55 protein-coding genes (1 of these 55 only partly in view) are annotated in these 52,484 nt (G+C 38.2%); 36 read left to right on the plus strand and 19 right to left on the minus strand.

All coding sequences use genetic code 11. The annotated features are described in order from the left end of the window. The 9 genes from QSE00_RS15675 to QSE00_RS15715 all read left to right on the plus strand — a co-directional run. On the plus strand, positions 1-674 hold the 3' portion of the coding sequence (locus QSE00_RS15675; protein ID WP_286106657.1) for an aldose epimerase family protein. The gene continues 508 nt to the left of window position 1, outside the view; only the last 674 of its 1,182 coding nucleotides appear in the window; the start codon falls outside the window, past its left edge; the stop codon is at positions 672-674. 72 nt (positions 675-746) lie between these two features. After that, complete coding sequence (locus QSE00_RS15680) at positions 747-1,658, plus strand: glycoside hydrolase family 43 protein (protein WP_353477479.1); 912 nt, start codon at positions 747-749, stop codon at positions 1,656-1,658. Positions 1,659-1,722: 64 nt separating this feature from the next. After that, positions 1,723-2,862 carry a glycerate kinase gene (locus QSE00_RS15685; RefSeq protein ID WP_286106659.1) on the plus strand — a complete coding sequence of 380 codons (1,140 nt, stop codon included), beginning with the start codon at positions 1,723-1,725 and terminating at the stop codon, positions 2,860-2,862. A gap of 27 nt (positions 2,863-2,889) precedes the next feature. Further along, positions 2,890-4,125 carry a Tm-1-like ATP-binding domain-containing protein gene (locus QSE00_RS15690; RefSeq protein ID WP_286106660.1) on the plus strand — a complete coding sequence of 412 codons (1,236 nt, stop codon included), beginning with the start codon at positions 2,890-2,892 and terminating at the stop codon, positions 4,123-4,125. A 55-nt stretch (positions 4,126-4,180) separates the two neighbouring features. Then, the gene (locus tag QSE00_RS15695; protein ID WP_286106661.1) at positions 4,181-5,698 is read left to right on the plus strand and encodes an MFS transporter; all 1,518 of its coding nucleotides are present in this window, start codon (positions 4,181-4,183) and stop codon (positions 5,696-5,698) included. Between the two features lie 67 nt (positions 5,699-5,765). Next, positions 5,766-6,626, plus strand: coding sequence for a phosphoenolpyruvate hydrolase family protein (locus QSE00_RS15700; protein WP_286106662.1), 861 nt, complete (start codon positions 5,766-5,768; stop codon positions 6,624-6,626). Positions 6,627-6,633: 7 nt separating this feature from the next. Then, a complete protein-coding gene (locus QSE00_RS15705; RefSeq protein WP_286106663.1) occupies positions 6,634-7,044 on the plus strand; it encodes a cupin domain-containing protein in 411 nt (136 codons plus the stop codon). Between the two features lie 73 nt (positions 7,045-7,117). Continuing rightward, positions 7,118-10,453: a PVC-type heme-binding CxxCH protein gene (locus QSE00_RS15710; protein ID WP_286106664.1), complete on the plus strand. Its 3,336-nt coding sequence runs from the start codon at positions 7,118-7,120 to the stop codon at positions 10,451-10,453. A 189-nt stretch (positions 10,454-10,642) separates the two neighbouring features. Then, positions 10,643-12,718, plus strand: a complete 2,076-nt coding sequence (locus QSE00_RS15715; RefSeq protein WP_286106665.1) for a CehA/McbA family metallohydrolase domain-containing protein — start codon at positions 10,643-10,645, stop codon at positions 12,716-12,718. A gap of 77 nt (positions 12,719-12,795) precedes the next feature. On the opposite strand, the gene QSE00_RS15720 is transcribed toward QSE00_RS15715, so the two are convergent. Together QSE00_RS15720 and QSE00_RS15725 are read right to left on the minus strand one after the other, a co-directional pair. Beyond that, positions 12,796-14,124: a vanadium-dependent haloperoxidase gene (locus QSE00_RS15720; protein ID WP_286106666.1), complete on the minus strand. Its 1,329-nt coding sequence runs from the start codon at positions 14,122-14,124 to the stop codon at positions 12,796-12,798. Then, positions 14,121-17,666, minus strand: coding sequence for a VCBS repeat-containing protein (locus tag QSE00_RS15725; RefSeq protein ID WP_286106667.1), 3,546 nt, complete (start codon positions 17,664-17,666; stop codon positions 14,121-14,123). Before QSE00_RS15725 ends, QSE00_RS15720 begins: the two co-directional genes overlap by 4 nt. Before the next feature lie 419 nt (positions 17,667-18,085). Here QSE00_RS15725 and QSE00_RS15730 point away from each other — a divergent pair, with 419 nt between their 5' ends. Then, positions 18,086-18,571, plus strand: a complete 486-nt coding sequence (locus QSE00_RS15730; RefSeq protein ID WP_286106668.1) for a GrpB family protein — start codon at positions 18,086-18,088, stop codon at positions 18,569-18,571. A 120-nt stretch (positions 18,572-18,691) separates the two neighbouring features. Here QSE00_RS15730 and QSE00_RS15735 read toward each other — a convergent pair whose 3' ends face one another. The 13 genes from QSE00_RS15735 to QSE00_RS15795 form a co-directional block, all read right to left on the minus strand. Continuing rightward, complete coding sequence (locus QSE00_RS15735) at positions 18,692-20,140, minus strand: type IV secretory system conjugative DNA transfer family protein (RefSeq protein ID WP_286106669.1); 1,449 nt, start codon at positions 20,138-20,140, stop codon at positions 18,692-18,694. Further along, positions 20,137-21,171, minus strand: a complete 1,035-nt coding sequence (gene mobB, locus QSE00_RS15740) for a MobB family relaxase (RefSeq protein ID WP_286106670.1) — start codon at positions 21,169-21,171, stop codon at positions 20,137-20,139. The genes QSE00_RS15735 and mobB overlap by 4 nt, the downstream gene beginning before the upstream one ends. Beyond that, positions 21,134-21,721, minus strand: a complete 588-nt coding sequence (locus tag QSE00_RS15745; protein WP_286106671.1) for a BfmA/BtgA family mobilization protein — start codon at positions 21,719-21,721, stop codon at positions 21,134-21,136. The genes mobB and QSE00_RS15745 overlap by 38 nt, the downstream gene beginning before the upstream one ends. 458 nt (positions 21,722-22,179) lie before the next feature. Further along, positions 22,180-22,629 (minus strand): JAB domain-containing protein, encoded by a 450-nt coding sequence (locus tag QSE00_RS15750; protein ID WP_286106672.1) that lies wholly within the window; start codon positions 22,627-22,629, stop codon positions 22,180-22,182. A 67-nt stretch (positions 22,630-22,696) separates the two neighbouring features. After that, positions 22,697-23,032, minus strand: coding sequence for a single-stranded DNA-binding protein (locus QSE00_RS15755; RefSeq protein WP_286106710.1), 336 nt, complete (start codon positions 23,030-23,032; stop codon positions 22,697-22,699). Between the two features lie 550 nt (positions 23,033-23,582). Next, positions 23,583-24,386, minus strand: a complete 804-nt coding sequence (locus QSE00_RS15760) for a DUF4138 domain-containing protein (RefSeq protein WP_286106673.1) — start codon at positions 24,384-24,386, stop codon at positions 23,583-23,585. Next, positions 24,383-25,345, minus strand: coding sequence for a conjugative transposon protein TraM (traM, locus tag QSE00_RS15765; RefSeq protein ID WP_286106674.1), 963 nt, complete (start codon positions 25,343-25,345; stop codon positions 24,383-24,385). The genes QSE00_RS15760 and traM overlap by 4 nt, the downstream gene beginning before the upstream one ends. Continuing rightward, entirely contained in the window at positions 25,335-25,952 is a 618-nt protein-coding gene (locus QSE00_RS15770) for a conjugal transfer protein TraK (protein WP_286106675.1), read from the minus strand. Before QSE00_RS15770 ends, traM begins: the two co-directional genes overlap by 11 nt. 21 nt (positions 25,953-25,973) lie before the next feature. Beyond that, entirely contained in the window at positions 25,974-26,816 is an 843-nt protein-coding gene (locus tag QSE00_RS15775) for a hypothetical protein (protein ID WP_286106676.1), read from the minus strand. Next, positions 26,816-27,331, minus strand: coding sequence for a conjugal transfer protein (locus tag QSE00_RS15780; protein WP_459076846.1), 516 nt, complete (start codon positions 27,329-27,331; stop codon positions 26,816-26,818). The genes QSE00_RS15775 and QSE00_RS15780 overlap by 1 nt, the downstream gene beginning before the upstream one ends. 77 nt (positions 27,332-27,408) lie before the next feature. After that, on the minus strand, positions 27,409-29,838 hold the full coding sequence (locus QSE00_RS15785) for a TraG family conjugative transposon ATPase (RefSeq protein WP_286106678.1): 2,430 nt from the start codon (positions 29,836-29,838) through the stop codon (positions 27,409-27,411). Further along, on the minus strand, positions 29,825-30,109 hold the full coding sequence (locus QSE00_RS15790) for a hypothetical protein (RefSeq protein ID WP_286106679.1): 285 nt from the start codon (positions 30,107-30,109) through the stop codon (positions 29,825-29,827). Before QSE00_RS15790 ends, QSE00_RS15785 begins: the two co-directional genes overlap by 14 nt. After that, a complete protein-coding gene (locus QSE00_RS15795; RefSeq protein WP_286106680.1) occupies positions 30,109-30,396 on the minus strand; it encodes a hypothetical protein in 288 nt (95 codons plus the stop codon). The genes QSE00_RS15790 and QSE00_RS15795 overlap by 1 nt, the downstream gene beginning before the upstream one ends. A 227-nt stretch (positions 30,397-30,623) precedes the next feature. Here QSE00_RS15795 and QSE00_RS15800 point away from each other — a divergent pair, with 227 nt between their 5' ends. Then, positions 30,624-30,956: an N-acetylmuramoyl-L-alanine amidase family protein gene (locus QSE00_RS15800; protein WP_286106681.1), complete on the plus strand. Its 333-nt coding sequence runs from the start codon at positions 30,624-30,626 to the stop codon at positions 30,954-30,956. Next, entirely contained in the window at positions 30,934-31,227 is a 294-nt protein-coding gene (locus QSE00_RS15805) for an N-acetylmuramoyl-L-alanine amidase family protein (protein ID WP_286106682.1), read from the plus strand. The genes QSE00_RS15800 and QSE00_RS15805 overlap by 23 nt, the downstream gene beginning before the upstream one ends. Before the next feature lie 59 nt (positions 31,228-31,286). Here the strand turns inward: QSE00_RS15805 and QSE00_RS15810 are convergent, their stop codons facing one another. From QSE00_RS15810 to QSE00_RS15825, 4 genes are all read right to left on the minus strand, one after another. After that, a complete protein-coding gene (locus QSE00_RS15810) occupies positions 31,287-31,940 on the minus strand; it encodes a P-loop NTPase family protein (RefSeq protein WP_286106683.1) in 654 nt (217 codons plus the stop codon). After that, on the minus strand, positions 31,937-32,614 hold the full coding sequence (locus QSE00_RS15815; RefSeq protein ID WP_286106684.1) for a hypothetical protein: 678 nt from the start codon (positions 32,612-32,614) through the stop codon (positions 31,937-31,939). Before QSE00_RS15815 ends, QSE00_RS15810 begins: the two co-directional genes overlap by 4 nt. 10 nt (positions 32,615-32,624) lie before the next feature. Beyond that, the gene (locus tag QSE00_RS15820; RefSeq protein WP_286106685.1) at positions 32,625-32,903 is read right to left on the minus strand and encodes a helix-turn-helix domain-containing protein; all 279 of its coding nucleotides are present in this window, start codon (positions 32,901-32,903) and stop codon (positions 32,625-32,627) included. Positions 32,904-33,550: 647 nt separating this feature from the next. Continuing rightward, positions 33,551-34,987, minus strand: a complete 1,437-nt coding sequence (locus QSE00_RS15825; RefSeq protein ID WP_286106686.1) for an aminotransferase-like domain-containing protein — start codon at positions 34,985-34,987, stop codon at positions 33,551-33,553. A gap of 177 nt (positions 34,988-35,164) precedes the next feature. On the opposite strand from QSE00_RS15825, the gene QSE00_RS15830 reads away from it, so the two are divergent. From QSE00_RS15830 to QSE00_RS15950, 24 genes are all read left to right on the plus strand, one after another. Beyond that, on the plus strand, positions 35,165-36,121 hold the full coding sequence (locus tag QSE00_RS15830) for a ketopantoate reductase family protein (RefSeq protein WP_286106687.1): 957 nt from the start codon (positions 35,165-35,167) through the stop codon (positions 36,119-36,121). A 2-nt stretch (positions 36,122-36,123) separates the two neighbouring features. Continuing rightward, positions 36,124-36,867 carry an SDR family oxidoreductase gene (locus tag QSE00_RS15835; protein WP_286106688.1) on the plus strand — a complete coding sequence of 248 codons (744 nt, stop codon included), beginning with the start codon at positions 36,124-36,126 and terminating at the stop codon, positions 36,865-36,867. Between the two features lie 57 nt (positions 36,868-36,924). Then, positions 36,925-37,479: a DUF1572 family protein gene (locus QSE00_RS15840; protein WP_286106689.1), complete on the plus strand. Its 555-nt coding sequence runs from the start codon at positions 36,925-36,927 to the stop codon at positions 37,477-37,479. A gap of 17 nt (positions 37,480-37,496) precedes the next feature. Then, positions 37,497-37,826 (plus strand): cupin domain-containing protein, encoded by a 330-nt coding sequence (locus QSE00_RS15845; RefSeq protein WP_286106690.1) that lies wholly within the window; start codon positions 37,497-37,499, stop codon positions 37,824-37,826. A gap of 307 nt (positions 37,827-38,133) precedes the next feature. Continuing rightward, positions 38,134-38,949 carry an alpha/beta hydrolase gene (locus tag QSE00_RS15850; protein ID WP_286106691.1) on the plus strand — a complete coding sequence of 272 codons (816 nt, stop codon included), beginning with the start codon at positions 38,134-38,136 and terminating at the stop codon, positions 38,947-38,949. A 389-nt stretch (positions 38,950-39,338) separates the two neighbouring features. After that, entirely contained in the window at positions 39,339-39,911 is a 573-nt protein-coding gene (locus QSE00_RS15855) for a Crp/Fnr family transcriptional regulator (RefSeq protein WP_286106692.1), read from the plus strand. Positions 39,912-39,991: 80 nt separating this feature from the next. After that, positions 39,992-40,687 carry a DUF4386 domain-containing protein gene (locus tag QSE00_RS15860; protein WP_286106693.1) on the plus strand — a complete coding sequence of 232 codons (696 nt, stop codon included), beginning with the start codon at positions 39,992-39,994 and terminating at the stop codon, positions 40,685-40,687. Next, complete coding sequence (locus QSE00_RS15865) at positions 40,684-42,150, plus strand: S41 family peptidase (RefSeq protein ID WP_286106694.1); 1,467 nt, start codon at positions 40,684-40,686, stop codon at positions 42,148-42,150. Before QSE00_RS15860 ends, QSE00_RS15865 begins: the two co-directional genes overlap by 4 nt. 207 nt (positions 42,151-42,357) lie before the next feature. Then, positions 42,358-44,622 (plus strand): amidohydrolase family protein, encoded by a 2,265-nt coding sequence (locus QSE00_RS15870; RefSeq protein WP_286106695.1) that lies wholly within the window; start codon positions 42,358-42,360, stop codon positions 44,620-44,622. Between the two features lie 300 nt (positions 44,623-44,922). Continuing rightward, complete coding sequence (locus QSE00_RS15875) at positions 44,923-45,258, plus strand: cyclic nucleotide-binding domain-containing protein (protein WP_286106696.1); 336 nt, start codon at positions 44,923-44,925, stop codon at positions 45,256-45,258. A gap of 427 nt (positions 45,259-45,685) precedes the next feature. Then, the gene (locus QSE00_RS15880; RefSeq protein ID WP_286106697.1) at positions 45,686-46,102 is read left to right on the plus strand and encodes a VOC family protein; all 417 of its coding nucleotides are present in this window, start codon (positions 45,686-45,688) and stop codon (positions 46,100-46,102) included. 17 nt (positions 46,103-46,119) lie between these two features. Next, positions 46,120-46,497 carry a nuclear transport factor 2 family protein gene (locus QSE00_RS15885; RefSeq protein WP_286106698.1) on the plus strand — a complete coding sequence of 126 codons (378 nt, stop codon included), beginning with the start codon at positions 46,120-46,122 and terminating at the stop codon, positions 46,495-46,497. A 2-nt stretch (positions 46,498-46,499) separates the two neighbouring features. Further along, positions 46,500-46,952: a DUF1569 domain-containing protein gene (locus tag QSE00_RS15890; protein WP_286106699.1), complete on the plus strand. Its 453-nt coding sequence runs from the start codon at positions 46,500-46,502 to the stop codon at positions 46,950-46,952. A 128-nt stretch (positions 46,953-47,080) separates the two neighbouring features. Further along, on the plus strand, positions 47,081-47,404 hold the full coding sequence (locus QSE00_RS15895) for a metalloregulator ArsR/SmtB family transcription factor (RefSeq protein WP_286106700.1): 324 nt from the start codon (positions 47,081-47,083) through the stop codon (positions 47,402-47,404). Then, entirely contained in the window at positions 47,404-48,369 is a 966-nt protein-coding gene (locus QSE00_RS25240) for an SRPBCC domain-containing protein (RefSeq protein WP_353477480.1), read from the plus strand. Before QSE00_RS15895 ends, QSE00_RS25240 begins: the two co-directional genes overlap by 1 nt. Before the next feature lie 56 nt (positions 48,370-48,425). Then, on the plus strand, positions 48,426-48,758 hold the full coding sequence (locus tag QSE00_RS15910; protein ID WP_286106701.1) for a DoxX family protein: 333 nt from the start codon (positions 48,426-48,428) through the stop codon (positions 48,756-48,758). Positions 48,759-48,760: 2 nt separating this feature from the next. Further along, positions 48,761-48,973, plus strand: a complete 213-nt coding sequence (locus QSE00_RS15915) for a DUF4287 domain-containing protein (protein WP_286106702.1) — start codon at positions 48,761-48,763, stop codon at positions 48,971-48,973. A 25-nt stretch (positions 48,974-48,998) separates the two neighbouring features. After that, positions 48,999-49,628: a DUF998 domain-containing protein gene (locus QSE00_RS15920; RefSeq protein ID WP_286106703.1), complete on the plus strand. Its 630-nt coding sequence runs from the start codon at positions 48,999-49,001 to the stop codon at positions 49,626-49,628. A 13-nt stretch (positions 49,629-49,641) separates the two neighbouring features. Beyond that, the gene (locus QSE00_RS15925) at positions 49,642-49,833 is read left to right on the plus strand and encodes a hypothetical protein (RefSeq protein ID WP_286106704.1); all 192 of its coding nucleotides are present in this window, start codon (positions 49,642-49,644) and stop codon (positions 49,831-49,833) included. 180 nt (positions 49,834-50,013) lie between these two features. Further along, complete coding sequence (locus tag QSE00_RS15930) at positions 50,014-50,382, plus strand: VOC family protein (RefSeq protein ID WP_286106705.1); 369 nt, start codon at positions 50,014-50,016, stop codon at positions 50,380-50,382. Between the two features lie 282 nt (positions 50,383-50,664). Continuing rightward, a complete protein-coding gene (locus QSE00_RS15935; protein ID WP_286106706.1) occupies positions 50,665-51,093 on the plus strand; it encodes an SRPBCC family protein in 429 nt (142 codons plus the stop codon). 1 nt (position 51,094) lies between these two features. After that, complete coding sequence (locus QSE00_RS15940; RefSeq protein WP_286106707.1) at positions 51,095-51,415, plus strand: ArsR/SmtB family transcription factor; 321 nt, start codon at positions 51,095-51,097, stop codon at positions 51,413-51,415. Between the two features lie 12 nt (positions 51,416-51,427). Continuing rightward, complete coding sequence (locus QSE00_RS15945; RefSeq protein ID WP_286106708.1) at positions 51,428-51,874, plus strand: DinB family protein; 447 nt, start codon at positions 51,428-51,430, stop codon at positions 51,872-51,874. Positions 51,875-51,929: 55 nt separating this feature from the next. After that, entirely contained in the window at positions 51,930-52,367 is a 438-nt protein-coding gene (locus QSE00_RS15950) for a VOC family protein (RefSeq protein WP_286106709.1), read from the plus strand. Positions 52,368-52,484: the final 117 nt, after the last annotated feature.

Below are 52,484 nucleotides of genomic sequence, written 5' to 3' on the forward strand. Positions count from 1 at the left end.
TGATCCTGAGATATACTTCCCCTGATATGGAGGAGGGGTTTCCTGGGAATTTAATAGTAAAGGTAACTTACTCGCTAACGGATACCAAGGCTGTTAGAATGGAATATGAAGCCACTACAGATAAAGCCACAGTGGTAAATTTGACCAATCATACCTATTTCAACCTCAATGGAGAAGGAAGTGGAAGTATCCTTAACCATTCCTTACAACTTAATGCAGATCAATTTACACCTGTGGATCATGGGCTGATTCCTACAGGGGAATTGAAAGACGTCCAGGGAACACCATTTGATTTTAACGAAGCGCATGCTATTGGTGAATATATTGAGCAGGAGGATCAACAATTGGCATACGGTGGGGGTTATGACCATAATTTTGTATTAAATGGAACCAAATCATATGGCATGAACCATGCCGCTACCGTTATAGGGGATAAATCTGGCATTGTGATGGATGTATTTACCCAGGAGCCTGGAGTACAATTTTACTGCGGCAATTTTATGGCTTCGGCAAATACGCTAAAATCTGGCGCCAAAGACGATTATAGGACGGCCTTTTGTCTGGAAACACAGCATTACCCAGATTCTCCCAACCAACCTGATTTTCCTTCGATTACTCTTCGTCCAGGGGAAGTTTACCATACTGTTTCAGTTTATCAATTTAGCGTTAAATAGGTTTTGAGAGCATTCTGTATAATTTTAGTTTCAATTGTTTTTTGGGGAGCTAATGCCCAAAAGTATATGGATATGGATTCCAGTCAAATCTATTTGGCAGATCCTACTATCTTTTATTATGACGGTACTTATTATTTGTATGGCACTACTGGCGATCCCAAAATGGGTAAGGATAAAGGTTTTTTGGTTTACACTTCCAAGGATTTATCAGAGTGGTCGGGACCAAATGGAGCCAAGAACGGCCTGGCCTTGCAAAAAGGTGATGCTTTTGGGGAAATAGGATTCTGGGCGCCCCAGGTTTTTGAGTATAACGATAAATTTTATATGGCCTATACTGCAAATGAGCGTATTGCAATGGCTACCAGTAATAATCCTTTGGGTCCTTTTATAAACGCTACAAAGGAGGATCTTAAGGCTCCTGTGAAACAAATCGACCCATTTGTATTTTTTGATGATAACGGTAAAAAATACTTATACCATGTCCGGCTTACAAAAGGTAATAGAATATACGTAGCTGAATTGCAGGATGATCTTATGGCAATTAAACCAGAAACCCTGAGGGAATGTATTGTTGGGGAACGCGAATGGGAAAATACACAAAAGACGGATTGGCCGGTAACTGAAGGCCCTACAGTATTAAAATACAAAGGACTATACTACCTGATCTATTCTGCAAATGATTTCAGAAACCCTGACTATTCCGTTGGTTATGCGATTAGCGATAGCCCACTGGGGCCTTGGAAGAAGTCTGATAAAGGTCCCATTATATATAAGGAGCTCGTAGGCGAAAATGGCCCTGGTCATGGGGATTTAATTCTTGATCACCAAGGAGATATGCAATATGTTTTACATACCCATTTCAATGACACTCTAACCCAACCACGAAGAACTGCAATTGTAAAAATAAAATTTGTAGAAGAAAAAGTCAGGCCGGATTATTTGATAACGGAAAAAGACGGGCTCAGATTTCTTAAAACCGAATAGGAAGGGTATACAATGATAATTTATGCCAAATGAAAATGATTAATAAGAATCAAACCCAAAGAAAATGAATATCGTTGTTGCCCCTGATTCATTCAAAGAGTGTTTATCGGCCAAGGAAGTTGCCTCAAATATTGCCTTAGGAATTAAGAAGGTACTGCCGGGTTCGCTAATCCATGAAATCCCTATTTCGGATGGCGGGGAAGGTGTACTTGAAACACTATTAAATGGAGTTGGTGGGCGTAGACTTTCAGTTGCCGTATTCGATCCCCTTATGCGACAAATAATAGCTGAATATGGGATTTTAAACGATAATAAAACTGCAGTAATTGAGATGGCTATGGCCTCAGGTCTGGAATTGTTAAAGGAAGAAGAAAAGAATCCTTTAAGGACAACAACCTTTGGTATGGGGCAACTTATCAAGGATGCCCTGGATCAGGGGTGTAAGAAGATTATTATAGGTATTGGAGGGAGTGCTACCAATGACGGTGGAGCAGGTATGGGCAGGGCATTGGGCGCAAAATTTGTAAATGACAAAGGGGAAGAGATTAAAGAAGGTGGAGGTAATTTAAATGAACTACATACAATAGATCTATCCGAATTTGATAAAAGAATTGAAAATTGTGAAGTAATTGTTGCATGTGATGTCTCCAATCCGCTTACAGGGGTAAACGGTGCTTCTTTTGTTTATGGATCTCAAAAAGGTGGAAGTCAACAGGGGTTGGAATTCTTGGATAGAAATCTGTCCCATTATGCAAATGTACTTAAGTCTGCCGTGGGTATAGACGTCTCGAACATTCCAGGAGCAGGAGCTGCCGGTGGTACAGGTGCCGGACTAATGGCTTTTTTAAATGGAGAACTGGTAAATGGAATAGAATTAATACTACAAACCATAAAAATAGAGGAAATTATTAAACAAGCCGACCTAGTCTTTACCGGTGAAGGTAAAATAGATGAGCAAACGCTTCATGGCAAAACCATATCTGGGGTTGCTTCAATGGCAAAAAAGCACGGAGTTCCCGTAATTGTTCTTACCGGAAAAATAGGCGAAGGAATTGAAGGTATATATAGTGTAGGAGTTAGCGCGGTATATTCTATTGTTAATAAACCTATGGAGTTAAAGGAGGCCATAGACCATGCCCCTTTGCTAATTCAGGACTGTGCCAAAAATATAATGTTAACTATAAAATGTTTTAATAAAGCTTAAGGGCCATAGATTTAGAACGGAATTGCAATGGGTATTGAACTAAATAAAAAATCTTCAAAAGGAAGTATAGTAATGGTGGGGTGCTTTGATACCAAAAGTGAGGATTTTGGATATCTGTATTCCTGTTTAGTGCAGCAAGGGGCTAGCGTAATTACCATAAATACGGGTGTAATGGGCTCCACCGATTTATTTCCTATAGATTTTGAGGCCGAACAGGTAGCCATAAAAGGTAGAGCTACTATACCTGGGTTACGTCAACAAAAAGATCGGGGGGTTGCTATTGAAGTTATGGGAAATGGTGCAGCGGTTATAATTAAGGAGCTTTTATCCCAGAATAAAGTAAATGCTGCTATTGGCATGGGAGGTGGTGGTGGCACTTTTATTGCTCTCAAAGCCCTGCAAACTTTACCTTTCGGAATTCCCAAATTATGTATCAGCACTTTGGCAACGAAAGACTTATCCTCACATATTGGGAGTAAGGATATTACCTTAATGCCTTCCATTGTGGATGTGGCAGGACTAAATAGTATTAGTAAAGTGGTTATACGTCAAGGGGCTGCCGCCATTGTTGGTATGATGCAAGCTTCCATATCGGACAACCAAAGCCAGGACCAATCTATAGCCATAAGCGTATTTGGCAATACTTCCTTATGTGTGGACAAATGTTCGGAATTTTTGAAGGACAGAGGTTATGAGGTTATGGCATTCCATTCTGTTGGAGTGGGAGGTAATACTATGGAAGGTTTAACCTTGGACGGGTGCTTTGACGCTATTCTGGATATAACCACTACCGAATTGGCTGATGAACTTTGTGGAGGGATTTGCAGTGCTGGACCAGATCGTTTAACAGCCGGGTCTAAAATGGGAATCCCCCAAGTTATCGTTCCTGGATGTTTGGATATGGTAAATTTTGGTCCGTTGGATACCGTTCCCGAAAAATATAGAGACCGACAACTGTTTAGCTGGGCCCCAGACGTAACCCTTATGAGGACAAATGCGGAGGAGAACAGAATACTGGGAAAGACCATAGCAGATAAAATTAATAATTCCGAGGCTCCTGTTACTGTATTGCTTCCATTGGGAGGACTATCCCAAATTGGTGGGCCAGGACAAATATTTCACAATCCGGCGATAGACCAGGAATTGTTCGGTTCCCTAAAAAGTCATGCAAATAAAAATATCAAGATAGTAGAAGTCCAATCAAATATAAACACTGAAGAATTTGCCATACACGCAGTTAAATCACTGTTGGAAATAATTTAAGATTCACTGGAATTGATGTGGTTATAAACAGTTAAACAATATTAAAGTCAAAAAAATGATGGAAATAAGAAAAGTCAATAGAAATCGACTATTATGGGCAAGTTTTTTCACTATCGTAACAGGTGGAGTCGGTTTTGCCGTGCGTGGGGCCATACTAGTAGATTGGGGAAATCAATTCGGATTTACCATGACCGAATTGGGATCCATTACCGGAGGTGGTTTTGTAGGCTTTGGTGTTATCATTATACTTTTCAGTCTAGTGGTCGATAGGGTTGGTTACAAACCATTACTTGTTTTAGCTTTTGTAATGCACTTTCTGTCCTTGGTCGTCACGGTGGCAACTGTATATGTCTTTGAAACCATGGGACGGGAGGCTGCCTACTGGTGTTTGTATTGGGGCACCTTTCTTTTTGCCGTAGGGAATGGTATATGCGAGTCAGTTGTAAATCCTCTTGTAGCAACATTATACCCAAAAAACAAAACGCACTATTTGAATATTTTGCACGCTGGTTGGCCAGGAGGAATGATTGTAGGAGGTTTATTGTCTATTGCTTTTCATAGCTTAGTCTCTTGGGAGATTTTAATGAGCTTCTTTCTGATTCCCGTGCTTATTTATGGTTTTATAATACTTAAGGAAAAATTTCCAATTTCGGAGGCAAGGGCAGCAGGAGTTGGCTTTAGCGAGATGTTTCGTCAACTGGCTTCCCCATTATTAATTTCTTTGTTGATCTTGATGATGCTGGTAGGTTATGTAGAATTGGGCACTGATAGTTGGATACAGAATATAACAGGTAATATTCTGGAAAATCCAACCAAAGGGGTCTTGTTGTTCATTTACACATCGGCCCTCATGTTCGTACTTAGATTTTTTGCGGGACCTATAGTCCATAGAATATCACCTTTAGGATTGCTCTTTGTCTGTTCTATATTCGGAGGAATAGGACTGTATATCCTAGGAAACTCCACTTCTGGACTTGTGATGGTATTTGCCGTAACCATTTACGGAATAGCGAAAACTTTCTTTTGGCCCACCATGCTCGGTGTTGTCGGGGAACGATTTCCAAGAGGAGGTGCTGTAACCATGGGTATTGTCGGTGGAGTTGGAATGTTGTCTGCAGGTCTCTTGGGCGGACCTGGTATTGGATATAAGCAAGATTACTTTGCTTCCAACAAAATTAAGGTGGAGTCTACTGAATCATATGAACGTTATAAGGCGGAACAGGAAAATGGATTCTTGTTCTTTAGGCCAATAAAAGGATTGGACGGTAGTAAAGTCGCAATCTTAAGGGATAATGGAGAGCAGTTGAAGGCAGATATTAAACGTTGGGAAAGCACTGGAAAAAGATTAAGTGACAACGCCAATCTGAGTAATTTGAAAAACTGGTGGGACAATGCCCAGACCAAGGTTAATATTGACAAGGTGCCTGTGGAACAGGCTGGTTTTTATGGTGCTGGAAGAGCATTGGTGATAACGGCATTGATACCCTTAACGATGGCCCTGGGCTATCTAATCCTTATACTATATTTTAAAAAGCGTGGCGGATATAAACAAGTCGAAATTGAGGAATCCTAAACAATAGATTTAAAATTTTAGAAATTGAAACCTAAATTAAAATAATTTAATCATAAAATAGAATATTATGCCGAATCCATGGACAGGGAAAGGAAACCCCTACACAAAACAAGAAGTTAGAGATAGATTACAAGCAGTAGTAAATCAAAAAAAAGCCATTATTGCGGCCGGTGCCGGAACCGGGATCAGTGCCAAATTCATTGAGAAAGGTGGCGCGGATTTAATAATAATTTACAACTCGGGCAGGTTTAGAATGTCCGGTCACGGTTCCACTGCCGGTATGATGGCCTATGGGGATGCCAACGCCGTGGCCATGGAGATCGGCGAGTTCGAAGTCTTGCCCGTAGTGGAGGAAATCCCTGTTATCTGCGGTGTGCACGGAAGCGACCCACGAAGAAGGATGTGGCATTTTCTGGGAAAAGTAAAGGATATGGGATTCTCAGGGGTAAATAACTTCCCGACACATTCCATTATCGATGGTCATTTTAGAAATGTCCTTGAAGAAACGGGAATGAGTTTTCAAAAAGAAGTGGATATGGTGGATCTGGCCACCAAAATGGACCTGTTTTCCATTGTATATGTGGGCAAACCGGAAGAGGCCGTACAAATGGCCGATGTGGGTGCCGATGCCATAATTGCCCATGTAGGGACAACCGTCGGGGGATCCATTGGGGTTACCAGTGCAACCGCATCCATGGACGATGCATTGGAGCGTACCCAAAAAATTGTGGATGCCGTTAAAAAAGCAAATCCAGACACCTTTTTATTGGCCCACGGCGGACCTATAAATACCCCGTCCGACGTAAAATACGTACTGGAACATTGTAAGGGTCTGCACGGCTTTGTAGGGGCATCCTCCTTGGAAAGAATGGGCATAGAACAATCCTTGACCAACCTGACCAAGGAATTCAAAAAATTGACACTCTAGTTCGCTTATGGAAAAGAATTGGAAATTTGTCAAGGAAAAAGATCAAATGTTCGAAAGAGCTTTCGGGCGGGACCATCATTGGCACTATCATCCCGAGATCATAAAATATGCCGACTCCTATATGGTAAAGGTGGTGATGCCGGAAGGCGGCGGACACAACTTTCACGTTCATCCCGAAATGCATGAAATCCTATATGTACTCAAAGGCACGGCCGAACAATGGATAGAGGATGAGATGCAGCTATTGGAGGCGGGCGACTCGGTCTATATCGGTGCCAATGTTGCCCATGGTACTTTTAATGCCGGAAAAGGCGAATTGGAATTTTTAGCCATCCTGTCACCTCCAGAGGGCTGGGAAGCCGGCACCGTGGATGTAAGCGAAAATACACCATATTCGGACTATCGACCACGGATTTGATAAATGATTTTATTCCTAGGAATATATAGCCATTATAGTGGTAAGAGTAATTTATAATTTTAAAATCAAAAGAATGAAAAATTTAACCGTTTACATTTCATTATTGTTTTGTGGAATGGCACTTTTGTCCGGCTGTACAGGAGAAAAAGAACCGCCCCCTCCGCTGACCTATACGGGAGAGAACCCAAGGGTTCAGGATCCTTTAAATCCAGAGGACTCCCAAAAGCATATCCAGCTCCCGGAAGGATTCAAGGCGGAGCTATATGCCGCCGAGCCTAATATTATTAACCCAATAGCCTTTACCTGGGACGAAAGGGGCAGACTTTGGGTGGTACAGTCCAAGGACTATCCTCACGGACTGGCCAATGATGTTGGAGGTGATAGGATTACTATTTGCGAGGATACTAATGGGGATGGCAGGGCCGATAAATTTACGGATTATGCCACCGAGCAAAATCTAACAACGGGAATAACCTTGGTAAAAGGCGGGGCCATTGTGTCCCAAGCTCCCAATATGGTTTTTTTGGAAGACACCGATGAGGATGACAAGATGGACAAAAGCACTGTGCTGTTCAATGGTTTTGGAACTTGGGACACCCATGCAGGGCCATCCAATCTGCGCTATGGGCTCGATAACATGATCTGGGGTTCCGTTGGGTATTCAGGGTTTGAAAATCAGTTTCAGGGCAAGCCTGTAGAATTTAAAATGGGCGTTTACAAATTTGCCAAGGATGGTTCCTATTTTGAACCGGTGGGCCAATTCAACAACAACACCTGGGGACTTGGTTTTAACGAGAATTTTGAAATATTTGGATCTACCGCCAATAACAACCACTGTTGTTATGTAGGGATACCTTTAAAACATTATGATTATTTGAACAAAATGCCTTCCTGGGCGGTCAATGCCGACTTTATCCAGGGGCACTATGAAATTAGTCCTGTAGATACCATTCCCCTACAGCAGGTAGATGTACGAGGAGGCTATACGGCCGCCTCGGGTGCCAATTTTTATACCGCGCGAAACTATCCGGAAGAATATAGAAATCAAATGTATGTCAGTGAACCTACCGGACATTTGGTGCATATTGCCAAAATAGTCAAGGATGGGGCAGGGTACAAGGAGGTCGATGGCGGCAATATTTTTGCAAGTACCGATGCCTGGACGGCGCCGGTCTTTGCCGAAACCGGACCCGATGGTAATTTATGGGTGGCGGATTGGTACAATCCCGTAATCCAGCACAACCCTGACAAACGGGGAATGGACAACCAGATCTGGAACGCGGACAAGGGAGAGGGCAATGCCCATAATAATCCTTTGCGCGATTATGGGCACGGTAGGATCTACGTTATTACCCATGAAGATGCCGATGATTCGGATATCACTTCCTTAAATCCGGAGGATGACAAAGAACTACTAAAGGCCCTAATAAGCGATAATATGTTCTGGAGAACTATGGCCCAACGTTTGATTGTGGAGAATAAGAAAGTATCGCTTATCCCGGATTTGATCAAATTGGCCAGCAACAATAATGTTGACAAAAGCGGTCTAACTGCAGGCGCATTGCACGCCCTATGGACTTTAAAAGGCCTGGGCGCTCTCAATGGTTCCAATGCAGAAGCCAACGAGGTGGTCCAAAAAGCATTGACCAGTAGTTCCTATGGCGTAAAACGGGCCGCACTGGCCTTATTGCCCCAGAGCAAGGAAAGTAGTGTAATCTTGGCGCAATCAGGCCTGTTAAGTAGTCCGGACCCGCAGATCAAACTTGCCGCGGTATTGCGTGCAGGGGAGCTTCCAGAATCCAACGCACTGTACACCGAAATAGAAAAATTATCAAAAGACGATGGCATCACCTCGGACAAATGGCTCAATGCCGCCTTAAAAATCTATTTCAGGGAATTGAACTTCCAAGAGGTAGACCCATCTACAGTAGTCATGATAGTACCCTCGGCCGAAGAAAAAAAATCTACATGGAAATATACCACCGACAAGCCTTCCGATAACTGGACGAAAACCGAATTCAATGATTCCGATTGGAAAAAAGGAGCAGCCAAGTTTGGAGGGGAGGATGTTAATGAGGTGAATACCAAATGGAGCAGCTCCGATATTTGGATGCGACAAGAAGTGATCATTACTGATGAAATATCGGAACCTGTAATCAAAATAGCCCATGACGACGATTATGAGGTTTTTGTAAATGGTCAGCTTTTGATATCGGAAGCGGGTGCCAGCGAATCCTACAAGTACATAAAGCTCGATAGCGACAAAGGTGATCTGTTTAAACAAGGAAAGAACCTAATTGCGGTCCACTGTGTAAATACCGGTGGAAATCAACACATTGACATGGGCATAGGCAAGGTAGGCAAGATAAAGGCCGATGTAACCTTTGTTCTCAATACCGTAAATCAGGAAATGGCCTTTGATAAAAAGACACTTCATGCCACAGCAGGTCAGACCGTAGAGATAGTCTTGAACAATAAAGATCAGATGTCCCACAATTTGGTGGTCATCCAACCTGGCAGTTTGGATACTTTTGGGGCCATGGTAGATGGGTTCCTGAAGAATCCTGAAGCGGAAAAAATGGGCTATGTGCCCAAATCGAGATATGTACTTGGAGCAACGGATATGTTGACCCCGGGCGTAACAGGGTCCGTAACCTTCAAACTTCCGGATACTCCCGGCATATATCCCTATGTCTGTACTTTTCCCGGGCATTGGCGAATGATGCAGGGGGTGATCATAGTAACGGCACCTGGATCCTATATTTCCGAGAATAAGGAAGCTCTAAAAATAGCTGCAATGGGCGGGGGCGGTTCCCATGATTTTCTAAAGTTTTTTGGCATCGCGGATGGAAAGATCCTTAGTGAAGAGGGCAAGAACACGTTTATGTACACGGAAAATTCGATGGAATTGGGAACCTTGCTCCCAACAACGGATGTACTGGTATTGAGCAACAACAAACCTTTGGACAAAAACACCAGAAATACCATTATGTCCCGTGTAAACGAGGGGAAAATGAATATGCTTATTTTCCACCCCAGTACCTGGTACAATTGGGAGGACTGGCCAGAATACAATAAGACCTTGGTTGGCGGGGGCTCCCGGTCCCATGAAGACCTTCAGGAATTTGAAGTAAGGGTGATTAAACCAGATCACCCCTTAATGAAAGGCGTTCCCTCCAAATTCAGGATCGTGGACGAATTGTACCGATGGGAAAAGGACCCTGAAGCGGAGATAGAAGTTCTAGCGGTAAGTAGGGGCTTAAAATCTGGGGAAGAATACCCGACGGTCTGGGTCGTAAAACATCCCAAGTCGAAAATTGTAGGGAATACTTTAGGGCACGATGAAAGGGCACATGACCACGAAGCATACAAAACCATATTAAGGAATAGTTTGGAGTGGGTAGATTAAAAAATAAAATGCAGTGGTCCCGACGATGAATCGGGACCTTTTTTTTGAATAGATTAAATCATCACAAAATTCAGGGAGTCAATTGTAAATGGCATAGCCTGGGTTAATACTTTTTAACATAGGATTTAAGGTGTATTTAGGCTACCCCATTTGAACGGACTTAATAATTAAACAAAAACATCGCTACAAATGAAATCTTACCTTATTATTGGGTTATTATTTTTTGGTCCTGTTATAAATGCCCAAGTACCTGTAGTATTGCCAAACAATCCCAAGGAAAACAGTACCAATATTACTTTGAATAAAAGTGATATAATAGTCACTTGGCCATTGGACAATGGCAATAATTGTCAATTGGCTATCAACCTAGAACAAGAAGAGCCCTTATTTCGCTCAATTGCCATGGGCAGGAACAATCATTTCAAGGCCATATCTTCAAATGTAGATCCAGTTTTCCTTTTAAATATCGGAAGTCGTACTTTGAAACCTGAGAATGGTTGGACTATCTTTTTTGATAAGGTACCTACCCGCCCTTATACTTCCCATGTTTTAAATATCAACAAAAGGGAAGCAATCATTACTAAAAATGGAAATAGAACTATTATAAGCATTGGGGATATAAGCGCTCCAAATTTTGATGGCCTCTTAGAAATAACGGTCTATAATGGAATTCCACTTCTTAATATTGCCGCCGTTATTACAACTCAAAAAGATTCGACAGCCATTCTTTTTGATGCAGGTCTTGTATCGGATAAACCTTGGAACAATATTTCCTTTGCCAATATAAAGGACGAATTTGTTCAAGCTGAAAATATTATTAATGCCAGTACAAACTTAGCCGTAAAATACCGTACTATTATTGGCAATGGAAATGAGGGTTCTATTGCTGTCTTTCCACCTCCACATCAATATTTTTATCCTCTTGATGAAGCATTTAATTTAAAATCCGTTTGGCATGGTCCAAATTACAGGGGTATGGTTTCCAGATACGGTTTGGGTATTAGACATGAGCCTGAAGGCGATCACCGATATGTACCTTGGTTCAATGCTCCACCTGGAAGTAAACAACGCCTAAATTTCTTTTGTCTCATTGGAGGTGGGCAGGCCGATAGTTTGTTGGAAGATGTGAAAAAGTATACCCACTTGGACCAATATGTTCCTTTAAAAGGACATAGGACGATGGCAAGCCATTTTCATAATGAATATGTTATGAACGTTGTAATGAAGAATGAGGTCATACCAACAGCCCCGGAGTTTGTAGAAGTATTTAAAAAAATGGGAGTCGATATCGTTCATTTGGGAGAGTTCCACTACACCGCCCATCCAAAAGGACCTGACGAAATACGTTTAAAGGAATTGAGTGCCCTTTTTGAACAATGCGAGAGATTGTCCGATGAGGATTTCCTCTTATTGCCAGGTGAAGAGCCCAACGAGTTTCTCGGTGGACATTGGATGGCCATATTTCCAAAACCTGTCAACTGGATAATGTCCAACAAAAACAATAAACCTTTTGTTTCCAACGACAAGGTATACGGAAAAGTTTATAGAATTAAAGACAAAGTGGAGATGCAGCAATTATTGGAATCGGAGAATGGATTGGTATGGACTGCCCATCCTCGAATTAAAGGATCTACAGGATATCCTGATGCTTACAAAAATGAAGATTTCTTTAAATCCCAACATTTTTTAGGAGGTGCCTGGAAACCCATGCCGGCTGATTTATCCTCTCCCAAATTAGGAACAAGGGTACTGGACCTATTGGACGACATGAACAATTGGGGAGACAAAAAGAAAATTATTGCCGAGGCCGATCTTTTTACGGTGACTATGGAAAATGAGATGTATGCCCATATGAATATCAATTATTTACAATTGGATACCCTACCCAAATTTAAGGATGGTTGGGCCCCAGTTCTTAAGGCAATGACCACCGGGAAGTATTTTTCAACCACAGGCGAAGTTTTAATTCCTAATTTTAGTATTAACGGCAAAGGGTCAGGAGAAACTATAAAATTGAATTACGGTGGTGAGGCAAAAATTCACCTGAATATAGATTGGACGTTCCCGTTAAATTTTCTGGAAGTAGTATCTGGTGATGGCCAAACGGTATTTCGGGAAAGAGTGGATTTAAGCAAAACAGGAGCCTTTGGTTCAGAGCAATTTCAACTTTCCCTAAACCTCGTAAATAGAACATGGGCTAGGGTAGAGGTCTGGGACATAGCCGCTAATGGAGCATTTACACAGACTATATATTTTTCCAAATAAGATCCCCCATTAGTTCTAATTTTGGATTTTGATTCAGTGTTCAATCCAAAAGGTGCACTATTTTAAACCTTGGAAAACTACCCTTTGTTTTTTCTTGTCTTAAGATTGTTGACAAAGAATTTTCCAATCGCATACCCTTCATCCTGTCCATTGGCTATGGCGGGCATATAATGAATCCCTCCATAAAACCTACTGATCGCCGCTTCTTCTGCAGCTTTTTTAAACGAACTAAAATTACGTGTAGGCAATCCAAATTCTTCTTCAGTAGAATCTGCAAAAGCAAAATTATCCCCGAACAACTTTGTCAGCATAATTGCCGCACTGGAGGATACAACACTGTGTCCGCTAGTATATTCGGGAAATGGCGGGGTTTGCAGTACAGGTAACCAATTTGGATCAATGTAAATATTGATATAGGTTTCTGGTCGTATTACCGCGCTCCTGTATTTTTCATCCCAACAGCTAATAAAGGCATCGGCCAAACTTACTGACAGACAAGCATAGGCCTCGGCCGATCTTACAGCTGAGGCATTGACTTTTTTGCATACCAATGAAGTGATGTTCATCCAATGTCCGTTGGGGGAAATTTTCTTTGTAGCGTACATTACATGTCCCCTTACATTCATTTTAAACGGATTACAATCCCAAAATTTTGCTATCTCAATCTCCTCTTCCGTGTTTTTGCGAACTTGATTATACACTGCAATAACATCCTTATAAAAAACACTACTGCTATCTACGGAAAATGGTGGTGGTGCTATCGGCTTAAACTGGGCTGCGGAATCGATCAAGAAAGTTCGGAGTTTGTTCCAGTTAGGTTCAATGGCTTTAATATATGCCGGTGGGGTCGGTTTCCAAGAAGCAGAATCATTTTTAACGCTGTATTGCGGCAAGGATCTTGTCTCTTTATATTTGTCCTCGGAAGCCCACTTGAGAATATGTTCAGCTACCTGTTGTCCGTAGGCTAAGGAGTTATTGTATACATCATCAGGTATCCCAATGTCCTTAAATTCCTGGAGAATAACATCTTCAAAATCATCTATCCTTTCCTCTGATATTACAAAGGATTTTCCCGAAGTGAGTATGGCATGTACTGCTGCCAAGGTGAAGCTATATTCCTTTTTCTTGTCAGGAGTCGGAACAGTTCCGAGCCCATTCAACTGCCCAGCCAAACTGACATAATCTTTCTGGTCTTGAATTAATGTTTCATATGCCGCTACGGAAACATAGGCATAGGTGCGACTGGTTACAGGAGGTGAATAAATATCGTAGACCATAACATCTGTAACCTGTTTGATGGCTCTATGTACAAAATCGGCGTGCTCCGTTTTTGATTTCCAGTTTTGTGCCCAAATTGAATTTAGGGTACTTATAATTAATATTCCAAACCAAAATAGCCTCTTCATAAAACGTTTCTTTTATTTCCTTTATAATTAATAATTGTGATCTTGGCCATATCTTTTTCAATTGGTAGTTTACGTGTGGATTGTGACATATAAGTAGAACCGTAGTAAAATTCCAATCTTTTTTTACGTCCATCCTTATATATGATTTCAGCAGAAAAATCATCCACATTAAGATCCACCCAACGATCGATGTTTTTTTGGGTTGGATTATTGCTGCTAAACACCAAAAGATCATCTTGGTTTTGGGTAGCAATTAGTACCTGTTCATTTTTTGCAGTATATAATTGTGCCAGCCCTTTTGCGTCTCCAGGGACATGAAAACCTGTATTGGCGGATGGCATAGCGTTAAAATTACCTTCACCGTCTCCTCTTAGGCAAAGGCCATTAAAGGCATCGTGCCTTCCGCTATAAGGATCCATCCCATAATCGTTGCCTACCAATAGAAGATCCAAATTTCCATCTCCATCAAGGTCATTGGCCAACATGCCATATACAGGAGCTTCCTGTGCCTGAAGTGGCAGTGGGTGCAATTCAAACTTTCCGTTACCCTTGTTTTCAATATAGGAAGTGCGCATTTCGGTGCTCTCCAGGATTATGGCACTCTCTTTGTCAGTTTCATTCCATATATCGGCCATACTGGCCAAGCCATAAGATTGATAGGTAGGGAACTTCTTTCGCATTGTAATTACCTGGCCAACCAGATCGTCCCTTGAAGCAATGGGAAATGATTGACGGTTGCCATCATCGCCGGTCATATAACAGAATACCATGGCATCTAGGGAACCATTATTGTCGATGTCTTTGGCGATTATGGTCATCGGTTCTGTTGGGGTAGCCGTATAATTGGTATTAAGGCCCAAATTACCAGCAACATAATCCATGTCACCATCATTATCAAAATCGCCTGCCACTAAACTATTCCACCAGCCGGACTGTTTTTCTATGCCTACATCCATTTTTACCAAAGATGATCCAGTGTTTTTCAAAAATGTTATGGGCATCCATTCTCCTGCCAAAACTAGATCGGTTTTTCCATCATTGTCAAAATCGGTCCACAAGGCATCTGTTACCATACCTATATTTTTTAATCCTGGAGAATAGTCATTGGTCACATCAATAAATTTTCCGTTCTCATTTCTCAATAAATAACTTTTAGGTGCCGCAGGATATGCTGCAGATACGACCCGACCTCCCACGAAAAGGTCTAAATCCCCATCACCATCGAAATCTGCGGCCTTTACACAGGAACCGTTTGTGAAATCTGGGGGGAGGCTATTAATATCTCTTTCAAACATTCCTTCGCCATTGTTTATAAAAAGACGGTCATTACTAATGGCATGATTGGCAGGAATTTCGTAACTCCCACTTACCATATATAGATCAAGATCATTATCATTGTCAACATCTAAAAACAGTACCCCCATATCTTCGTACAAAATATCCTCTTCCTGCAAAAACCTTGAAGAATCCATTGTGAACTTGGCATTGGCATCCTGCATAAAGAACACACCGGGATTGTCCGAGGAGCCTCCGATATAAAAATCTTCGTATCCGTTATTATCGATGTCACCTACGGCTATTCCAGGGCCAAATTGACTTAATTTATGGGGTAGTGTACTTTGTATGTTATAATCTACAAAATCTGTTTCCTTAGGTTTATAGTTAATATTATAAATACTGTTTGTTTTCTTAAAAAGGGAAGTAACTACCTTCTTATTCGGAAGTGAATTTACCTTATGGGAATTTTTATAATTAAGAGTAACGGGTTCTCCCAGTGGAATTTCTGTTTTTAATTGCTGTTTGCCATCAGGCCAATACACTCTCAGTGAATCAATTTTTTTAGTTTCTCCCAAACCAAGGTGTGCCCTTTGGTCATGTGTGGATAAATAACCCCGAATGGGGTAATGATCATAATGCAGTTGGAGATTCCCGGAATAGAATATTTTTATCGACGCACCTATGCCATTGGTATTAAATTTAGGCCCTTCCAAGTTAATAGTGAGATGACTGCCTGTTTTATTGGTAGTGTTTTCATAAACAAATGCCGGTCCGTTAATGTTATTTATCACAACGTCCAAATCTCCATCATTATCAAGGTCGGCATATGCTGCACCGTTGGAAAAGGACAAATGGTCTATTCCCCATGCCTTGGAAACGTTTTCGAAGATTATTCCATTGGTATTTTTGAATGCATAGTTGGCTAGTTTTACAACTGGCAGGGAATCTGTCATGGCCAAAGTAGCGCTTTGTGAACTACCACTTTGTCCATTGTCATAGGCTATATAGTCTAAATCCGTAACATCCCTAGGTAGTCCATTAGTAATAATGATATCACGGAGCCCGTCATTGTCGAAATCGGCAACCAAAGGACACCAACTCCAATCCGTTTGATATATTCCGGCCATAAACCCCATATCCTTAAAATTAGATTTACCATTCTGGTCATGGCCGCTATTTATTTGCAAAACGTTTCTAACATATTGGTGGTTGTAATTGTATTGGCTATTGTTGATATAGTTGTAATATTCATTGCCACTAAGCATTCGTTTTTTACGAAGATTGTTTTCCGGAAGCATTTCCAAAGAAATCAGGTCTACATGTCCGTCGTTATTGACATCGACGATATCGGTGCCCATGGCGTTCCAAGCTGTGTGTTTAAAATAGTCGTCCAGGCGATTTGTGAAAGTGCCATTTTTATTGTTAATGTAGCACAGGTCGTTGGAAATAAAGTCATTAGCCACATATATATCGGGCCAACCATCGCCATTGATATCCGTAATAGCCGCTGCATGTCCCCAACCTTCCAATCCTATTCCCGCTTCTTTGGAAACATCGGAGAAGGTTTGGTTACCATTATTTCGATATAACCTATCCGTGTTCTTAGCACTGCCGTCCGTCAATTTGGCCCGATAATAAATGGGTGTTCTAGGGTCATATATTTCATTGGTCACTTGGTACATATCAAGGTCACCGTCCCTGTCATAATCAAAAAAATAGGCTTGTGTACTATAACCATTGTCGGCAAGTCCGTAGGCCACCGCGGATTCTTTAAATATGGGAACACCTTGTTTATTAACCCCTTGATTAATATACAGTAAATTGGTTCTACGAATAGGATCCGACCTAAAGGATGCGGACAAATAAATATCTGGCAATCCGTCCGTATTTATGTCCACCACTGATACTCCTGTAATCCATCTGTCGTGCCCATTAACATTGGCGATTTGTGTGATATCCTGAAATTGCAAATTGCCTTTATTCATGTACAATTTACTCGATACCATGTTTCCTGCAAAGTAAATATCCATAAGGCCGTCTTGGTTAAAATCACCAACTCCTACGCCTCCGCCATTGTATATATTAGCCTGATTGAGAATATTAAGTGTATCATTTTCGAACAGTTGATTGTTAAACGCTATTCCCGTTTTTGATGCTGGCAACAATTCAAAAAGTGTAGGGTTGTGTTGTGCCGAAGTTCCGGAAAAGGAAAGAACAAAAAGGATCAATACATTAGAATGCAATATCTTTTTAGATATTTTCATACTCCAAATTCTTTAAAATTAGCTATAAGGGTTAATTTATTACCCAACAAATAATTTTGGTAACGAGTGCTCCTATTAATAAAATGTTGGGAGGTAAAATTATGGATGTTTATAAAACAGAAGAAGTTCATATTGTTCTATTATTCAACAATACGTGTCAAATACTATGACCCACCAACTCCTTAGCCACATCTTAAACTAGGTTGACAAAGGACTTGTGGTAAAATAGTGCATGGATCAAAAGTTACCCGATCAACCTAACACTGATTACCTCGTTAAATATCTTCAATTACCGAACTAGGGGAAACTTGGAAAGACGAACGATGACCAGTAAATTATACCTCGAATTCAGGAACCTTGAAAATAGTCTTAAGACATAGGGTCATCCCTAATACCACCTTTATAATCCGTACCGTTAAATGGGTCAAAGCAAGGTATTAGAGGATGTCTTTGGGAAAGAAATTAAAGCGATTGAACACATTGGTAGTACATCTGTTCCCAAATTAAGTGCAAAACCTATCCTAGATATTTTTCTTGCTGTTTCCTCATTACATAATGTGTCTTATTACAATGACAAACTACAGGGCTTAAATTACAGATATTCTATTACAGATATGTCAAACAGGCATCTATTCTCCAAATATACTGCGGCAGAAGTCTGGACGCATAATTTACACATACTCCCATATAATAAAAATTTTTATTTAAGAAACGAATTATTATTTCGGGATTATTTAAGAAAAAACCCAGAATTTGTTAGTAAGTACACCTCATTAAAGGAGCAATTGGTTTTAAAAAATTATAAAACCATAGAAGAATACACTAAGTCAAAATCAGAGTTCATTCGGTTTGTTATGGAGCTTGCACGAACAGGGAAAGGTCTGGTAAAAAAAATGATCAATTAAGTACAAAAATGGATCCACAATGTATTCACCACATAAACTTAAATGAAATACCAATTATGACGGAATACCAAATAGACCTTTATATTAAATACTTGAATATCCTTAAGGTACCTTTAACAACTATATGCTAATGCCAGTTATAGTTTTAACCTCTCTATAAATCCTTTCAAAATTCATTCTCAAATCTTCCTTGGAAAAGAAATTAGGTTTGGGCGGAACTTCTTTTTTAATGTTCTGTAGTTTGAACTGCAGTTTTTTGTCCCTTCCATCGGCAAAGGCAATAAATTCTCCTTGATCCAACCTAAAGAAGATATCTGCACGTCTTTTAGAAACTTCCTTTTCCCCAGTGGTAATGCGGGTATCAAAGTTAAGGTTATGTCCACGGTTTATACTGGTGGTCTCCTTACGTACAATTTCAAAAAATCGCTCGTAGTATTTTGCGGTATCCGGGTCATTGACCTTCCCAAAGAACTGATAGGAAAGGTTGCTTAAAATTGCCCTACTGACCTTGTCCCCATAAAGGATTTCGTTTTGGACCTTATCCTGCATAACGTAAACAGTTGCTATATCATAACTGCGTAGGGTAGCTGGGATACGGTGCATATTGGGCAGTCTTATTGTAGGTGCTTCCTCCATTAGGAGAAAGGAGGTATTTTGCTGCCTAACACTCATTTCCTTAATTACGGTGTGCAATACCGCAGCAATAATGGGGGAGAAGGACGAATCATATTTTGGATGGTTCACTACGGAAATCACAGCCGGGTTTTTATTGTTGTTGATATTGAGCGGTACTTCATCTTTGGATAGTACCATGAACAATTGCCGTGAACTGATTTTCTTAAGCGCATTGGCCAAGGTACTTCTTACCCCAGCGGTTTGCCTCTCCGAATTCAACCCGTTTATAAAGGCACTAGCCATACCTTTTGAGGTTAGGTCAGATGCGAGAAAAGCTGCTAAAATCTTGGTATTCATAGTTTGAAAAATGGCTATCAAATGAGGGAGGGTACAGAACTGCGGATAGGTCGTTTTTAGCTTCCAGATCAAACCGGCCATAAGACCTTCCACGGCATCGTTGAAAAATTTTGTGGTGCTGTTGGTATTGGATTCGTTCATTTCCAACAAGTTTTCCATAAGTACTTTTGAAATTTCGTTGACACTTTCCTCATTGTGGAGATATCTGGGTGCGATGGGATTCACCCTATAATGAATCTGATCGAAGGCTATGGCATAGAATTTTACTTTGTCGTTATACTTAAATAGGGGATAGGCCATTTCTGTAAGTTCAAAATTCTTATAGTCGTGAAGGATACCACAAAAGTTATGTGAGCTAAAATGTTGTAAAAAATTGTAAATGACACTTTCGGTCTTACCGCTTCCTGCCGCACCGATCACGGATGCCCCACGTTTGATATTGTCGATAATAAACTTACCGTGCCGTAGCCTAAAATGGACCTGATATTTTTCATCCTTAGGTCCCGTCCTTTTGTCCAAATAGACATAGAGGAAGGTGGAAATAAAAAGTATGGGTATGACAATTCCAAGTACAATATGTGCCCATTCCGTGGTCATATGCCAATGGTGCCCGACTGAATGGCCTTGTCAAGTCCACGCTTCAACCTTTGTATGGTCTTAAGGGCCAGTTGAACTTTATTGGTAGGTATGTGCAACATGGAATAATCCACACCAGCCTTCCGTAGGATATTAAAGGCGATGCTTTTTTCATTGGTAGGAAGTCCCGATAAGATGGAGAAATAGAGTTTGGGGTTATTGATAAAGGTTTTTCTGGCCTGATAGGTTTCTGCATAGTTGCGGTGGTAACCAAAAAGTTTATCGAAAGTCTTTTCGGAAACGGTATAGAATCTATCCCTATCAAAGCCGCGTTTTACGGATTTACCATTAAAGACGGTTTCGGAATTTTTGTATTTACTTCCTGGGGAAAGGCTATATTTATTGGACATATCCTTACGGCTCACAATAATATGTACATGGGTTTGGGGACCTTCTTTGGACATGCCCTGTACGATTCGTTTCCCGTTCTGTTGGTGAGGTGCCTCATTTTCCAATCGGGATATTTGTTTATTCAGTTTGTGGATATTGCCCTGGGCCTTGCCCTGTTCAATTCTTCCAATTTGGTTTTTAAGCTCCAATATTTTTGTGGCGTAGGGTTGATTTTCCCTTACCTGCCGGTCCATACCTTTGAAAGTGCGTTGATGTTCTATTTTGGCAAAGAATTTAATATCGTCCAGGGATACTGATCTTCCGTCTATTTCCCGGTTAAAGCAGGCGGCATACTCTTTCATAAGTTCAATGGTGTAACGTTTAAGATCTTCGGAGCTGTTTTGCAAACGTTTCAATTCATAGGCACTCGGATTCACGGTAATGGAATAGAACTTGGGTTCATTCTTTTTGAGTTTTGCCGTATTCCCGTCAATTTCCCGGATAACATCATCGGTAGGCACCTCTGAATAGAACTGGTTAAAGAAGTGTTCCTGATCGTCCACTGACCTATGTTCATTTTCCTTTTCCAGATATGCTACGAAATCCGCCACGCTCTGGCCAAAATTACCGTCCATTTTTTGTTTTGTTATGGTGATGTACATATGGTGAAGTATTGATGAAATTCTTGAATTCCTCTTGGGTCATCTGCAGCTTCAGATATCCGCTTCCAAAACTGCCCTTGACAAAAACGGTAGCGTCGCACAAACTTTGCAGATCTGTTTTGACCAGCTGGAATTGCTCCCGCATTTGGTCATATTGTTTCCGGTAATAGTCAAGTTCCTCATTTTCTGTGATTAGGGGGGGAGCTTCAAAAATGATTTCTTTTTGATTTGCCCCTGATCGTCCCAGATCTTCCTGAAAGAGCAGTTCCAGCATGGCATTGGTCGGTTTGGTCTGGTTCTTTTCGATATTCTTAATGATGGCCACCAGGGCGTTTAAACGTTTTTTGAGCCTGGTCTCCATACTCGTCATATTGGGACCTAGGGAAGCATTGGGGGATATGTCGTTCCATTCAAAAAAGTTCATCATGGATTCCAGGGCTTCGGAATGGGAACGACCTACCTTTTTGGAAAACTTCCTAAATCGGGTAGCAATACCTGTTTTGATACTGATTGCTGAAAAGTGGTATGTTTTATTATGAAGAGGTTCCATTTACTGTAAAAATCTGTCCATTAATGGGGGCTCCCAAAGGATTTACATTAATTATTAAGGCTTTGATTTAATTTAAAATATATATTTAATTGATTATCAGAACATTAACTATAATAACACCGCCTTGGCGTGTTATCCTCTTGCTTCTCCTTTTTGTACGCCAAGGGAACAAAATTTCCGAACCACTGGTAAACAGTTGCTTCAAAAAAAAGAACACTTTCAGTGGTAATATCAGGACAACGAATACCGATTATCGGTGTATAAAAGTTAAGCCTTTTACTTATAAAATTGAAACGTAGTTTAGATACAAATCACTGGTTCTGATATCAAAAAAAATGAAACAAAAAAACGGTCGATAATAAGTGGCGGTCATAAAAAGGACCCTATACAAAAATGTACGGGTCCTTCTGTTTTTGTTGGCGGTAAATTGGAACGTTTCAATCCCTTATCAAATACATTTAGATTAGGCCGTTATCCGAAAAGCTATAGTACTCCCCATTTGGAGCGATTATCAAATGGTCCAAAACTTTTATATCCAAAAGTTCTGCGGCCCTTTTGATTTTATTGGTCAATTGAATATCCGCTTCACTAGCCTTCAATTTTCCACTTGGGTGGTTATGGCAAAGAATGATGGCCACTGAAAGTGATTTCAGTACAACGGCGAAAAGAATCCTCACATCTACCAAAGTTCCCGTAATTCCACCTTGGGAAAGTTTATAGATTCCTTTTACCTTGTTACTGTTGTTCAACAAAACCACTTTAAAGCATTCTTGGAGTGCTATTGTATTTTTGTTCCAATGGTTGTATAATATGCTTGCAGCATCTTTGGAACATCCGATATTTTGCCAAAAAGGCGCTCGCACTTGACCTTTGTAAATAAGTTGTATTTCATTAACTTTGTATCTCATAATAAAGTGATTAGAATTAATACGGAAAAGAGGGATCGATAATTCGGGCGATACCCTCTTTTTTTTGTTATTTGCTTCCCATAAGAAGTATTTCCCTCGCTTCCACTTCGGTAACAAAGCGTTGAATGCCATCATCGGTGGAAAAGGAACGGGTTTTCAATTTGCCCAATACTGCTATTTCCTTTCCTTTGGTTGTGTACTTTTCTACGATTTCGGCGGTCTTGCCCCAGGCTACTATATTGTGCCAATTGGTTTCCTTTTGTTTTTCGCCTTTCGAGTTTTTAAAGAACACATTGGTCGCCAAGGAAAACCTAGCCACTTTTTTACCGTTTTCAAGATTGGTAACTGTTGGTTCCTGTCCCACATTACCGATTAACTGAACATTGTTTCTAATAATTCCCATGATTAAAAAATTAAGGTTAAACATTTGATTTACATTATTTTGATTAAATGATTTACTTATTATATCCGGAGTGTTTTCCTTTTTTGCGGCAAGCCGGCTTATTCTTATTGGGTATTGACCATTTCCTTTTGGGGTTATTTGGTATGATTCCATAATTCTAAATTTTGATTTACTTTCCATAGAGCCGTCGTCGTTACCTTTTTTTGTTGCTTGATGGTATACAATATTTTTGGAGGGTAACACTTATAAACAGCAGGGAAAGGTGCGCTGGCTTTATGCAGTTTTACCCTCCAAAAATGTTGTTGTTTTGCCTTCAAAAAAAGAAGCGGCGACAACTGTGGGAGTGCAAAAGGAGGTCTTGGAAAATACCTATATCCGGAAGTGGTCGATACGCCCTCCTTAACGAGAAGTCTTCAGAAGAATAGTATAAAGGAGCCTATCCCAATTTCATAAGTTAAAATCCCCAACCAAATATGGACATCATCTTGGTGTTCGATCGGTCCAGCGCTTTAATGAGAAACAGGATGACAGCACTAAAATGAAACTGATACTATAAATTGGACTGCAGTACCAAGGTTCTACCTCCGTTTAGTTCCTTTAACTCAAGGACCAATTTTTCGGATGCTGCCAAAACAAACTTTGGCAGTACATATACAAACTGCCTGCTCTGCCCATTTTTGATAAGCTTTGGAAGATCATGTGCATAAATGGTGGTTAGCGGCAAACTTTGAAAGGAAGATTGACGTCGATCGGTGCCATTTAAGGTGTACACATTAAGATAATCGATTTCAAAATCGATTCCCGATGCATTATTTACCTCCAACTTCAGAAACACCTCCGAGCCATAATAGACTGGTTGAAATAATTTTAAATACATGTCCTTTTCTCGGATCAATGCCCTCTTTTCAGATGCCGACTTCAGAACGAATTCTGAGGCCCTTTTCAGATAATCCATTGTTCTTCCCAGGGAATCCACTTTTTGATTCTTTTGATCACTGACATCCTTCCTTTTTGGTATTTCATTTCCAATACTAGATTCCTCGGTAAAAAAGTAGTTGTACTGGCTCAGATCGGGTTTGTATTTTAAAATATAGGAATACACTTGTCCGTTGGAAGTAACCACCAATAGATTACTATTAGGACCGGGTTGTGCCTGCAAGAGACCGAAATGCTGTTGTGTTTCGCGGTTATAAGTAAATACAAAATGAGCCGCACCGGTGATGCCTTGGCGAACCGGTGCGGGGAAAAACAGGGCTACATTCTTCAGTTCATTGGCATAAAGGGTATCCAAGGGTTGCTGCGCGGACAATCCAAGACTGATAATGCATATTGCTAAGACTATTTTGGTTTTCATTGCAGATTTATTTTAAAATTGTTCTTGTCATATTTTAAGATGAGCTTATAATTGTCTGATATGTTCGCCCGAAAGCTCCTTCGGTTGCGTTGGAACACCTTTCGAACTCCCTTAATTTGCGGCATTCCGGTAATATTTATACCGTCGACGATATCGTTCACCACTTCATTGGTTGCTTCGGCCCTAAAATTGTTCCTCAAATAAATTCCTTCAGATCCATCCTCAAGGTCGTAGGCTTTGAACTTGACCGGTAGGTGATCAATATTTTCAATTCGAATCAAGGTCCTGTTCGGCTTAAAACTTACAAATCCGTAGATACGTGTATTTTTGGGTATCAATACATTGTTGATCTTGGCATCCTTTAGTAGGCGCATTCTTAAACGTTGATCCGCCTTTACAGTTTGGTCGCCGTCCACACGGACCATGATAATTGGATCCGAATTCCTGGAGCGGACCGTCTCAATAGGGTGGGAAGCAAAAAAAAGCTGGTGCTCCAGGGCAAGAGTTTGGGAGGCCACCTCGGTTTCCTTCTCCCCAATATATTCCAATGTCTTCACGGCTTTTGTATGGCTGGACTGGGATCGGGAAAGCGTATCACCATTCAGGGTGTTACCGGTCCTTTTTGAATATTGCATCTGCCCCTGTTTATAAATACTGTCCACCAATTGCATTTTTTTCTTGTCCAGCAATTCAGGGTCGTATAAACCAGTAGAATCCAATAGGTCTTCATCGTAGACACTGGGTGCGAGGGTAGGTCTCACCGTCTTCATATCGTTTATGGCATCCAACTTGGAATCATATATCTTCTGTTCATTCTTTATTTTGGGAACAGGTATTTGATCGGCCTCCAGTTCCTGTCCTTGTTTGTCGTCCAAAACGAGTACTGCATATGCCGTAATAAAAAGTAGTATACAGAGGAGAATGGAGGTAAACACAATTTTGTTCTTTTCAATTTTCATATTTATCCAATTTTCGTAGTGTATTTTCAAAGAAATCGGTAATCATGAACCCATGGGTGTTTTTGGGAAAGTTCCTGTCCACCCTAAGGAGTTTACCGGTAGTGGTCAATTCATAGATGTCGGTGGATAAGCCCCTATTGATCTCAAATATTGTTTTAGTTTCAAAAAGATATGGCTCCTTGTCCAGGACAATTTTGGATTTTATGGCAAGCACCTTTTGTACCAGGGAATATTGCAGCAATCGGTTATATACCCCGTCTACTTTTTTCTGACGGTACAAATCAGCCACACTGCTATTGCCCAACCAAAGGGCTTTTTCCAAATTGCTCTCATAGTTACTCGGATCGATGCCGTAGAAATAGTCATGGAACAGTTCCAAATGGGCTAGGGCCTCGACCTCTAGATTCTCCTTTTGATCGACCAACTTTAGAGGGATCACATGGCCTTCAGTATTAACGACAAAAGCTTTGTTCAAGGCATCTTTATGAAGTTTCAGTACCAAAAGAAGAGCAATGGCACTTATGGTAGTTGCCGCAATAACAATGGACAGGACTATAAATCGATTCTGTCCTAGTACCTTGTAGATGTTGTTATAAGGTGTTTTCATATTGTTCTAGGGATTAAAGGGTTAAGAGACACTAAAGAGCTTAAGGGTAAAGGTTATTGCCCTACGGTACAAAGTGAATTTTAGCAGGACAATGAACCCAATGGAACCAAGTTGTATAACGGGTGCGAAAGTTTGACTGCCCCAATCGGTACCAAAAAGGTTGGACCAAAATTTAAGGTTCACCTCGGTATAGAAATTATTGATAAATACATTGACCAGAAAAAATGCCGGGACCAGCATATAGACCCCTGCATACAATCTAAAAAAATTATAGGCCATGGAGCGAAACTTTTCAAACACGGCCAAGCTAATGACCAATGGAAAAAAGGTCTGCATGATTCCCAGCAAAAAGAATCGTTGGGCCAAAAAAAGAGGATAGATAAAGAGGTCCAATAGCCAAAGGATCAAGCCTATGATAAACGACAATATTTTCAGTCCGAACAGTGGAGTTACCAAGGCCTCGTAGAGTAGGGCCAACGCTTTTTTGGCAGCGTCGATGGCGCCCACATCCTGTTCAATATCCAAATCCTGTAGCTGTAAGGGTAGGAGTGCCGGAGCTGTATCCCTAAACTGGGTTTCTATAGCTACTAGAATGGTATCGAATGCGGATAGCACCTCAGTAGAAAAAATGGCCAGCACGACTACCGCAAAGTTCTTGGCCAATTCACCAGGGGTCAATCCCCAAGAATAACCTTCATTGTTGGCCACGCCCTCATTGTATTTCTTAATGATATTGATCAGAAATAGGACGACGGCCAGGGCCTTCATCCCGGTAATGGCCGTCTGTGAAAAGCTACTGTTTTTAATGGTCTGAAAGACCGTATCCACATATTCAAGCCCTATTCCCAAAAATATCCCCAACATTAGTAGTTGATTTCCCTGTTATTGATTTTATCCTGCATTTGCCTAAAGGCGATTATCTCTCTATAGCGCCTGGTCTTGGCCTCGATCTCGGCCACCATTTCTATGGATTGCAGTTCCTTTTCTTTGAGAATGGCCGTGCGTTCGGCATCGGTCATTTTCAAATTATCACTGGACAGTACTTGATCGATATAGTCCATGGACATCATGGAATTTTCAATTATTCCCTGAAAGGAATCTGAGATTCGGCCAACTTCTTCGGGCCGTATATAGGGGGAATTTAGGATCTGCCTTAGATCCTCCTGCACCATATCATAAAGACGCTGATGGTTCTTGGCCAATTCCTTTACCGCATTCAATTGTTTGATTACGCTATTGACCTTATCGATATTCTCCTTCTGTTCTTTTAAGAATTTTACAGTCTTCAACAGTTCTGCGGTCTGTTTCCCAGATTCCAACAGCGATTTCATAAAGGAGATGAAATTGGTATTGTCATATACTGGCATGCCCTGGGCCATCGCATTGCTTTCAACAACCAAGGATAGGGTCAGGGCCAACAATAATTTATAATTAAAAAGTTTCATAGTATATAGGTTTAAATGTTGCGTTTATTGGAAGGATTTGTTTGTTGCGCTACAAACTGCGTAATGGCGGTCTCCATATCCCCGTATTTTCTATAAAGGGCCATAATGGTTTCATTCTCTTCACCATCGGTTAAGTAAGCGGCATGGACTTCTGGCGGAACTTCCAATCGAAATATGTTGCTATCCTTCCCGATTTTGATAAACATTTCCGTGTATTTACGTTCCCCTTTCAGCTGGTTCCTTATGGATTTTAATTGGTTAAGATCATGTGAGGAAAGATGGAGCCTGTTGACCAGTTCATCATATCCCTTTTCATTCCTCAGACTATAGATGACCTGAGTGTTTTCAAGGATACTTGCGGATGTAGCATTATTGGGCAGTTGGTTGATGGATTGAAGGATGATACCAATAGCCCCGTTTTGTTTACGTATGGCCTGGTAATAGAATTCCACGCTTTCCAGAACGTTCTTAAATTTTAACTGTTTGGCAAACTCATCAAATAGGATGATGCCCTTTTCCGCCTTGTTCCTCCAAATCGTTCTTTGAATGGCCGATTTGATCAATTTCAACATAACGGAGAGAATTTCCTTATTATCCTTTACCTCGTCAAGTTCAAAAACGATCAGTCGTTTGTCCTCCAATTTATAGGTTTGGTCGGTGTTTGTATTGAACAGAAAACTATATATACCATTTTCCACATATTCCGAAAGAATGTGAAGGAAGTCATAGACGCTAAAATGCATTTCACGGATCTGGAGGACTGTGACCAATGAATCTTTATGGTCATCTACATACTTGTACAGTGAAGCCAGTGAATGCCCAGTTGTGCACTTGGAATAATAAGACAACAGGACCTTTTTAACGGCTACCTCCTGTGCCTTGGACGTTTCATTACCTGCGGCCAAAAGCTCCAAAATAAAAATGGTAAGATCTTCCAGCCGTTCTGGAGTAAGGTCGGCTTTATCACTAACGTAGAAGGGGTTTATGCCAAGGTTTTTCCCTTGTACATACCTAAGTACAATATGGTCATTGGGGTAGAGCTTGGCAAATTTGTCATAGGAACCTCCCAGGTCGATGACCACTAGGCGTACCCCACTTTCAAAATATTGGCGCAGAATGTTATTGGCCAAAAAGGATTTACCTTCCCCGGTAGGTGCAAAAATAGCAAAGTTGCGTGCCTTTATGCGTTTTCTGCCTTCATCCCAAACATCCTTTAAAATTGGGATGTTGTATTGCCTATCGTTAAAGACAACACCCTTACTATCGGAAATATATACACTATTGTTAATGTACAGGCAAAGGGCATGCTTTAGATCGGCTACGTACAGATCCCCGTTGGAGAAGTTAGAGGTAAAGCAACAATAGCTGTTAAGAAAATAATGCTTCCTTTCTTCACCTTTAGGATAATAGGGAACGATGTCCAATTCTTTGAACTCTGTTTTGATCTTGGTGGCAATCCTGCCCAATTCTTGTGTCCCCTCTCCCCAAAAAGCTATATTGAGATGTCCCCGGACTATTCTAGAACTTTCATCATCATTGATCTTTGCAAGAATATCCTCTATTTTTTTTAGAACGACCTTATTTTGTGTTCCAAAATTGGAACTCTTATTAAGTTCCTCAATACTTTTTTCTAGATATTTCCGCCATTTATATTTATCGTCCAGATAAATGATCTGATTGACGATATGGTTTTCATGTAAGTTGAGTCCCAAACCATCTATAAATCCTTGATGAAATTCAAAATCATCCGAGGTGAACCTATCATTGAGCCTACTGCTTTGAAGCATCTCGCCAAAGCAGAGTTCGCTATTTATGGCCATGACGTCAAAATAATGGTCACCGACCTCCAAACACCTTTTATTCATTTGGATATCTGTGTCAAAACCATGGTTATAACCATTGAAGTAATTATTGGTCAATTCCAGGATACTATCCTCGCACATAGGTGCAAGGGTTATTTTTCTACTATTATTGATAAAGGAAACGGCATCATTGACCGCATTGACAAATTCGCGGGCACAATGGTCCATTTGCCTATGAATACCCTTTTCCACCTTACGAAAGGGGTTGATATATTTTGTAGTATTGAACGATTTCTTTAGAGGAAGAACAAAATAGAGAAAGGAGGAGTGGTCCAAATATTCCCGTCCCTTAAAGTAGTTGTAGGTTGCTTTTTGTAGAAAACTCTCATTAGGCAAGTTTTCCGCTGAATAGCCGGCCTTTCTATAAACATCCTGTTTATGTACGATGGTACCCACGGGTAGGGCCTTAAAGGCTTGGAACCAAGATCCATGCATTTCCTCAAAATCCTTTTCCGACAAGGAATAGATCTCCGGATACCCCACTGAATAGCACTGGACCAAGTTGCCATTATTAGCAAAAATGACATTTCCTTGAATATCCATTATGGGATAAAATTCGGATAAGTTAATTGTCTTCATAGTTCAGGTGGCTTGCTCTTTTATTGTTAATAGTGTGTGGAAACACTTTTTTCAAATGGAATACGGTCGGGTTATTGTGGCAAAAGGAGAAACTGACAAAAAGCAGAATGTTGAAAATGATAGCCGAAATAATGGCTCCTAAACTGAAAGAAAAGATGATAATCAACAAGGAACCTATAATGGAAGTCATCTGAAGTGCGAACATCATAAGGGGGAGTCCCATTATCATAGCCTTTTTACGAATGTTCCTATATACCACGTACTTTTTCATTAGACAACAATTCCGATGAGATAGGTGAAGATTCCAACAACTGCACCGGCAATAAGTACAAATACTAGGACACGTGTAATACCTTTTTTAAGATCGGCGTTTTCCCCAAAAAAATGTCCCGCGTTAAAAAGAAAACCAATAAGAAATATCACTCCCAGAATAATGGGGAAAATGGTACGGATGGTATCGGATACCTCATTGACCGATTCTTCGATTCCACCAATTTGAGCAAAAGATGGATTGTAAATCAGTAAGATAAGACCAACCAGATAATAGAATTTTTTCATGTCGTTCAGATTTAGTTTTTAGATACATGAAAAATAGTTTATATTTATATATAAAATACTGATAATCAATAATTTGTGAATAAAATATTAAATGATTGATTTTAATGTGTTTTGATATTATTTAACATGAAATTGAATTGAAATTTGAAATTGACATGTTGATAACCTTACAAATTGGGAGTAGGGCAGGTTGCAAAAATGTCATAATATGGCTTTTGATTTTAAAAATGTGCTCAAGTTTTGGTCAAGCAGAGCGGCCAAAAAAGATTGTGGTCATCGATCCGGGACATGGAGGTAAGGATACCGGTGCCATAGGTGTCCATGGGGTCCTTGAAAAGGAGGTAGTTTTAAAAATTGCCAAGGAAATCCTAAACCACAACCACCTAATATTGGATGACACGATAGAGGTTTATCTGACAAGATACAAGGACACGTTGATATCATTATCAGATAGGGCCATGTTGGCCAGGGCCTTAAGGAGTAATTTATTTATTTATTTCTTTGCATTGCAATGCGGCAACAACAGGAGTCAAAGGAATGGAAATATTTATAGCAGATAAGGACAATCAGCACATCGTAGCTTCAAAGCAACTGGCTAGGTACATTTTGCGTGAAAGCGGAATCAAACTGGGCATTAGGGAAAGAGGGGTAAAGCTGGGCAATTTTCAAGTACAAAGGGAAACGATGGATTATTGTCCGACAATTTTAATAGAAACAGGATTTGTTACGCATGTAGATGAAGGGGATTATTACAAAGAACCTAGAAATATCAAGGCAATGACATTGGCCATATTGCTGGGAATTTATAATTATTTAAAAAGTGGGGAATGAATTTTACCGAAGGTAAATGACATCCTGGAAAACCATATATATTTTCGATAAAGACGTACCTAAATTCTCTTATCCATACTATCTTCCTTAAAGGCGATCAAATTAAACAATTGCCTCATTCTAGATCGAACACGGCCACCATAGCGTTCCTCGAGTTCCTGAGCATTGAGATTGGTCGTAGCGTGGGTATGGATATTATGGTTCAACAATAGTTCGTATCTGGAAAGAAGTATTTCCCCCATTACATTGCAATCTTTGCCAAAATATCGACCCGTAGGCTCCACTCCCAGATCATCAAAACAATAGGATTTCCCTTCACCGTAGTCTTCTACAATTTCAAATCCGATATTATTAAATGCAAAGGTGATATTTCGTGCCGGTATCACTTCATAAGTTCGGCCGTAAGGTATCAGATAGCGCAGCAACTTCATAAGACTGCTCTTACCGCAACCTACGGGCCCTGAAAGTAAAATACCCTTGTTAAGGTCAATATTCAGTTTCTTGCAATTCAAAGGATCCTTGATATAATAGTTACAAAGTTTGTAAATGACGTCGCGGTCCTGTTCCAATATTCTAAAATTCTTGCCGAACATTGTTTGTCCTTTGGCATTGAGATATAACAATATTTTATTGAAATCATAGCAGATCTGATTATCCTTAAGACTACCTAGGACGTATTGTTTATGACCTACAAAGCGTATATGTGGATTCATAGGGGCTGATTAAAATTTTTCATGGAACTGGACTTCAGGTTGTCCGTATTCTGGCTGACCGGGACCACTGTTTTATCCTCCTTTATCTCCATGGACTTAAAAATCCATTTTTGCGCCAGAGCATGCCAATCCACAATTTCGGCCGTACCTCCAACTTTCCATCCAATGCTTTTGTAATGACAGTAAAACTTCTTCGCTTCCGCTATGGGCCAGTTTTTTTCATTAAAAAAAGCAATAACTTCTTTTTCATTTTGGGGTCGGTCCCGTTTGCCCCCATTTGATTTGTTTTTTATAGTTTCTATATGTTTATTTATAGGTACCACTACTTGTCCATTGCTTGTCCCTGATTTGGTTTGGTGTGGGTACACTACTTGTCCATCAGTTGTCCCAAAATTGAACATCTTGATCGTACTCCCCTGGAAGGGGTTATGGGAGGGACGGTAATATAAATAATTCCAATGGTGCAATTCCTTCAAACAGCGATGATAAGTTGATTTAGAGCCTATTTTTGCATAGGCCATTACTTCTTCCCGGTTAATATGGAAGCTATCACGAAAATGGTAACTGTTCCATAATTGAAAAAGTCCCACATAAAGGCTTATGTGGGTAGGGTTAAGTCTGTTGTCTCTTGAAAATTGAAGGAAGACCCCGTTCAAATGTTTGATATAGTTCATAGTAAAGGTGTTAAAAGTCGTAATCCACCCTGTTCTTCTTCATAATAGCTTGGATATCCTCGGTATCATAGAATAGGATTCCGCCCATTTTTGTGTAAGGCAAAGTACCATTGATCCTTAGGTTCTGTAGTGTACCAGAACTAATATTGAGTAACTCCATCACTTCGGAAGAGCGAAGGTACCTTTTAAGGGTACCATTGGCCTGTTTGGAAAGCAATTGCTTAAAGCCCTCCATCAATTCGATCTTAAAATCCCTGAGATCATCTGTAGTAATCACATGTGTTGGCATAATTTGAATGTTTGGGGAAAGGGACCATACGAGTATAGAAAAGAAGACCTTTGGTTCCGATCCTGATTTGACAATGAGCCACAAATTTCAAATCTTTTGATAGGAAATATTCACCACATGTTACGTAGTACGGTAAAATTTTAACATCCATCCAATTAGCTGTATTTAAGGGCAAATCAACCTAATTAAAATCCAAAAAATAACCAAAACTCTCTTAAATAGAAGAATATTCCCATTATTGGAGACACACTGGATATGATACGTAACTACGATACTACAACCTAGTTTTTGGAAAAATGGAAGGGAGATCTTTTCAAGACCGATATTTACAAAAGCTTATTACTGAGTTCCACATATTTGTTCCGGAATTCGTCATAAAGTAGTCCTATTCTTTAGTGAAGTTCCTTGGTCAATTTGCAACAGTAGAATTACAGGTAAACTATCTTTCACCTTCTTCTGGGGAGTGGTAAAAAGTAAAAGCAAGGGTTATTAAAAGCGGTAAAAAAATATCAGTTGTTAGTTCTGGCTTATTACGTATCAAGAAAAATCGGGAAAAACTTTTCGCCACGGCACTGGTAGCCATAATTCAGTTAAAGAATTTAGACAAAAAATGAACAGGTGGATTGATCTTAGCCTACTGTACTACGTTAGCTATTTTTTAGCAAATGGCCCAACCGTTTTAGTCTTTGTTCCAATTCTATATTCCATAATAAACCATAATTCAACCGAAGACAATTGTTATACTGATTTTGTAAGGAAAATATTCTACCAGGTGCATAACTAATCTGCTCTTGAATGGCTTTTTCATATATGCTCAGGGTGTTTATTCCTTTAGGTAGTTCAACCCATAGCACAAAACCGCCTTGAGGTCGGCTAGCCATTGTATCTTCGGGAAAATGGTCCGAAATAGTCCTTGAAAATTGAAGCATATTACCATGAAGGGTATGCCTTAATTTTCGTAGATGATTTTCATATCGTCCAGTTTCCAAAAAGTTCGCTATGACTTCCTGGGTTATAGAAGTTGTTGCAATCGTTAAAAACAACTTCATCCTTAGTACCGTTTCCTTAAATCTTCCTGGAACAACCCAACCTACCCTGTAACCGGGAGCCAGGGTCTTGGATACAGAACCGCACCATAAAACGATACCACTTCGATCATATGTTTTACATGATTTGGGGCGTCGTTGTCCGAAATAAACGTCACCGTTCAGATCGTTCTCTATAAGTGGTATATTGAATTTTTCAGAAAGTTCTACAGCTGCTTTTTTATTCTCATCGGGCATGCAGCATCCGAGTGGGTTACTAAAATTGCTAATCAACAAACTAGCTTTAACTTCACCGCTCTTTAAAGCATCTTCAAAAGCATTCAGATCTACTCCGGTTTCAGGATGTGTCGGTAGTTCAAGTACTTTTACGCCTAATGCCTGTGCAAGTTGAAGCATCCCAAATGAAACGGGACTTTCCATAGCCACTGTATCGCCTTTTTCTGTAACTGCCATCATACAATAAGAAAGAGCATTTAAACAGCCGCTGGTAGTAATTATGTCTTTATAACTAAAGTTACATTCCATAGCAAATGACCACCTAGCTATTTGCCGGCGTAACCTTTCATTCCCCTCTACTTTATCAGAATTCACGCCACTACCGTCAAGATCACGCGTTGCCCGCACCAAACTTTTGTTCAGTTTTGCTATTGGTAATAATTCATTTGCCGGTGTACCCAAGGAAAGCGCCATATGGCCATCTTGACCAAGATTGCTATAGACCTCACGAACAAGAAGTTCACTATCGGGATAATTCGAAGCGTTGGAAGGACTGGTCTTCATGGGCATTGATGGTAAGCGTGTTCTGGAATATATTACATAGTATCCAGATTGAGGTCTAGCTTCGATAAGCATTTTACTTTCCAAATGATAATAAGCACTCAATGCCGTATTTTGACTAACACCATACTCCCTACAAATGGTACGCAGTGAGGGTAATTTATCTCCTGTTCTCAATGCATTATCCAAGATCTGTTGTTCAATAGTTCTGGATATTCTCAGGTAAATGAATTCTTTATTCGTTGTAATGTCCTTTGTCATTTCATAACTGCTATATACAAAATTAATAAAACTGCATCTGCTATCATATTATTTTTTTATTCAGATTTGTACTAGAATAAAACATTCGTATTACGCTTTTATAAATATCATTCTATCCGAAGAAAACATTGAATTGAGAAAAGAAATCAAAATCATAAAAACATTAATATAAACAAAATGTTATCCACTGAAAATAATATATATATTATTGGTTCAGGGGCCATAGGTCAAGCACTGGCAGTGTTTCTTAAACTCGCTGGAAAAAGTGTTTCGCTTATCCGGGGAAGTGTGAATGATGGTTCTATGAATACCGAACGCCTTCATGTAGAGATGGAGGATGGAACCATCCATAAGGCCCAACTGGAAATAGGAACATTAGTTAATTTCCCTTCCTTAAATGGAGTAATTGTTCTAACCAATAAATCCTATGGAAATGAGCAGTTAGCGATTGCTCTTAAACACAAAACAAGTTGCTCGCCAATTGTACTTTTGCAAAACGGTATAGGGGTTGAGAAGTCTTTTATAAATCATCAATTTCCAGAAATTTACCGTTGCGTTCTCTTTGTGACAAGCCAGAGGATGAATTCCCATTCAGTTAGGTTTAAACCAATTTCAACAAGCCCAATCGGTATTGAACAAGGAAACATTGATAGGCTTGATTACATAGTTTCCTTGCTAAGTACTCAGGATTTCCATTTCAAAAGTGAAATCAATATTCAAAAGATCATTTGGAAAAAAGCAATACTGAACAGCGTATTTAACTCGGTTTGCCCTTTGCTTGAAGTAGATAACGGCATATTTCACAGAAATAAGGAGGCATTTGAAATTGCCCAAAGCGTAATCTACGAATGTAGCACTATAGCAGGGGCCATTGGGGTACCCCTAGATGTCGAAGAACTAGAATCAAGTCTATTACAGATCAGCCGATTATCCGATGGACAGGAGATATCCACCTTACAAGATATCAAGAACTGCAGAAAAACTGAAATAGAAACATTAAACCCGCAAATAGTGAAAGTTGCAGAGAGTATTAACAAAAGAGATCTCATAAGGGTGACTAGGCTCCTTGGTGATCTAGTAAAACTAAAGGCACATTATAGGATGCTAAACACTAAAACAAATAAAAACATTTAATAATGAAAACAATGATCATTACCGGCGCGAGCAGGGGAATAGGTGCTGCAACAGCACTCCTCGCCGCTAAGAACGATTTTTCCGTGGTAGTCAATTATCTCAAACATAAAATAGAAGCAGATAAAGTGGTTAGGGACATTGTTGATGCTGGTGGTAAAGCTGTGGCGATTCAGGCTGATATTTCCAAGGAGGGAGACGTTCTTAGGCTCTTCTCCGAAACTGATCGACTCTTTGGAAATCTGCATTCGCTAATAAACAATGCAGGAATATTGGAAAGGCAAATGAGACTAGAAGACATAGGGATTTCCAGGTTAAACAGGATATTTTCAGCCAATATTACCGGTCAGTTCCTGTGTGCAAGAGAGGCTGTCAAGAGAATGTCCACAAGACATGGTGGCAAAGGAGGAACGATAGTCAATGTATCATCCCTTGCTGCAAAAACTGGAGCCCCCAGTGAATATGTAGATTATGCGGTATCCAAAGGTGCTTTGGATACATTAACCATAGGCTTATCAAAGGAAGTCGCGCATGAGGGGATTAGGGTCAATGCCGTTCGTCCTGCATTTATTTACACAGATATTCATGCTGACGGTGGTGAATATGATCGTGTGAACAGAATAAAAGAAAGTATTCCAATGAAGAGAGGAGGAACGGCTCATGAGGTTGCTGAGGCAATAATCTGGCTAGCCTCGGAAAAATCATCTTTCTCAACTGGAACTTTTATAGATATCACTGGAGGAAGTTAAATCCCTAATGGTAATACTAAATCTAAAATCGAGTATTAATAGTTAAATGGAATAATTATGAAAATAAGTTATTTACCTAGTGTAATCAAGCAGTTTGAATATTACAAAATGCTTGGGGAAAAGGCTATGGCACAATTGCCTGAAAATGGATTATTTTGGCAATTTAATCAGGAAAGCAATAGTGTTGCGATTATTGTTAAACATATAGCCGGCAATATGCTATCCCGTTTTACAGACTTTTTGACCGAGGATGGTGAGAAATTCTGGAGAAACAGAGATGCTGAATTTGAAAATACTTTTTCAGATAGAAGTGAGCTTATGACCTATTGGAATAAGGGGTGGTATTGCATATTTAATACTCTTGGTCAACTAAAGGAAGAACAACTGGAGTACATTGTATATATCCGGAACGATGGACATACTGTGACAGAAGCTATCAATCGCCAATTGGCACACTATTCTTATCATATCGGGCAGATCATATTTCTTAGTAAAATGATCACGGGTGAAAAATGGGAAAGTCTTTCAATTCCACCTAACCGATCCAAAGAATATAATTCTAGAAAATTTGCTCAGGCGCAATTAAGACGACATTTCACGGATGACCTTTAAATACATATCCTGAAAAGATGGCTATTAACAAAATATCAGAACTTCTGGCACTTACGGAACTAGAGAAGTCGGAAAAGGAGTTCATAACTCTTTTTCAGAAGGGGCAGCTTACAGTGGAAATATATAAACCCCATAGGTTCGATAAGCAAACTCCACATGATCGCGACGAGTTTTATCTTATTATTTCAGGAGAAGGTAAATTTCAATTGACAGAACAGACCACTACTTTTAAATCTGGGGATTTTCTCTATGTCCCGGCCTTTTCGGAACATAGGTTCATTGAATTTACTAAAGATTTTGTTACCTGGATTTTCTTTATAGATAAAAATAATAGTATGTCAGAATAAAATGGATCCAATTTCTAAAAAGTAAAGTATCGAAGAGTAAAAAACGGATATTATCAAGTTCTCTAACCCTTAGATCACAATGGCATTTGGACCCAAATCCAATTAAATTTTTGCTTGAAAACAGATACCTATGCCTACCATAAAGTCCTAAAAGTGGGACCTATCGCGTAAATCAGTACTAAACTGGTAACGTGCTATCATCAATCAAGCTATTTCAAAGGCCTAAAAGGTTTCGTATCAAAGAAACAAAACTGGACTCTTTAGCAGATTTAAAAATAAGGTATAACAATAACAAAAATAAAGAATCGTGAAAATCAAAATTTCAACCCTCGGAATCATATTATGCCACTTTCTAGTTAATTCACAATCCATTGCCAGATTGAATGATATTAGATTAGGTACATCAATCGAATTGTTTTCACATGTTTTGGAAGAAAACAGGACCATTAATATATACCTGCCAGAAAGCTATGACAATACTCCTGGCAATACATATCCGGTAATTTATATCCTGGATGGCGGTATAAATGATATCTATATACCGACTGTGGGGCTGATTAGATTTCTTTCTTCTAAAAAAGGCCAGCAAATTTCAGAATCCATAGTTGTTGGAATTGAAAATGTGGATAGAAGAAGGGATTTTACAAAACCTTCCAAAATTGAGAGCGATTTGATAAATTTTCCGAGTTCAGGGGAATCTGAAAAATTTTTATCATTTCTGTCCTTGGAGTTAATGCCGCTAATTGAGAAGGAGTATCGCACAGATAATATAAAAACTATTATAGGCCATTCACTAGGTGGTTTATTGGCTTCGGAAATACTACTTACCAAATCAGAGCTGTTTGACAATTATTTAATAATAAGCCCGAGTTTATGGTGGAACGACAATAAAATATTGTTTTATAATACAGCAAACATTTCCTTTAATAAAAAAATATATGTAGGTGTTTGGGAACGGGAAAATGACAAAAAAATTACCGACCAATTTGTAAAAAAAATAAAGAAACAGGCCCTGGCTTCACCAGATAAAAAAATTAGGGTTCAATATGACATAATAGCCCAAAATGAACACAGCAATGTTGTTTATCCTGCCTTATATAACGGATTAAGAAAACTAAAATAATCGATACGGCAAAGTGAGATTTTCAGTGTGACTTCCAAAATTTTTATGAATGTAGAAATTTTCAGAATATAGGATAGCCTCCACATAATGCATTAGGGTTATATCTGCTAATTTGCTAAGCTCCCGGAAAAAAAGAAAAATCTAGGAAGCCTCATTAATGGATAATAAATTGAGCGCCCATTAAAGAGATGGTGGCTGAACAATCAAGCGAGAAGTATACCACCTAGCGAAAGGCAATAAATCAATTAATGAACGACCAAGCCTACAAAATAAATTTATTACATTAGACCTATACTTGTAAAGGGGCCAAGAATTATTCCCATGAATATTCCACATTCGAACTCATGAAAATTCTTTGAAGGGTGGGCTAAACAATAAAGTATTGAATAGTGAAAAGTAAAATATTAAAATATCTCTCAAAGTACACTAAGATTACAGAGGAGTTGGAGAATGCAGTTAATGAAAGTGCATTTTTCAAAAGTTATACAAAAGGGGATATTCTTCTTAAGGAAGGAGATTTTTCAAATGAATGTTATTTCATATTGGAAGGTTGCATGAGAAGCTATTTTCTAAAAGATGGAGAGGAAAAAACTATAGAGTTTTATATGGAGGAACAAGTTGTAATACCATCCAACATTGGTAAATCAACCCCTTCCAAGTATTTCTTGGAATGTTTGGAAGATACGGTTGTCAATGTAGGCAATCCCGCCTTGGAAAATGAAATGTATCAAAAGTATCCCCAATTAGAATCTTTATCAAGGGTAATCGCCGAAGTAATTTTGACAAAGCAACAAGAATCCTACACTGCATTTAAATCATCGACCCCAGAGGAGCGCTATTTAAATATGCTAAAAACAAGGCCCTATTTGCTCCAAAGAGCATCTCAACATCAAGTAGCCAGCTACTTGGGAATTAGACCGGAGTCATTAAGCCGAATTAGGAAAAGAATAATAAACAAGTAATGTTAATTCTTAACTTAAGTCAATGAATTAAAAATAACACCATCATATTTTTGGGCAAATATTAATAAAGAAAAATATTTATGGATGTTATCAGAAAAAAGTCAATTTCTGTTGGTACATTATTAATTCTTAGCATTGTTGCAGGTATTCTGAGTATAGACCCAGTTATTGATGGGATGGATAATCTTGGAAGTGTTTCTATCAATTCAAATGCAATATTAATTAGGGCTTTTATGCAATTTGTCTTAGGTCTGATTTATGCAAGTATTCCTATTATTCTGTACACTCTATTAAAAAAAATCAACAGTAGTTTAACGATTGGTTTTCTTGTATTCAGAATTATTTCTGTGGGATTCATTTTTATAGGCTGGCTGAGCATACTGTTGTTATTGGCATTAAGTCAAGAATTTGCATCATCAGGAAGCCCCGAATTATTGTATTTTAAAACATTGGATAATTTATTACGGTCGGGTAGAGATTTAATAAACCATGTGGCAATGCCTTTAATTCTGAGTGTGGGCAACCTAATGTTTTATTCAATTTTGTATCAATCAAAAATTATCCCTAAGTGGCTATCTTTATGGGGGCTTATTGCAACTATTTTGAGCAGTGTTTTAGCAAGCATATTGCTTATGTTCAGTGTAATAAACATTATTACACCTGCCTATATTACTTTAGCCTTCCCTACGGCTTTGTTGGAAATTGTTTTAGCAACTTGGTTGATAGTTAAGGGGTTCGATTCGAATGTTGTAAATTCTATTTCTGAAAAAAGGTGAAAAACAGATTTAGCTTAATAATATTACTCTTGTTTCCACTTTCCTTTTTTGGACAAAATGATCTATCACAAAAGCAGGTTCTGGAAGACTATACCATTTTCAAAGAAATCTTACTAAATGGCCATCCAAGTTTGTTTGAGTATACGTCAAAGACAGAGTGGGATAGTATTTTTAGTTTATTTGAACAAAAGGACATTAAGAAAACAAGGACTTCCAATGACCTATTTAGGTCCATTTCCTCTATTGCCGACAATGTTAAGGATGGACATTTGATAATACACCATCCAAAAATGGACACGGTACCTCCAATATTCCCTTTACTTTTAAAAATAATCGATGATAAACTTTATACTGATACTGATGATTTTGGTATACCTGTAGGAGCAGAAATAACTTTTATAGATGGCAAAAAAAGTAATATACTTATTCAAGAATTTTTGAAATATGCCCCATCTGATGGATACAATCTAAGCAAAAAGTATAGACAGATAGAGAAGGAGTTTGGTATACTCTATTATTATGAATATGGAGAAAAAGAATGTTATAATGTCAAGTATACCGTCAACAGCAGCGAATTAAGAACAATTGAAATTGTTCCCAAATCATTTGAAAGTATAGGATTTAGATACCCTAATAGAAACTCACATTTTGCAATGTATCACGGAAATAGTGATCGAATTGAACATTTCAAAAGTACATTAGCAGAAAAGTGGCCCTTCGTATATTACATAGACTCCATTAAATCTGGTGTACTAACTGTAAATTCTTTCGGTTTAGACCCCAAAGAGTTCAAATCAAGATTGGTTGAGCTATTTAAAGAAATTAAGAAGAAAAAGGTGACCAATCTCATTTTGGACATAAGACAAAACATAGGAGGATACAGAATCAATGCAATTAATTTATTCTCTTTTTTAACAGAGAAACCTTTTAAGCAAAGAATAGCCGAAAGTACGGTTACAGATACTCTTCCCAAAGAGAGGTATGTTATTCACAGTATGTCCGATTACAACGAGTTTTTTAAAACATATTTTGCTTCGACCGAGCAGGAAGGTGGACGGTGGATACTAACCAAAGACCATGCCCAGGCAGAAATGATGCCTTATAAAAGTCCATTTAAGGGCAAGGTGTATGTGTTAATAGGCGGAAATACCTTTTCTGCCGCTTCTGCTTTTGCACTGAACGCAAAAAACTCTCAGGAAATTACACTTATTGGTAATGAAACAGGTGGAGGGTATTATTTTCATAGGGCACAATATTCTGCACTTTATGAATTACCTAATTCCAAGATTTTGGTTCGTATGCCATTTGTACATATAGATAAATATGTTCGTGACAAATCGGTCCCGAAGGGGAGTGGAATATTGCCCGACATAGAAGTTGAACAAACTGTAGAGGACTTAATCGATGGAATAGATAGCCAATTGGATTATATCGTAAAACATTTAAATGAAAAACAAAAATAGCATGGTAACACTTTACATAACAGATAGGGCGTCCGTTGGTTCAAATAAGTTCAATGCCATTTATAAACACCGTCAAATCCTTGATTTGGTCCTTTGGCAAAAAGCATAGGAACCTAATTTAAAAAATCCTTACATGGGCGCTGGTCATTAGAATCTTTCATAACCGGCAATTTATCAAATTAAGATGACACTTAATATACTGCACCAATGAATAGAATAACTATAATTTTAACTTTCACCATTTTGGTTTCGCTTCAAGGATGTGGACAGAAACAAGTAACGGATATTCAAACCAAAAAAAATGACATATCGGATTATACCCAAAGTTTTATTTCCATCGACTCTCCAAACATTGCGTTATCAAATGTAAAAATAATTGATGGGACTGGGAATCCTTCCAGAAATTCACAGACTGTTCTAATCGAAAATGGAATAATAGTAGATATCGGAGATTCTAAGAATATTGAAATTACCAATGGCTTTCATGAAATGGATCTGTCCGGTAGGACTATCATCCCGGGAATTATTGGTATGCACAACCATATGAGAATACCCGAATCCGCAATGCTATCTTCATCACCTAAACTATATTTAGCATGTGGTGTGACTACAATTCAAACTTGTGGAACAGGAAATCCCTACGAAGAGATAGCTATAGCAAAATCTATTGATAGGGGGGAGCAGCCTGGGCCGGAAATCATTAATTCGGGGCCATACTTGACAGGATCGAAGGGCAAATCAAATTTCATAAGATTTACAGATGAAAAAATGGTCCGGGACACCATTAAATATTGGGCCGGACAAGGCGTAAAATGGCTTAAGGTCTATAGAAATACCAGGCCACAGGACTTAAAAGTAATAGTTGATGAAGCACATAGGAATAATCTAAAAGTAACAGGTCACCTGTGTGCTACAACTTATTCCGAAGCTGCAGAAATCAGTATAGATGCTATAGAACACGGTTTCATTCACAATTACGACCATGCTACAGATAAAGAAGCCGGTGTTTGTTCGGGTAATACCGATTTCAGAACAAATCTTGACATTAACAGTAATGAGGTAAAAAAAGTACAACAAAAACTTATAAGCAATGAAGTAGCCTTAGGATCAACATTGGCCATATTTGAAGCCCAAGCCAACGTTAAAGCGGATGCAAGAGATCTTGAAGTAATGGCTCCCTTTCACAAGGAAGCTTATCAGAAACGAAAGTTACGTAAGCAAGAACAAGGTGAAGACTGGTATTTTAAACCAGAATGGTTGGCAAAATCAATGGCATATGAGCTACAATTTTTCAGACAAGGTGGATTACTGGTAGCAGGTCCGGACCCTGGACTTCACAATATGCCCGGATTTGGAGATCAAAAAAATTACGAACTTTTTATAGAGGCTGGATTCGAGCCGGAAGAAGCCATACAGGTAATGACCTCTAATGGTGCTAAGTTACTGTCAAGAACCGATATAGGGACAATTGAGGAAGGAAAGTTGGCCAATATTGTAGTTCTCAATGGAGATCTGGAAAGTAACCCTAAAATTATTCGAGAAGTGGAAATTGTATTAAAAAATGGTATCGGCTTCGATCCAAAAAAACTAATTGAATCTGCAAAAGGAAATGTTGGTTCGGAAACAGACAATACCATGGTATATTTTGGTCAAAAACCGCCTTTAAACGAACCAGAATTATTTGCGCCGGATATAATTTCAAAACCCAATAGACATGAGTTTGGCTGTACCATATCCGGTGATGGGAATGAATTCTATTTTGGGGTGGACAATAATGGCGTAATGGAAATACATTATACCAAATTAAAAGATGGTGTTTGGACACCACAGGGCAAGCTATTCGATTCGGATACTATAAGCTACAATGATCCAATGTTATCCCCGGATGAAAAAAGATTGTATTTTATTTCCAATCGTTCACTAAATGAAAACAGTACTAAAGATGATATAGATATTTGGTACATAGAGAGAGAAAATAAACAATCAAACTGGTCAGAGCCTATCAATTTAGGGTTACCAGTCAACAGCCATTTAAACGAGTACTACGCTTCTTTTACAAATGATGGTACACTTTATTTTGCATCAAAGGATAAATCGGTAAATGCCCCGAGCTATGCCTTTGATATATGGCGGTCAGAATACAAAAAAGGAGAATTCTTAAAACCGGAACAAATGCCCAAAGCCATAAATACAAATAGGTATGAAGCGGATGTGTTCATATCGCCAGATGAGTCGTATATGATATTTTGCTCAATTCGAAAAAATGGGAATGGCCAAGGTGATCTATACATCAGCTTTAGAGATAAGGATGGTAAATGGGGCGATGCAGTGAATATGGGAAATACAATTAATACGGCAAAGCACGAACTTTGTCCGTTTGTAACCAAGGACGGAAAGTATCTCTTTTACACAAGCAATAATGATATTTATTGGGTAAGTACGAAAATCCTGGATAATTATAGAGAACAATAAGCGGATGCAAAAAACTTAAGCAATAACGGTTTAAAGGGAAAAATAAGATAATTTATGTTTGTATTGTATACAATGAAAAATTTCTACAGTAACATTTTTGAGGGGCCACAATTGCTAAAAATCAAGACATTTTTTTATATACTCAATAGGTTATTTTGGAGCATTTACGATAAAAAAAATGCTTACCAACCACATGGATGTTTTCCTTAATCACAAAATTTTCGCTGTATGATAAGACTAACCCAATATTCTTCATTTTGATTATTTCTATAAAAATAAATAAAAAGAAAGATTCCTTTTTTGAAAAAATATATAACTACCCCAATGTTTAGATCATATCTTATTGACTATAAGGGAAATGAAATAACTACAGAGTTTTTTGCTCCCAACGATATTCTAATAGAGGTTGCCTCTTTATTTCCTAACATTCTGTCTAAAGAATCAAAACATGCATTAATTAATGGTGAAGTTTATAAAATTGATTTTAATACTTTTCAAAACTTATATAGTAATCTAGATGGTTTAACGGATTGTGGTCAAACTTGGATGTGCCACCAACTTTTTAAAGTAAAACATCGTGCCGTTAAAATTCATACACTCAATGCTTCCCAAAGGTATTTACACTTAATATTATAAAAACCTCAAATAATAAAATAAATACCACTAAAATACATTGCTTCATTCCTGGGGATTACCGATACCCTTATAAGTATGATAAGGAAAGAAATCACTCTTCAAGATTAGAACTTGCCATGGGACAAGTTTTTATTGATTTCCTTTTTTCACTTTTGTAATAATAATGATTAAATTATTCAAAAAATGAAAACATTTAATCCCCCGAGATAGTCTAGTTTATTTTGGTTGTGATGATGTAAATGACCTGAATTACGTGTAGAGGAAAGTGGCGATAAAATTATTCAACCAAAAATCTCCATTGGCAAGCACGGGTATGTTTACATAATGAAGGATACAGAAGAGAATTCCTTTGGCTTTATTTAGTTAAAATATGTATAGATTATATTATGGCAAGCATTAAACAAGTCGGTTCTATCAAATCACTAATATGAGAACAAAACAAATTTGGGCAAACCTAGGCGTAGTAAACATAGAGCGAACTATAACTTTTTATCAATCATTAGGCTTTCAACTCAATGGCAGTCCATCAGATGATTTGGTAAGCTTCTTTTTTGGTGTCGACAATTTTGTCATTCATTTCTTCAAAAAAGAAAAGTTAGAATCAAGTATGGAGGGTAGCTATGCTGATTTAACCAAAGGTAATGAGGTGATGTTTTCTATGGCGGTAGATAGTAAAGATGAATACGACTACTGGATAAATATAATAAATAAGGCAGGAGGTAAAATATTATTCGACTCCAATAAAGATAGGAAAGCTTTTTATGATGATAATGGCTATTATGTTTGTGTTTTTAAAGACCCGGATAGTCATAAGTTTAACTTATTGTATAATGAGAATATGTAAAGTTAAAACGTTAAAAAATGATCAAAATAATATCAAGTCCAAATTGTGGGAACTCGCCCAAAATGGAGTTTCTAAAGCAATACAATATCGCCTTTGCTGAAGGAAACCTAACATTTTTAATCGATAGTGTATCCGATGATATTGTCTGGAATATCATTGGGGATCAACAAATTGAAGGCAAGGTAAATTTTGCAAAAGCATTGGAGGAAATGAAATCAATAAAAGCATCCGAATTGATTATTGACCAAATCTTATCGCACGGAAAAGAAGGCGCTGCAAATGGGATGATGAAAATGCAGAACGGGGAAAAGTATGCGTTTTCTGATTTTTACATGTTTCAAGGTGCAAAAGGAGTTAAAATAAAAGCGATTACTTCATACTGTATAAAAATGTAAAAATGAAAACCATATTCGACAAAAATACAAGAGATCAATTAGTAAAACGAATTGAACAAATACGTAAAGAACAAAAAGCTGAATGGGGCAAAATGAATGTGGTCCAAATGCTAAGACACAATACCTATTGGAATGGATGGATACTAGGGACACAAGACCAAACCTACAAACAAGCTTTTATTGGAAAACTATTTGGAAAAATGGCACTGAAAAGAATGATAAAAGATGATAGACCATTGGACAGAAACATTCCTACTTCAGACCAGTTTAAAGTACAGGCAATAGATGGAGATTTGGAATTGGAAAAGTTAAAATGGATTGATTTGATTTATAAATATGAAAACTACAACAACCCTAGATTCATTCACGATTTCTTCGGTAAAATGACCAAAGAGCAAATCGGTATTTTGGTTTATAAACATACGGACCATCATCTAAGGCAATTTGGATTATAGGAGTCTTACTTTGCCTGTGAAGTTCTTCTTGTTGTCTGTCTAAACTTTCAACAAAATTCAAATGAAATCTGATATTTATTTGTGTAGTTAAATGGCTTCATACATATTTGTAGTCAAATAACTTCATAATGAAATTAAGACGAGATATTTTTCAAGCAATTTCTGACCCGACAAGGAGAGCTATTTTAGTTTTACTTACTTCCCAAACTATGACAGCTGGTGCCATAGCAGAAAACTTTGATGCTGCTAGACCTACTATTTCTAAACACATTCAAATTTTAAATGAATGCGACTTGGTCGAAGCCAACCAACAAGGGCGTGAAATTCACTATCAACTAAAAATTGATAAAATGAAAGAAATCGATAAATGGTTAGAACAATTTAGAGCCATTTGGGAAAATCGCTTCGATAATTTAGACAATATTTTAAATCAATTAAAAAACAAACAATAATGAACAAAGCAATTTTATTCGACTTTAAAGTCGACAGGAACAATAAACAAATAAAAGTCCAACGATCTTTTAACGCTCCAAAAGATTTGGTTTGGACCGCCTGGACCACTCCTGAAATTTTGGATCAATGGTGGGCTCCAAAGCCTTACAAAAACAAAACTAAATCAATGAATTTTATTGAGGGCGGACAATGGCATTATTACATGGTAAGTCCAGAAGGAGAAAAACATTGGTGCTTATTTGATTTTGAAAACATTAAACCCTTAAAAAGCTTTTCAGGAATGGATGCGTTTTGTGATGAAAATGCAATTACAAACAACACCAAACCACGAGTGAAGTGGTACAATGAATTTATGGATCAAGGAGATGAATCCATTGTAAATATTAATCTACAGTTTGATAAATTGGAAGACTTGGAAACGATTATAAAAATGGGCTTTAAAGAAGGGTTTACTGCAGGGCTTGAAAATCTTGACCAATACATTGCATCACAATTTTTACTACGTAAACAAAATAAACCAGACAATAAGGCTCGAGTAACAACCTACTTAAACTTTGCAGGTAATACAGAAGAAGCTTTTAATTTTTATAAATCAGTTTTCAAAACTGAATTTAGCGGAAAAGGAATCCAAAAATTTCGTGACATTCCTGCCGAACAAGGTCATCCTCCAATATCCGATGAAGTCAAAAATATGATTCTTCATGTTGAACTTCCTATTTTGGGAGGACATATTTTAATGGGTACTGACGCTCCAAAAGAAATGGGATTTAATTTATCCAAAGGAAATAATATGCATATCTGTCTTGAACCTGAAACAAGAGAAGAAGCTGATAGATTATTTAATGAACTTTCTTCTGGGGGTAAGATTACCATGCCAATGGCTGATATGTTTTTTGGAGCCTACTTTGGTGAATTCTCAGATAAATATGGAATTAATTGGATGATTAATTATCAAAATAAATAACAGCTATAAAAAAGAATAAAATCATATTCTGGATATCCACTTCCGTCATTTTTGTAATGGAGGCATTAATGCCATTGGTAACGCTTTTATTTGCACACGAATATTTTAACGCTGGAACCAAACCCTTAGGCTATCCGGATTATTTCGCATATGCTTTAATAGTTTGTAAAATACTAGGCGCAACCACAATAATGTTCACAAAACTTCCTGCCAAGATAAGGGAATGGGCGTATGCAGGTTTAACATTCAATTTAATTTTTGCGGCCATAAGCCATATAGCGGTTGATCAAGTTATAGCAAATATCTTAATGCCAATCATAGTGGGTGTTGTATTAGGAGTTTCTTATGTATATAGCCACAAAATAATTTCAAATTCTAAAAATCAATAATTATGTCATTTAAAACATACATCAAAAACATCGAAGAAAAAACAGGTAAAACCGCTCAAGATTTTCAAAATTTAGCTGAAGACAAAGGGTTTACCAAAAATGGAGAATTAGTTGTAAAAGCTACCGAGGTAACCAACTGGTTAAAAGAAGAATTTGAGTTAGGTCATGGGCACGCCATGGCTATGTATGCTTACATTAAAGGTAAAAGGGAATAAATTATCATCCTTAGATTTAAATTTTATGAATAGGTTAACGATCACCAAAATAGGTGCTATTGGATTTATTATCCTGCTAGTACTCTTACATATCATCAACACTAAGGTAAATCCAATATGGCAGCCCATTAGCGAATATGCATTAGGAAATGCAGGCTGGTTAATGAAAATTGCATTCTTTTCACTTGGAATAAGCTTTCTGTTTTTAGGTTTATACCTAATTAGAAAATTACCGAATACGGGTTCAAAAATCGGAGGTGTACTATTAATAATAGCATCCCTTGGTAATTTCTTAGCGGGTGTTTTCAATACAGATCCAGTAAGTACACTTCCCGAGAAGATGACTATAAGCGGTCAAATTCATAATTCTGCAGCAGGCTTATTAGGGTTTATGGTTTTGGCTACGGTGTTTATTACTTTTCAATTCAGAAAACAGGAACCGCTTAAACCTTATAAAAAAAACATACTTCTGTTAACCATCATACTCTGGGTTTTAGAGTTTATTTTAATAGCTGCAATGAGTGTTTATTTGAGTGAAACAAATGGTGTGATTACACCAGAAACTTCAATTGGCTGGCTTGGTAGAATTGTTATCGTTTTTTGTGCTATTTGGGTTTGGTCCTGTGCTAATTATCTACAAAAAATACAATGTTAAAAATTAATCTCACATGAGTACCATCAATCAATTTATAAAAGATAAAATCAAGGAAGAACATCAACCCATTTTTACAAAATTTCGGAGCTTGATCAAAACTAAATTTCCAACGCTAAAAGAAGAAATGCGAGGAGGAACTGAAAAATATTATGGAGTTCCTGTGTATAGACATAATAGAATTATCATTTCCGTGAGTCCTACGTAAAAAGGGATAACATTTTCATTTACAGATGGTAAACAGTTTAAAGATAAGTATAACCTTATGGAAGGTGTAGGGAACAAATCTTTAAATTTAAGAATAAGCGATCCTAAGGATTGTAACGATGTAATACTTGAATATTATATTTTGCAAGCGATCGAATTAGATACCAAATAAAGATTTATAATGAAGACATCTATTCTAAGAATAGTTCCTAATATTTATTCCAATAATATAGAAGCAAGCAAAAAGTTTTATACTAAGTTTTTAGATATGAAATTGGTGATGGATATGGAATGGGTTTTAACTTTTGCATCCAAAGAATACTCAAAGGCACAAATCTCAATTTTTCAAAATGATAAAAATAAGCCTCTGGATAATAAAGCGATTTTCTTATCTATTGAAGTATCGGATATTGACAAATGGTATGAACGTGCCAATGCACAAACTATTGAAATAGTTTATCCCTTAACAGTTGAACCTTGGGGCGTAAAAAGATTTTTTATAAAAGATCCGAATGGAGCCACAATTAATTTATTGTCGCATTGTATTTAGTTTTCCTTTTCAAAAAATAGTTAAGACTCTGAGAAAGTGAGTGTAAACAATAAAGAGTTATTGTTTAAAAATGTGGAATCTATCACTGAATTTCAGTTGATTTAGAGGTGTCCTAAATGGGGAAGCCTACAAAAAGATTTAAGCTACAATTTGAAGTACTTATCTAAACTATTTAATTATAAGCCAAAGACGTTCTCTACAAGGAGTAAAATAAATAGTACAAAATACTTGCGTAACTTTAAAGTTACATATATATTCGTGTAACCTATAAGTTACATAAAAATGAAGACAGAAATTAAACACAAATGGTTTTATCACCAATCATCCAAAGAAATTTGGGAATTCCTTACAAAAGCTGAGTTAATCGAAAAGTGGTTGATGCCCAATAATTTTGAACTCAAATTGGGACACGAGTTTAAGTTTACAACAAATCCGATTCCCAGTTTAAATCTTGACGGAAACTTTTATTGCAAGGTTTTGGAAATTATACCTTTAAAAAAACTTGTATATAGTTGGAACGGTGGTTTGAGCAAAAACAATCCAACACTAGAAACCATTGTGGAGTGGACTCTAGAAACTAAAGATAAGGGAACTGAATTAACCCTTGTTCACAGTGGATTTAAAGAAGGAAATAGTTCCATTCTTACTGCTATGTTTGATGGTTGGGACAAAAACATTCAAAAAATGTTTACGAATTTAACCCCCCACTAACATGTCAATACCAACCCTTGATGCCTTTCAGGTAATTGCAGATCCAAGCCGTAGGCAAATATTGGGTATGCTTACCAAAAACACCTATAATATAAATGCGTTAGCAGAAAATTTTGAGATGAGCAGACCTGCGGTTTCAAAACATATTAAAATATTGCAATCAGCAGGCTTTATATCAATTCAAGAAATAGGCAGGGAAAGACATTGTATTTTAAATCAGGAAGGATTTAATGAGCTAAAAGCTTGGATTAACCATTTTGATGAATTTTGGAATAATAAACTTAAAAATTTGGAAACTGTTTTAAAGAATAAAAAGAACTAAAATATTTTAAAAATGCAAAACGAAATCTTATTACAATTACTTGAACAAAACCGAAAAGACTGTTCCCATTTCTGTAAAAACATAAACACTGAAAATTCAACGTATCGCTTAAAAGAGCAAACAGCGTCTGTAGGATTTATTTATAGACATATCGGTGAGACAACAAATTTAATTGGACAATTCTTTGGCTACGAAACCGATGTAGAAGGAACAACCATGGGGAAAAACGATACAGGTATTAAGTTTGATCTTGAAACTAGTCGTATGTATTTTGAAAAAGGCTACAATACGCTTGAGAAATTAGTTGCCAATACCTCAGACCAAGAATGGCTTGAAGAAATTGAGACAACTTGGTTTGGTAAAATAGCACGAATAAAACTATTATCGGTTTTACTTAATCATAATGCGCATCATTGCGGACAAATATCTTCTGCAATTGTAAAAGGAAAAAAGTTCTAGGAAAACAACGAATAAGACATTATAAACTGTAATTACACGAAAATAAAATCAATAAATGGAACAAAGGATAAGTGTACTAACCATTGGAGCAGATGACCTAAACGCAATGAAAAACTTCTACGGAGACGTTTTAGGTTGGACAACAGTTGCAGAGAACAAAGACAGAGCTTTTTATAAACTCAATGGTTTTTTATTGAGCATTTGCGACAAGAAAATGCTTGCTGATTTTATAGGTGTTGACCATAAAGGACAAGGGTTTCGTTCTGTGACAATTGGCTATAATGTAAATAGTAAAGAAGAAGTATTAAAGTTGTACGACCAACTAAAAGACAAAGTTAAAATCTTGAAAGAACCCACAGAACCACCTTTCGGCGGACTCTTTTTTTACTTTACAGACATTGAAGGAAACATTATTGAGATTGCACAGAATTCATTTGTAACGCTTGATGAAAACAACCATGTAATAGGTCATAAACCTATTGACCATTTGTAGCCTTCCCTAAAAATAGGACAGTATAAAATTCAAATTTATTAATTTTAAATTTTAACTGTCACATGAAGAAAAGCAAGTTTAGCGAAAGCCAGATCATTAAGACCCTCAAAGAGATCG

The sequence above is a fragment of the Arenibacter flavimaris genome, from assembly GCF_030291335.1.
In the GTDB taxonomy this organism is placed as follows: domain Bacteria; phylum Bacteroidota; class Bacteroidia; order Flavobacteriales; family Flavobacteriaceae; genus Arenibacter.

What these genes read in the sequence shown, in the direction of transcription:
- QSE00_RS15680 (WP_353477479.1), top strand. Translation starts at nt 747, where the DNA reads ATGGATTCCAGTCAAATCTATTTGGCAGATCCTACTATCTTTTATTAT.
- QSE00_RS15685 (WP_286106659.1), top strand. Translation starts at nt 1,723, where the DNA reads ATGAATATCGTTGTTGCCCCTGATTCATTCAAAGAGTGTTTATCGGCC.
- QSE00_RS15690 (WP_286106660.1), top strand. Translation starts at nt 2,890, where the DNA reads ATGGGTATTGAACTAAATAAAAAATCTTCAAAAGGAAGTATAGTAATG.
- QSE00_RS15695 (WP_286106661.1), top strand. Translation starts at nt 4,181, where the DNA reads ATGATGGAAATAAGAAAAGTCAATAGAAATCGACTATTATGGGCAAGT.
- QSE00_RS15700 (WP_286106662.1), top strand. Translation starts at nt 5,766, where the DNA reads ATGCCGAATCCATGGACAGGGAAAGGAAACCCCTACACAAAACAAGAA.
- QSE00_RS15705 (WP_286106663.1), top strand. Translation starts at nt 6,634, where the DNA reads ATGGAAAAGAATTGGAAATTTGTCAAGGAAAAAGATCAAATGTTCGAA.
- QSE00_RS15710 (WP_286106664.1), top strand. Translation starts at nt 7,118, where the DNA reads ATGAAAAATTTAACCGTTTACATTTCATTATTGTTTTGTGGAATGGCA.
- QSE00_RS15715 (WP_286106665.1), top strand. Translation starts at nt 10,643, where the DNA reads ATGAAATCTTACCTTATTATTGGGTTATTATTTTTTGGTCCTGTTATA.
- QSE00_RS15720 (WP_286106666.1), bottom strand. Translation starts at nt 14,124, where the DNA reads ATGAAGAGGCTATTTTGGTTTGGAATATTAATTATAAGTACCCTAAAT.
- QSE00_RS15725 (WP_286106667.1), bottom strand. Translation starts at nt 17,666, where the DNA reads ATGAAAATATCTAAAAAGATATTGCATTCTAATGTATTGATCCTTTTT.
- QSE00_RS15730 (WP_286106668.1), top strand. Translation starts at nt 18,086, where the DNA reads ATGGGTCAAAGCAAGGTATTAGAGGATGTCTTTGGGAAAGAAATTAAA.
- QSE00_RS15735 (WP_286106669.1), bottom strand. Translation starts at nt 20,140, where the DNA reads ATGACCACGGAATGGGCACATATTGTACTTGGAATTGTCATACCCATA.
- mobB (WP_286106670.1), bottom strand. Translation starts at nt 21,171, where the DNA reads ATGTACATCACCATAACAAAACAAAAAATGGACGGTAATTTTGGCCAG.
- QSE00_RS15745 (WP_286106671.1), bottom strand. Translation starts at nt 21,721, where the DNA reads ATGGAACCTCTTCATAATAAAACATACCACTTTTCAGCAATCAGTATC.
- QSE00_RS15750 (WP_286106672.1), bottom strand. Translation starts at nt 22,629, where the DNA reads ATGAGATACAAAGTTAATGAAATACAACTTATTTACAAAGGTCAAGTG.
- QSE00_RS15755 (WP_286106710.1), bottom strand. Translation starts at nt 23,032, where the DNA reads ATGGGAATTATTAGAAACAATGTTCAGTTAATCGGTAATGTGGGACAG.
- QSE00_RS15760 (WP_286106673.1), bottom strand. Translation starts at nt 24,386, where the DNA reads ATGAAAACCAAAATAGTCTTAGCAATATGCATTATCAGTCTTGGATTG.
- traM (WP_286106674.1), bottom strand. Translation starts at nt 25,345, where the DNA reads ATGAAAATTGAAAAGAACAAAATTGTGTTTACCTCCATTCTCCTCTGT.
- QSE00_RS15770 (WP_286106675.1), bottom strand. Translation starts at nt 25,952, where the DNA reads ATGAAAACACCTTATAACAACATCTACAAGGTACTAGGACAGAATCGA.
- QSE00_RS15775 (WP_286106676.1), bottom strand. Translation starts at nt 26,816, where the DNA reads ATGTTGGGGATATTTTTGGGAATAGGGCTTGAATATGTGGATACGGTC.
- QSE00_RS15780 (WP_459076846.1), bottom strand. Translation starts at nt 27,331, where the DNA reads ATGGCCCAGGGCATGCCAGTATATGACAATACCAATTTCATCTCCTTT.
- QSE00_RS15785 (WP_286106678.1), bottom strand. Translation starts at nt 29,838, where the DNA reads ATGAAGACAATTAACTTATCCGAATTTTATCCCATAATGGATATTCAA.
- QSE00_RS15790 (WP_286106679.1), bottom strand. Translation starts at nt 30,109, where the DNA reads ATGAAAAAGTACGTGGTATATAGGAACATTCGTAAAAAGGCTATGATA.
- QSE00_RS15795 (WP_286106680.1), bottom strand. Translation starts at nt 30,396, where the DNA reads ATGAAAAAATTCTATTATCTGGTTGGTCTTATCTTACTGATTTACAAT.
- QSE00_RS15800 (WP_286106681.1), top strand. Translation starts at nt 30,624, where the DNA reads ATGTGCTCAAGTTTTGGTCAAGCAGAGCGGCCAAAAAAGATTGTGGTC.
- QSE00_RS15805 (WP_286106682.1), top strand. Translation starts at nt 30,934, where the DNA reads ATGGAAATATTTATAGCAGATAAGGACAATCAGCACATCGTAGCTTCA.
- QSE00_RS15810 (WP_286106683.1), bottom strand. Translation starts at nt 31,940, where the DNA reads ATGAATCCACATATACGCTTTGTAGGTCATAAACAATACGTCCTAGGT.
- QSE00_RS15815 (WP_286106684.1), bottom strand. Translation starts at nt 32,614, where the DNA reads ATGAACTATATCAAACATTTGAACGGGGTCTTCCTTCAATTTTCAAGA.
- QSE00_RS15820 (WP_286106685.1), bottom strand. Translation starts at nt 32,903, where the DNA reads ATGCCAACACATGTGATTACTACAGATGATCTCAGGGATTTTAAGATC.
- QSE00_RS15825 (WP_286106686.1), bottom strand. Translation starts at nt 34,987, where the DNA reads ATGACAAAGGACATTACAACGAATAAAGAATTCATTTACCTGAGAATA.
- QSE00_RS15830 (WP_286106687.1), top strand. Translation starts at nt 35,165, where the DNA reads ATGTTATCCACTGAAAATAATATATATATTATTGGTTCAGGGGCCATA.
- QSE00_RS15835 (WP_286106688.1), top strand. Translation starts at nt 36,124, where the DNA reads ATGAAAACAATGATCATTACCGGCGCGAGCAGGGGAATAGGTGCTGCA.
- QSE00_RS15840 (WP_286106689.1), top strand. Translation starts at nt 36,925, where the DNA reads ATGAAAATAAGTTATTTACCTAGTGTAATCAAGCAGTTTGAATATTAC.
- QSE00_RS15845 (WP_286106690.1), top strand. Translation starts at nt 37,497, where the DNA reads ATGGCTATTAACAAAATATCAGAACTTCTGGCACTTACGGAACTAGAG.
- QSE00_RS15860 (WP_286106693.1), top strand. Translation starts at nt 39,992, where the DNA reads ATGGATGTTATCAGAAAAAAGTCAATTTCTGTTGGTACATTATTAATT.
- QSE00_RS15870 (WP_286106695.1), top strand. Translation starts at nt 42,358, where the DNA reads ATGAATAGAATAACTATAATTTTAACTTTCACCATTTTGGTTTCGCTT.
- QSE00_RS15880 (WP_286106697.1), top strand. Translation starts at nt 45,686, where the DNA reads ATGAGAACAAAACAAATTTGGGCAAACCTAGGCGTAGTAAACATAGAG.
- QSE00_RS15885 (WP_286106698.1), top strand. Translation starts at nt 46,120, where the DNA reads ATGATCAAAATAATATCAAGTCCAAATTGTGGGAACTCGCCCAAAATG.
- QSE00_RS15890 (WP_286106699.1), top strand. Translation starts at nt 46,500, where the DNA reads ATGAAAACCATATTCGACAAAAATACAAGAGATCAATTAGTAAAACGA.
- QSE00_RS15895 (WP_286106700.1), top strand. Translation starts at nt 47,081, where the DNA reads ATGAAATTAAGACGAGATATTTTTCAAGCAATTTCTGACCCGACAAGG.
- QSE00_RS25240 (WP_353477480.1), top strand. Translation starts at nt 47,404, where the DNA reads ATGAACAAAGCAATTTTATTCGACTTTAAAGTCGACAGGAACAATAAA.
- QSE00_RS15910 (WP_286106701.1), top strand. Translation starts at nt 48,426, where the DNA reads ATGGAGGCATTAATGCCATTGGTAACGCTTTTATTTGCACACGAATAT.
- QSE00_RS15915 (WP_286106702.1), top strand. Translation starts at nt 48,761, where the DNA reads ATGTCATTTAAAACATACATCAAAAACATCGAAGAAAAAACAGGTAAA.
- QSE00_RS15920 (WP_286106703.1), top strand. Translation starts at nt 48,999, where the DNA reads ATGAATAGGTTAACGATCACCAAAATAGGTGCTATTGGATTTATTATC.
- QSE00_RS15925 (WP_286106704.1), top strand. Translation starts at nt 49,642, where the DNA reads ATGAGTACCATCAATCAATTTATAAAAGATAAAATCAAGGAAGAACAT.
- QSE00_RS15930 (WP_286106705.1), top strand. Translation starts at nt 50,014, where the DNA reads ATGAAGACATCTATTCTAAGAATAGTTCCTAATATTTATTCCAATAAT.
- QSE00_RS15935 (WP_286106706.1), top strand. Translation starts at nt 50,665, where the DNA reads ATGAAGACAGAAATTAAACACAAATGGTTTTATCACCAATCATCCAAA.
- QSE00_RS15940 (WP_286106707.1), top strand. Translation starts at nt 51,095, where the DNA reads ATGTCAATACCAACCCTTGATGCCTTTCAGGTAATTGCAGATCCAAGC.
- QSE00_RS15945 (WP_286106708.1), top strand. Translation starts at nt 51,428, where the DNA reads ATGCAAAACGAAATCTTATTACAATTACTTGAACAAAACCGAAAAGAC.
- QSE00_RS15950 (WP_286106709.1), top strand. Translation starts at nt 51,930, where the DNA reads ATGGAACAAAGGATAAGTGTACTAACCATTGGAGCAGATGACCTAAAC.